The organism is bacterium, from assembly GCA_023382385.1.
Taxonomy (GTDB): Bacteria; Electryoneota; RPQS01; order RPQS01; family RPQS01; genus JABWCQ01.
This window is the reverse complement of record JAHDVH010000001.1, coordinates 429,611-487,281: the sequence shown is the minus strand read 5'-3', so window position 1 is coordinate 487,281 and position 57,671 is coordinate 429,611. Positions and strand designations below refer to the sequence as shown.

At 53.1% G+C, this 57,671-nt stretch carries 50 protein-coding genes and 3 tRNA genes (1 of these 53 cut by a window edge); 34 read left to right on the top strand and 19 right to left on the bottom strand.

Features of this window, described 5'->3' with window-relative positions:
• Nucleotides 1–1,395: the 5' portion of a bifunctional metallophosphatase/5'-nucleotidase gene (locus KJZ99_02245; protein ID MCL4304709.1), read on the bottom strand. It extends 99 nt beyond the left edge of the window; the window shows 1,395 of its 1,494 coding nt (coding positions 1–1,395); the start codon lies at nt 1,393–1,395; its stop codon lies off the left edge, out of view.
• Between the two features lie 93 nt (nt 1,396–1,488).
• On the opposite strand from KJZ99_02245, the gene KJZ99_02240 reads away from it, so the two are divergent.
• The 6 genes from KJZ99_02240 to KJZ99_02215 are packed head-to-tail and all read left to right on the top strand — an operon-like array spanning nt 1,489 to nt 8,099.
• Nucleotides 1,489–2,607: a glycosyltransferase family 4 protein gene (locus KJZ99_02240; protein ID MCL4304708.1), complete on the top strand. Its 1,119-nt coding sequence runs from the start codon at nt 1,489–1,491 to the stop codon at nt 2,605–2,607.
• On the top strand, nt 2,600–3,367 hold the full coding sequence (locus KJZ99_02235; protein ID MCL4304707.1) for a glycosyltransferase family 2 protein: 768 nt from the start codon (nt 2,600–2,602) through the stop codon (nt 3,365–3,367). Before KJZ99_02240 ends, KJZ99_02235 begins: the two co-directional genes overlap by 8 nt.
• An 8-nt stretch (nt 3,368–3,375) precedes the next feature.
• Complete coding sequence (locus KJZ99_02230) at nt 3,376–4,356, top strand: glycosyltransferase family 9 protein (protein MCL4304706.1); 981 nt, start codon at nt 3,376–3,378, stop codon at nt 4,354–4,356.
• Entirely contained in the window at nt 4,353–5,324 is a 972-nt protein-coding gene (locus KJZ99_02225; GenBank protein ID MCL4304705.1) for a hypothetical protein, read from the top strand. Before KJZ99_02230 ends, KJZ99_02225 begins: the two co-directional genes overlap by 4 nt.
• Nucleotides 5,321–6,199, top strand: coding sequence for a glycosyltransferase (locus KJZ99_02220; protein MCL4304704.1), 879 nt, complete (start codon nt 5,321–5,323; stop codon nt 6,197–6,199). Before KJZ99_02225 ends, KJZ99_02220 begins: the two co-directional genes overlap by 4 nt.
• Before the next feature lie 16 nt (nt 6,200–6,215).
• The gene (locus KJZ99_02215; protein MCL4304703.1) at nt 6,216–8,099 is read left to right on the top strand and encodes an oligopeptide transporter, OPT family; all 1,884 of its coding nucleotides are present in this window, start codon (nt 6,216–6,218) and stop codon (nt 8,097–8,099) included.
• 54 nt (nt 8,100–8,153) lie between these two features.
• Here the strand turns inward: KJZ99_02215 and KJZ99_02210 are convergent, their stop codons facing one another.
• From KJZ99_02210 to smpB, 6 genes are read right to left on the bottom strand one after another with little or no spacing between them, the layout of a single operon-like run.
• On the bottom strand, nt 8,154–8,828 hold the full coding sequence (locus KJZ99_02210) for an ATP-binding cassette domain-containing protein (GenBank protein ID MCL4304702.1): 675 nt from the start codon (nt 8,826–8,828) through the stop codon (nt 8,154–8,156).
• The gene (locus tag KJZ99_02205) at nt 8,821–9,465 is read right to left on the bottom strand and encodes an energy-coupling factor ABC transporter ATP-binding protein (GenBank protein MCL4304701.1); all 645 of its coding nucleotides are present in this window, start codon (nt 9,463–9,465) and stop codon (nt 8,821–8,823) included. The genes KJZ99_02210 and KJZ99_02205 overlap by 8 nt, the downstream gene beginning before the upstream one ends.
• Nucleotides 9,462–10,706 carry a hypothetical protein gene (locus KJZ99_02200; GenBank protein MCL4304700.1) on the bottom strand — a complete coding sequence of 415 codons (1,245 nt, stop codon included), beginning with the start codon at nt 10,704–10,706 and terminating at the stop codon, nt 9,462–9,464. The genes KJZ99_02205 and KJZ99_02200 overlap by 4 nt, the downstream gene beginning before the upstream one ends.
• Entirely contained in the window at nt 10,696–11,676 is a 981-nt protein-coding gene (locus KJZ99_02195; GenBank protein MCL4304699.1) for a glycosyltransferase family 9 protein, read from the bottom strand. Before KJZ99_02195 ends, KJZ99_02200 begins: the two co-directional genes overlap by 11 nt.
• Before the next feature lie 26 nt (nt 11,677–11,702).
• Nucleotides 11,703–12,698, bottom strand: a complete 996-nt coding sequence (locus KJZ99_02190; GenBank protein ID MCL4304698.1) for an FAD:protein FMN transferase — start codon at nt 12,696–12,698, stop codon at nt 11,703–11,705.
• 33 nt (nt 12,699–12,731) lie between these two features.
• A complete protein-coding gene (smpB, locus tag KJZ99_02185) occupies nt 12,732–13,202 on the bottom strand; it encodes an SsrA-binding protein SmpB (GenBank protein ID MCL4304697.1) in 471 nt (156 codons plus the stop codon).
• Between the two features lie 97 nt (nt 13,203–13,299).
• On the opposite strand from smpB, the gene KJZ99_02180 reads away from it, so the two are divergent.
• A tRNA-Leu gene (locus tag KJZ99_02180) sits at nt 13,300–13,383 on the top strand.
• 677 nt (nt 13,384–14,060) lie between these two features.
• Here KJZ99_02180 and KJZ99_02175 read toward each other — a convergent pair.
• From KJZ99_02175 to KJZ99_02160, 4 genes are all read right to left on the bottom strand, one after another.
• Nucleotides 14,061–15,143, bottom strand: a complete 1,083-nt coding sequence (locus tag KJZ99_02175; protein MCL4304696.1) for a site-specific integrase — start codon at nt 15,141–15,143, stop codon at nt 14,061–14,063.
• 24 nt (nt 15,144–15,167) lie between these two features.
• The gene (locus KJZ99_02170) at nt 15,168–16,223 is read right to left on the bottom strand and encodes a T9SS type A sorting domain-containing protein (GenBank protein MCL4304695.1); all 1,056 of its coding nucleotides are present in this window, start codon (nt 16,221–16,223) and stop codon (nt 15,168–15,170) included.
• Nucleotides 16,220–19,105 carry a T9SS type A sorting domain-containing protein gene (locus KJZ99_02165; protein MCL4304694.1) on the bottom strand — a complete coding sequence of 962 codons (2,886 nt, stop codon included), beginning with the start codon at nt 19,103–19,105 and terminating at the stop codon, nt 16,220–16,222. Before KJZ99_02165 ends, KJZ99_02170 begins: the two co-directional genes overlap by 4 nt.
• A 113-nt stretch (nt 19,106–19,218) precedes the next feature.
• A complete protein-coding gene (locus KJZ99_02160; GenBank protein MCL4304693.1) occupies nt 19,219–20,034 on the bottom strand; it encodes a hypothetical protein in 816 nt (271 codons plus the stop codon).
• Nucleotides 20,035–20,166: 132 nt separating this feature from the next.
• On the opposite strand from KJZ99_02160, the gene KJZ99_02155 reads away from it, so the two are divergent.
• Complete coding sequence (locus tag KJZ99_02155) at nt 20,167–20,259, top strand: hypothetical protein (GenBank protein ID MCL4304692.1); 93 nt, start codon at nt 20,167–20,169, stop codon at nt 20,257–20,259.
• 2,048 nt (nt 20,260–22,307) lie between these two features.
• On the opposite strand, the gene KJZ99_02150 is transcribed toward KJZ99_02155, so the two are convergent.
• Nucleotides 22,308–22,508, bottom strand: a complete 201-nt coding sequence (locus KJZ99_02150; protein MCL4304691.1) for a hypothetical protein — start codon at nt 22,506–22,508, stop codon at nt 22,308–22,310.
• The gene (locus KJZ99_02145) at nt 22,505–22,930 is read right to left on the bottom strand and encodes a hypothetical protein (protein MCL4304690.1); all 426 of its coding nucleotides are present in this window, start codon (nt 22,928–22,930) and stop codon (nt 22,505–22,507) included. The genes KJZ99_02150 and KJZ99_02145 overlap by 4 nt, the downstream gene beginning before the upstream one ends.
• Nucleotides 22,931–23,175: 245 nt before the next feature.
• Between KJZ99_02145 and KJZ99_02140 the strand changes: the two genes are divergently transcribed.
• The 4 genes from KJZ99_02140 (at nt 23,176) to KJZ99_02125 (ending at nt 24,849) form a co-directional block, all read left to right on the top strand.
• Nucleotides 23,176–23,472, top strand: a complete 297-nt coding sequence (locus tag KJZ99_02140) for a hypothetical protein (GenBank protein MCL4304689.1) — start codon at nt 23,176–23,178, stop codon at nt 23,470–23,472.
• Nucleotides 23,473–23,659: 187 nt separating this feature from the next.
• Entirely contained in the window at nt 23,660–23,971 is a 312-nt protein-coding gene (locus tag KJZ99_02135) for a hypothetical protein (GenBank protein MCL4304688.1), read from the top strand.
• A gap of 43 nt (nt 23,972–24,014) precedes the next feature.
• Complete coding sequence (locus KJZ99_02130) at nt 24,015–24,548, top strand: hypothetical protein (GenBank protein MCL4304687.1); 534 nt, start codon at nt 24,015–24,017, stop codon at nt 24,546–24,548.
• Between the two features lies 1 nt (nt 24,549).
• On the top strand, nt 24,550–24,849 hold the full coding sequence (locus tag KJZ99_02125; GenBank protein MCL4304686.1) for a hypothetical protein: 300 nt from the start codon (nt 24,550–24,552) through the stop codon (nt 24,847–24,849).
• Between the two features lie 211 nt (nt 24,850–25,060).
• Here KJZ99_02125 and KJZ99_02120 read toward each other — a convergent pair.
• Both KJZ99_02120 and KJZ99_02115 read right to left on the bottom strand, forming a co-directional pair.
• A tRNA-Arg gene (locus KJZ99_02120) sits at nt 25,061–25,134 on the bottom strand.
• A 90-nt stretch (nt 25,135–25,224) separates the two neighbouring features.
• Nucleotides 25,225–25,300: transfer RNA gene (locus KJZ99_02115), tRNA-Thr, on the bottom strand.
• Between the two features lie 57 nt (nt 25,301–25,357).
• Here KJZ99_02115 and KJZ99_02110 point away from each other — a divergent pair.
• Nucleotides 25,358–25,960: a DNA-3-methyladenine glycosylase gene (locus tag KJZ99_02110; GenBank protein MCL4304685.1), complete on the top strand. Its 603-nt coding sequence runs from the start codon at nt 25,358–25,360 to the stop codon at nt 25,958–25,960.
• Here the strand turns inward: KJZ99_02110 and KJZ99_02105 are convergent.
• Nucleotides 25,912–27,036 carry an SPASM domain-containing protein gene (locus KJZ99_02105; GenBank protein MCL4304684.1) on the bottom strand — a complete coding sequence of 375 codons (1,125 nt, stop codon included), beginning with the start codon at nt 27,034–27,036 and terminating at the stop codon, nt 25,912–25,914. The two genes, KJZ99_02110 and KJZ99_02105, sit on opposite strands and share 49 nt — an antisense overlap.
• Before the next feature lie 127 nt (nt 27,037–27,163).
• On the opposite strand from KJZ99_02105, the gene KJZ99_02100 reads away from it, so the two are divergent.
• The 21 genes from KJZ99_02100 (at nt 27,164) to glgP (ending at nt 54,610) form a co-directional block, all read left to right on the top strand.
• Entirely contained in the window at nt 27,164–29,980 is a 2,817-nt protein-coding gene (locus KJZ99_02100; protein ID MCL4304683.1) for a T9SS type A sorting domain-containing protein, read from the top strand.
• Complete coding sequence (locus KJZ99_02095) at nt 29,977–31,218, top strand: T9SS type A sorting domain-containing protein (protein MCL4304682.1); 1,242 nt, start codon at nt 29,977–29,979, stop codon at nt 31,216–31,218. Before KJZ99_02100 ends, KJZ99_02095 begins: the two co-directional genes overlap by 4 nt.
• 7 nt (nt 31,219–31,225) lie before the next feature.
• Entirely contained in the window at nt 31,226–32,542 is a 1,317-nt protein-coding gene (gene der / locus KJZ99_02090; GenBank protein ID MCL4304681.1) for a ribosome biogenesis GTPase Der, read from the top strand.
• The gene (priA, locus tag KJZ99_02085) at nt 32,539–35,046 is read left to right on the top strand and encodes a primosomal protein N' (protein ID MCL4304680.1); all 2,508 of its coding nucleotides are present in this window, start codon (nt 32,539–32,541) and stop codon (nt 35,044–35,046) included. Before der ends, priA begins: the two co-directional genes overlap by 4 nt.
• Nucleotides 35,021–36,037, top strand: coding sequence for a hypothetical protein (locus KJZ99_02080; protein ID MCL4304679.1), 1,017 nt, complete (start codon nt 35,021–35,023; stop codon nt 36,035–36,037). The genes priA and KJZ99_02080 overlap by 26 nt, the downstream gene beginning before the upstream one ends.
• 3 nt (nt 36,038–36,040) lie before the next feature.
• On the top strand, nt 36,041–36,970 hold the full coding sequence (locus tag KJZ99_02075; GenBank protein ID MCL4304678.1) for a PorV/PorQ family protein: 930 nt from the start codon (nt 36,041–36,043) through the stop codon (nt 36,968–36,970).
• A gap of 66 nt (nt 36,971–37,036) precedes the next feature.
• Nucleotides 37,037–37,579 carry a sigma-70 family RNA polymerase sigma factor gene (locus KJZ99_02070; protein ID MCL4304677.1) on the top strand — a complete coding sequence of 181 codons (543 nt, stop codon included), beginning with the start codon at nt 37,037–37,039 and terminating at the stop codon, nt 37,577–37,579.
• Between the two features lie 44 nt (nt 37,580–37,623).
• Nucleotides 37,624–38,097, top strand: coding sequence for a hypothetical protein (locus KJZ99_02065; protein ID MCL4304676.1), 474 nt, complete (start codon nt 37,624–37,626; stop codon nt 38,095–38,097).
• Nucleotides 38,098–38,103: 6 nt separating this feature from the next.
• Nucleotides 38,104–38,598 carry a periplasmic heavy metal sensor gene (locus KJZ99_02060; protein ID MCL4304675.1) on the top strand — a complete coding sequence of 165 codons (495 nt, stop codon included), beginning with the start codon at nt 38,104–38,106 and terminating at the stop codon, nt 38,596–38,598.
• Nucleotides 38,599–38,663: 65 nt separating this feature from the next.
• On the top strand, nt 38,664–39,662 hold the full coding sequence (locus tag KJZ99_02055) for a glycosyltransferase family 2 protein (GenBank protein ID MCL4304674.1): 999 nt from the start codon (nt 38,664–38,666) through the stop codon (nt 39,660–39,662).
• 125 nt (nt 39,663–39,787) lie between these two features.
• Complete coding sequence (locus KJZ99_02050) at nt 39,788–41,872, top strand: elongation factor G (GenBank protein MCL4304673.1); 2,085 nt, start codon at nt 39,788–39,790, stop codon at nt 41,870–41,872.
• A gap of 6 nt (nt 41,873–41,878) precedes the next feature.
• Complete coding sequence (locus tag KJZ99_02045; protein MCL4304672.1) at nt 41,879–42,382, top strand: HIT domain-containing protein; 504 nt, start codon at nt 41,879–41,881, stop codon at nt 42,380–42,382.
• Nucleotides 42,379–42,915 carry a macro domain-containing protein gene (locus tag KJZ99_02040; protein MCL4304671.1) on the top strand — a complete coding sequence of 179 codons (537 nt, stop codon included), beginning with the start codon at nt 42,379–42,381 and terminating at the stop codon, nt 42,913–42,915. Before KJZ99_02045 ends, KJZ99_02040 begins: the two co-directional genes overlap by 4 nt.
• 42 nt (nt 42,916–42,957) lie before the next feature.
• Nucleotides 42,958–43,713 (top strand): succinate dehydrogenase, encoded by a 756-nt coding sequence (locus KJZ99_02035; GenBank protein MCL4304670.1) that lies wholly within the window; start codon nt 42,958–42,960, stop codon nt 43,711–43,713.
• Complete coding sequence (locus tag KJZ99_02030) at nt 43,713–45,518, top strand: fumarate reductase/succinate dehydrogenase flavoprotein subunit (protein MCL4304669.1); 1,806 nt, start codon at nt 43,713–43,715, stop codon at nt 45,516–45,518. Before KJZ99_02035 ends, KJZ99_02030 begins: the two co-directional genes overlap by 1 nt.
• 2 nt (nt 45,519–45,520) lie before the next feature.
• On the top strand, nt 45,521–46,264 hold the full coding sequence (locus KJZ99_02025) for a succinate dehydrogenase/fumarate reductase iron-sulfur subunit (GenBank protein MCL4304668.1): 744 nt from the start codon (nt 45,521–45,523) through the stop codon (nt 46,262–46,264).
• Nucleotides 46,261–46,671 (top strand): secondary thiamine-phosphate synthase enzyme YjbQ, encoded by a 411-nt coding sequence (locus KJZ99_02020; GenBank protein ID MCL4304667.1) that lies wholly within the window; start codon nt 46,261–46,263, stop codon nt 46,669–46,671. The genes KJZ99_02025 and KJZ99_02020 overlap by 4 nt, the downstream gene beginning before the upstream one ends.
• Nucleotides 46,671–47,651 (top strand): YpdA family putative bacillithiol disulfide reductase, encoded by a 981-nt coding sequence (locus KJZ99_02015; GenBank protein MCL4304666.1) that lies wholly within the window; start codon nt 46,671–46,673, stop codon nt 47,649–47,651. Before KJZ99_02020 ends, KJZ99_02015 begins: the two co-directional genes overlap by 1 nt.
• Nucleotides 47,648–47,971 (top strand): Rieske 2Fe-2S domain-containing protein, encoded by a 324-nt coding sequence (locus tag KJZ99_02010; GenBank protein MCL4304665.1) that lies wholly within the window; start codon nt 47,648–47,650, stop codon nt 47,969–47,971. The genes KJZ99_02015 and KJZ99_02010 overlap by 4 nt, the downstream gene beginning before the upstream one ends.
• 48 nt (nt 47,972–48,019) lie before the next feature.
• Nucleotides 48,020–51,958 carry a S8 family serine peptidase gene (locus KJZ99_02005; GenBank protein MCL4304664.1) on the top strand — a complete coding sequence of 1,313 codons (3,939 nt, stop codon included), beginning with the start codon at nt 48,020–48,022 and terminating at the stop codon, nt 51,956–51,958.
• Nucleotides 51,959–52,045: 87 nt separating this feature from the next.
• Nucleotides 52,046–54,610 (top strand): alpha-glucan family phosphorylase, encoded by a 2,565-nt coding sequence (gene glgP, locus KJZ99_02000; GenBank protein ID MCL4304663.1) that lies wholly within the window; start codon nt 52,046–52,048, stop codon nt 54,608–54,610.
• A 193-nt stretch (nt 54,611–54,803) separates the two neighbouring features.
• Here glgP and KJZ99_01995 read toward each other — a convergent pair whose 3' ends face one another.
• The 3 genes from KJZ99_01995 to KJZ99_01985 form a co-directional block, all read right to left on the bottom strand.
• Nucleotides 54,804–56,387, bottom strand: a complete 1,584-nt coding sequence (locus KJZ99_01995) for a sodium-dependent transporter (protein MCL4304662.1) — start codon at nt 56,385–56,387, stop codon at nt 54,804–54,806.
• A gap of 66 nt (nt 56,388–56,453) precedes the next feature.
• On the bottom strand, nt 56,454–56,969 hold the full coding sequence (locus KJZ99_01990) for a GNAT family N-acetyltransferase (protein MCL4304661.1): 516 nt from the start codon (nt 56,967–56,969) through the stop codon (nt 56,454–56,456).
• Nucleotides 56,970–57,210: 241 nt separating this feature from the next.
• Nucleotides 57,211–57,671 (bottom strand): hypothetical protein (locus KJZ99_01985; protein MCL4304660.1); only part of this gene is annotated, 461 nt, incomplete at its 5' end.

Genomic DNA, 57,671 nt, shown 5'->3' with positions numbered 1-57,671 from the left:
GGTTCCCTCAACATCCTGCGGTGTGAAACCGAGGTATTTCTCGGGTTGAGCGATCAAAACGTAATCTATCGAAACGCCGCGATAAATTGCGTCTGCTTCCACGGAATTTCCATTGATGCTTACTTCAAGTTGGGAGATCGTCCCGTCCTGGACGTCGTAGCTGATTTCGATGCCGGACATCTGCAGGATTTCGGACTTGCCCGACTGCTGCGCATTGGCCTGCCGTTCTGCAAAGCGCAACAACTCCGCTCCCGTTGCGGAGAAGAGAGCGACGGAGTTCACGAATGGCATTAGTTCTACGCAATCCAACTTCCGGATGTTCCCCTGCGAAATATCTTTTCGCAATCCCCCTGAATTGGTGAACGCGAAATCCGTTCTATAGTGCTCGCGCATCAGGTCACAAATCAAGTTCCCAAGCGGACTTGACTCCGAGTATCGGCGTTCAAGCGCCATGCCTGCTTCAGCGATAACTTGCCCGTACTCGTGCTCAATTTCCAAAGCGTAGCGCGATACCAATGCCGCGACTGCAGAGTCGGGACTGAATCTATCAGCTACCAACTCAATCAGCGTCCCCTGGTGGCTCGTGACGCGGTCTTTCGACACGCTTACCTTGAGCACGCCAAGCTCTTTTAAATAGGATCCTGCCTGGACGATGATCACGCCATTTTCAATCAGCGGTTCCTGAAGCCTTGTGTGACTGTGTCCGCCAATGATAATGTCGCACCCGCTCACATAGCGAGCAAGCTCGATGTCTTCGTCCAGGCCGTTATGTGTGAGCAGAATGATCAGATCTGACTGGTCATCGATCCTGTCAATAGTCGATTGAGCGGTGGCGGCGATGTCTAAAACCGTAAAGGGCGCAAGTGCCTGCTTGGAGGTTACACCGGCAAGGTCATTGAGCAGTAGTCCAATCACACCGATTCGCAGCTTCCCTCGCCTAAGTATCTTGTATTCAAAGCAAAGGGGTGTGTTTGTTGAGTCTTCGAGAAGATTGGCACACAATAACTCGACCTTTGAGTTTTTCGCGAATCTCCGAGCGTGATCGGCCCCTAAGTCAAATTCGTGATTTCCCAAACAACCGACATCGCAGTGGCAAAGTCTAAGAAATTCGAGTAACGCGCCACCCTTAACCCCGTCCACTGTTAAATTGCAGATTGGATTCCCGGTCATCACGTCGCCCGCGTCAACGTAAATTACATGTTCGTCAACGTTTCGCAGACTGTCAAGCGCGCCTGATAACGCTCCGAATCCTCCGACTGCGGCGGAGTCGCTGCGCCAGTGTGCACGCTCCGCGGCGAAGCGGCCATGAATGTCATTCGTATGCAGAATGGTAAGTTCATGGCGACCAACGCACCCAATAAAGAGTACGATTGCGAGAAGCGCCGTCACATTCATTTAGCCTCCATATTCACCTTCCTAATTTACGACTCCCTGAAGTGACTTTCAAGCCCGTTCAGCCTTGTTTGCAAGAAGGACGATAGCCTACCCTTGCGTGTCCTCCTGACTTGCCACGTAAGATTTGCCAGCGCGATGGCGTGGTACGCGCACAGCTTGGCTCGCGGACTCATGGCCTCGGGGCATGAAGTGATTATGTTTGCGCAACGCGGGTCGCCACTCGCCGAGTGGGCGATTGCTGATGAAGTGCCTTGCAACTCGGACTTTGATTTTCACACGAAGAACCCTTTTGAACTGCTGTCGGCGGTAAGCATGCTAAGGCGGACAATTCAATCGCTTAAGCCGGATGTATTGAATCCTCACTGTCCACCGGGACACCTGTTACTCGCAATCGCCAATAGGAAAGGACAATTGCCGCTCGTCCGCACGGTAGCGGAACCGCGCTCTCCCAAGCGAAATTGGTTCAACCGCAGATTGCATGAGCGAAAGACGAATGCCATAGTTTACTCAACTAAGTCATCGCAGGCACGCTATCTCGATGTGTTCGATTTGACACAAGTGCAACAAACGGTTATTTTGCCGGGACTAGATATACAGAGATTCCCGACGGTGCCGACCGACGATTGGAAACAAAAGCTCGGCGTGAAGAGTGACCAGATCCTCGCGGCAATCATCGCTCGTATGAGTCCGGAAAAAGGGCAGGAGTTGCTGATTGAGGCGTTAGCTCTCCTCGAGGAATCTGAACGCGCATGTTTCGTGATCGTTATGTCGGGTGATGATAGCCGTGAGCGAAGCGCGCATCATTTACGTGAATTGGCGGCGGCAAGAGGCGTGGAAGGCGTGCTAAGGTTCGTGCCTCGCGTGTCCGATGTTCGACGATTGATCACTGACATTGATCTGGGAATAATTACTTCAGTTCGAAGCGAGGCCGTTTGCCGGATTGCGCTGGAATTCATGGCCTACGGGAAGCCGGTGATCTCGACTGACGTGAACATCCTCCCGGAAGTGATTCGCGAAGAGAATGGTTGGGTTGTAGATAGTCGCAACGCGGCGGAGCTTGCAGAAGTTCTTAAGAGCGTGATCCGCAATCGTGAGGAGTTGCAGACCCGAGGTTCGCGCGGTTACAATCTGCTAAAGAGCCAATTCACACTGGAGCGTCAGGTCAATCAAACCGTCAGTTTCTTCGAAAAGGTGGTGAAAACCCATGGGTAAGCTGCCTATCACGCTGCTCATCGTTACGTTGAACGAAGAGGCAAACCTTGAGCGGTGCTTGAGTGCTGCTGACTTCTGCTCAGAAATTGTCATTGTCGACTCCGGTTCTTCAGATCGCACGCTCGAGATTGCCAAGGCATTTGGCGCCACAACGCTTTACCGGTCATGGACGGGTTACGCCGATCAGAAGAATTTCGGTGCTGAGCATGCGACGCAGCCGTGGATACTCTGCGTTGACGCAGACGAAGTAGTTACTCAGGAGTTGCGTGCAAGTATTATCCGCGCGTTCGAGCGTGACCCTGTGTTCGATGCCTTCGAAATCAATCGCCACGGCGTTTATGCAGGGAAACTGATCAATCACTCCGGCTGGTATCCGCAGTGGCGCACGTTTCTTTATCGTAAGAGTGCGGCACGTTGGACAGGCTTGGAACCGCACCCTGTGGTGGAGTTTCATGGAGTGAAACGCACGAGATTAAGAGGAGACCTGCTGCACTATACATATCGCAGTGTTGAAGAACACATGCGAAAGAACTTCGGGTCCGCTCGCGCGGCTGCACGTGCAATGCTCCAAGCTGGGCGCAAAGCAACAGTGACCGACCTGCTGTTTAGACCCCTTTGGGGCTGGTTTCGCTGTTACATATTGCAGCTTGGTGTGCTTGATGGTTTCTACGGTTTGGCAATCGCGAACGGACAGGCCATGTATGTCTTTCTGAAGTATGCATATCTGCGTGAGCTGTCGAACAGGGACGTATTCGCCTGAATGGTCGTATGACGGTCATCACTGAGCATACCCGCGGTGCGATTGTTGCCTTACTTTTCAAACGCGTGGGCGACAGCTTGCTGGCAACGCCTGCTTTGCGTGCCTTGAAGCATCGGTACCCAGATCGTGATTTGGCAGTTCTTGTAGAGCCGCAAGTCGCGCGAGTGTTTCAGAATTTACCTTACATTAACAGTGTCGTGGTGTGCGCGAAATCTCCAAACTCTCTTCGGCTTGCTCAGCTGGCAAGGAGTTCTGGAGTCCCCTCGGCCACCGTCGATTTTCTTTCTGATCCTCGATCTGCGTGGGCAAGCTTGCTTAGTGGCGCACAACTGCGTGTCGGGTTCGCCGTTGGCCTGCGCAAGTGGTTCTTCACTCATCATGTCGAGCCGCAGAATGCTGGTAATCCAGTTTATAGTGCCGCGCATAAAATGCTATTGGCGGCTCAACTGGGAGCTTCTTCGACCGATCTTCTCCCTGACTTTGTCTTGAACTACAGCGATGAGGCTTTCGCAAACGAGGTGTGGAAGAAGGCAGGTTTACCACAGCATGGAGCAGCCGCTCTGTACATCTCAAGTCGAAGAAGTTACAAACGGTGGCCGCTTGAGTCGTTTCAGCAGCTTGTCAGAAGGCTGCGGGCGCGGAACATCGAGAATTTATTGGTAGTTGGCAGTAAGGCCGAAGAGCTGGAGATGATTGCCTTCGCGCAAACATCTGATATTTCTCTGGAGCGCGTTATCGCGTGTGATAATCTCGGTGAGCTGGCCGCTGTTCTCAAACAATCGACCGTTTTCATCGGAAACGATGGCGGTCCCAAGCATTTGGCGTGTGCAGTTGGGACTGCAACTGTCACAATGTTTAGGAATGATCCCCCAGAATACTGGACACCTCCTGATAATCCGCGACACGTTGCCTTCGTATCAGTGGACGAAAGCGGTGTGGAAGAGGTTGCGGAGGCAACGACTCGACTGTTTGAGGCTGAACGCGCATGAAAGATCCTGCTTCGATTCTCGTCTTTCGAAATGGATCCATTGGCAACACTCTTATGGCGGTACCCGCGCTGCGCGCGCTCCGCATGTCTTTCCCGAATGCTCCGATTACGATTATAGTGGATCAGATTGGTCGAGACTTGCTGTTTCATTGTCCCTACGTCGACGAGTTGCTGGTCTATGAGAAACGCGGTCAGGATGCAGGACTTAGTGGATTTCTAAGAATAGTTGGAAAGGCGAGGAAAACCGCGCCAAGTCATGCGATATTGTTTAAGCGTTTCTATCGAAACGGATTGATCGCATTCCTCTCCGGTGCGAAAGTGCGCGTTGGTTTCAAGACCAATGGCAAGGCGCCGTTCTTGAATCAAACATGTCCGTATGACATGCAAACTCATGTCGCTCACTTGAATCTTCGACTTGTCGAACTAATCGGTGGAACAACGCAAGGCGATGAACTTGAGGTATTTCTGAGCGACGAGGACCATTTGAAGGCGGAAGAGTGGTGTGCGAAACACAACCTCGAGCAGGGCGGCTTCGTTTGCGCACATTATGGCGGTGTCACCGTCAGCGCAGAGTTTATGCGAACCGAAGTGTTTGCTGAGTTTCTTGCCCGGACCTGCGGCGAGCGGAACGTTGTCTTGATAGGAAGTGGATCGTCTGAAATGGAGTGGGCTCATTTGATTTCGAAGAAGTACGATCGTTCATTCGTGGCAGTTGACCTTCCGCTTCGAACCACAATTGCATTGGTGTCCCGATCAGCAGCTTTCGTGGGATTTAATTCCGGGCCGGCTCATCTTGCCGCCGCCTGTAAACGTCCCGGTCTCGTGATCTCACCTCATGATATTTATGAAAAGGAACGCGTTCGTTGGCGACCTTTGTATGATGCCCTGAGGATCTACCCCGCGTGGCGAGACCAAACCGTAGACGCTTGGCGCGAATGGATATCCGAAGCGCCGGTACTCATTCCATGAACGAGTCCGGATTGTCCGTTGGCATTGCGATTCCCGCCTACCGAAATGTGGACAGATTGCGACGCTGTCTCGCCTCAATAAAGGCGATAGACCCTGGATGGCTCTCGCAAACAGTCGTCGTTGACGACAGCGGTGACGGTGCCGTGTGCACAGCTCTTAAACAGGAGTTCTCGATTGAACGATGGATCGTTCATGAGGAGAACAAGGGTTTTGTTGCGTCGGCAAATCATGCGGTTCTATCATCCGCCTCGCCGCTGGTTCTGCTGCTCAATGATGACGTGGAACTGGTCTCAGATTCTCGTAACAAAATTGTCGAGACTTTTGGAAACGAGAAGCTGTTCGCACTTTCGCTCCGATCAATCAATGAAGATGGAGTGACACGCGAGGGACCGAAGAGACTGGTGTGGAGGTGCGGTATCGCGAAAGTCCTTCACACACAAACGTCGGGTGTAGCAGATAGCTCGCCCATACTTCAGACGGCCTACGCCGTCGGTGGTCACTCGGTCTTCAGAAAGAGCATGTTTGCAGACTTGCGTGGATTTGACGATTTGTTTCATCCCTTCTACTGGGAGGATGTCGACTTATCGGAAAGGGCGAGACAGCAGGGTTGGGATGTTTGTTACCTTTCTGAGTCAGCAGTCTTGCATCGCACGGAAGGTGCAATCAGATCCTCAAGCAGTTCCGAAGCAATCAGGCGCATAACATGGCGAAATCGGTTCATATTCTCAATTCGACACGCTCAAGATATGAGTCGGTCGCTCCTGCCGCTCGGACTCGCATGGTATAGGGTGAAAGCAACACTAAGCTCTGACCGTGTTGTCGGACTGGCCTTGGTTGAAGCAGTGGCGATGAGCAAGAAACACTCACTTGGATAGGCAACGTGGGAGTATAATGGAAGAAACAAGAGTTGTAAAGAAACCGTTCACCCCATACGTCGCGGCCGAGACAAGTATGGTCGAAATGACGTTGCGCTCGCTTATTCTGGGGTCCGTGCTGGGGATTGTGTTTACAGCGGCGAATGCGTATCTCGGCCTTTATGTCGGAATGACTGTCAGCGCATCGATTCCCGCGGCGGTGATGTCAATGTTCATTCTCCGAAAGCTCTTCCGTGGGGGAACGGTTCTTGAGAACAACATCGTCCAGACTGTGGCATCTTCAGGCGAGTCGCTTGCTGCAGGAATCATCTTCACGATTCCTGCATTTTATATCTGGAGTGCCACAGGCAAGGGAATCGAAATCCCGGGAATTGCGCAGGTCGCCTACATCTCATTGATCGGTGGTGCGCTCGGAATTCTCATGATGATTCCATTGCGACGGATGTTGATTCGCGACGAGCATGAAACCCTGCCCTATCCGGAAGGCACCGCGTGCGCCGAAGTGCTGATTGCCGGCGAAAAGGGTGGAGTCCACGCGCAAAAGGTTTTCTGGGGGCTTTTGGCCGGCGCAGGCTACAAATTGCTCACCGGTGCCGCAGTTTTGCGCGAGTCCTTGACACATTATCTGAAGACCCCTGCCAAAGCGTATCTTGGAATTGATGCCATCCCCGCTCTTGTTGGTGTAGGTTACATCATTGGTATTCGTGTTTCCTCAATCATGCTGGCCGGCGGTCTGATGAGTTCTATCGTGCTTGTTCCCGTGATCGCGTTTTTTGGCGGCACAGCATTGAGTCCGATATTCCCCGAAACGGTGAACCCGATCGCGTCAATGCCCAGTGACGCGATTCGTTCACAGTATGTGCGTTACATCGGCGCGGGCGCAGTCACGATGGGCGGTATCTTCAGCCTGTTGAAAGCGATGCCCGCTCTGTTTCGTTCGTTTGGGCGACTCAAGAAGCGCGCGTCAGGAAACGGTGCCGCGGAGGTTCGCACAGACCAGGACTTGCCACCTCGCGTCGTTTTCATCGGAACTGCGGTTGTCGCGATGCTGTCTTGGCTCCTTGCGCCGCATGTCCCGTTGATCATTCCGCTCGTCGCGGTTTTCGGTTTCATTTTTGTCATGGTGGCTTCGCGCATCGTCGGGCTGGTAGGCTCTTCGTCAAATCCGGTGAGCGGCATGACTATCGCGACGCTGCTTGGTACCTCGTTGCTGTTCGTGGCGAACGGAATCAGCGGTCCTGAAGGAATGGCCGCCGCACTGATGGTAGGTGCGGTTGTTTGTGTGGCGATCTGCATGGCAGGCGACATCTCACAGGACCTCAAGACCGGCTTCATTGTCGGCGCGACTCCGCGAAAACAGCAGATTGCCGAGTTCATCGGAATTGTCGCTGGAGCTTTGGTGGTTGGCTGGGTGGTTCATCTTTTGGGCAGCACTTACGGATTTGTACAGGATGCTACTCACCCGCGTCCTCTGCAGGCCCCGCAAGCCAACTTGATGGCAATCCTGATTGAAGGTGTGCTGGATGGAAAGTTGCAATGGAGTCTGATCTTCTTCGGTATGTTTCTGGCGGCTATTGTGGAGTTGTTCGGTGTGACGTCACTTGCCTTTGCAGTCGGCCTGTATCTCCCCGTCGGATTATCGGTCGGAATTATGGCCGGCGCGCTCATAAGTGTGGTTGTGCGTCGCCGTTCTTCAGCCTCAGAATCAGAAGATGGCGGTATCCTCTTTAGCTCCGGCCTGATTGCCGGTGAGGCGCTTATTGGGATCGCGCTCGCATTGCTTGCAACTGTCGGGATTTCGCTGGAAATGTTCTCAGGCTTGCTCGGCGTTGCAGAATTGCCGGTGACGATCTGTGCCTATGCCTTCCTCCTTTACGCTTTGTGGCGTGCAGCGCGGTAAGGACGACGCGTCGTAATGTAGTCGCGGCCCGTCTTTGGACGGGCCGCTCGCGTACTAAACAAAGCCTGCTTGCGTTCGTAACTTCTCGTCGATCAAAAAGTCGCTCGATGGACCCTGCCAAACCACCTTCCGGTCATTCAAAATCGACACGTTTCCGGGATAGCGCTCAATCAAGTCTTCGTCATGTGTGATCACAAGGCACAGTCTTCCTCCAATGACACTCGTCAACAGCCAAGCCGCAAATTGTCGTAAGTGCGTCTCGTCCAGCCCAAGCGTCGGTTCATCAAGAATTAGCGTGGCAGCCTCTGTCGCGGAAAGCATCGCGATTGCCAGAAGACGTCGCTCTGCGAATGACAAATCGTGAGGAGAGCGATCGCTTTCCGTATCCAGTGCAAGCCCAAACCCGTGAAGTGCATTCGATGCAGTAAGGCGTTCCCGATCGTTCAGCATTCGCCACTCATCAGAAATACTATCGCACAGGAAAAGTTGCTCGGGAAACTGCAGGACGACCGCAGAACGCGAGTCGGGCGTGCGGGAAATCTCCCCGTGCTGCGGAGTCAAGACTCCCGCGATCAGCAATGCTAAAGTCGTCTTGCCTGAACCGGAAGGGCCGACGATATACTGAACTTCTCCTGCGATCAGTCGGACGCTGAGATCATGCAGAATCCAATTCGCATCGGCATAGCTGAAGGACACTCGGTCCGCAACAACTGAGGCTCGCTCAGCCATTGCGATTGTTTACCGTTGCAGTTCCAACACTAAGTGCACCGTCTCGCAGAATCCGGACTTCAAAGCCCGGTGGCACTTCCGATTCTCTGCAGCATGACCACAAAACGGCTGATGAACGTACATGCGCCGCAAAGAATTGTCTGAATTCACGGCGGGAGACTCCGTCGAGGAACGCCTCGGGTTCGTCGAGCAAGAGCAGTTCGGACTCGCGAGTCAGCAACGCCGCCAGTGCAACACGCTGTTGCTGTCCACCGGAAAGTGACTGCGGGCTGGACTCTGCGATCTCGTTAAGGAAGAATGACTTGAGGAGCGATTCGGTGGTCAACTTTACTGCTTCAGAAGAATTTCCCTGCATTCGCAGTGTAAACTCAATCTCTTCACGCACCGTCGAGCAGATGAGCTGTTGTCGGGGGTTTTGCAGAAGGAAGGCAGGGTTTCTTGTGCCATGATACGTAGCTGTTCCGGCAGTCGGCTTCAGTAATCCTGCGGCGACGCGAAGCAAGGTGGATTTCCCCGAACCGTTTTCGCCGATGATAGCAATTCGCTGGCCCAAAGCGACATCAAGAGAACATGCCTTTAGCGTGTCTCCTGTTGCATTGTAACCTGCGGAAACATCTCGGAGGCTCAAGACATTCATGTCTGCGGGAGCACAATGCTCAGAATCCTGTCGACTACGCCGCTCCTGCGAGTGATAAAGTCATGCACTTCTGATCTGCGCGGACCACACATACGCGAGACAACCTGACTTACGAGACTTGAGTGACTGTCCACGACTCCCAGCAATCCCGCGGCCTGAGCATCAAGTGCTTCGCGAGACACGCCCATATTTGGCCCGCACACCACCTCGAGTCCGTGCGCCATTGGCTCGATCACGCTATGCACGCCCCGACCAAATCCGCCGCCGACGTATGCAAGATGACCGACCTGATAGAGTTCTGCAAGGACTCCGGAGCGATTTATGACCGACACGTTGATCGAATCGGAGGAGTCAGTCAACTCGCTGGTCGCGACATCGTGAGTCTTGGCAATGGAAATGATCCGCCGCAACGCGGCTTCTGAGGGATCATGCGGGATGATTAAAGTGTGCAGATTCGGAATGGACTTGCTAAGCTCGGCGAAGCTGGCGAGCAGTAAATGCTCGTCCTTTTCATGAGTGCTTCCCGCAACCAGCACCTGCTTGCCTTCAAGGATCTTAAGCAAAGCTGTTTCCGGTGCGGCTGCTGCACGTGCCCGCGCCAGCACCCGATCGAATCGGGAATCTCCTACGGCTATCACATTGGCCGAGTCGCCTGCGATCAGTCGCGCGCGGCGCGCGTCGTCTTCCGAAACCGTGAGTATACCGGTCAGTTCACGATGAATGGCACGATGAAAGCCCTTCAGCACGGGAAAGAGCTTGCTTGACCGCGCGTGAAAGTTTCCGTTGATCAACCAAATTGGAATTCCTAAATGCCTCGATTGCCACACCATGTTTGGCCATACATCGTGTTTGCTGATCAAAACAAGGTTCGGCTTCAGTGCGCCGAGATACCCACCGGCCGAACGGATGGAATCTCGCGGGCTGTAATCGGCAAAGTCGAATTCGCTCCCGCGCAGTGATGACTTTGCTGATGGAGAAAAGTAACTTACGGCGCTAAGCCACTCACGCTTGCGAAAGGCGAGGGCGATAGGCTTGATGCTTTCAAGTTCTCCGGCAGAAGCGCAATGGAAAAGCACGATCCTGGCATCAGGATGTTCAAAACGAAATCGTTGTGCGCGTTCAGTCAATCCCAAGCGGCCTTCAAGTCCTTCCCTGAGTTTTCCGGAAAGCAGGCCGCCGATCGACGCTCCACCGGCTATCAATGGATAGATGAGGGCATTGTAGAGAGCTTTAGCCAGCATCAGGAATGGAACTTTCAGGAGTCGAGATAAGTTGCTCGAGTTCTATTATGACACGCTCCGGCGTCGTCAGGCGCAGGCAGTCGTGGTGGCCTTTCGGACATATCGCGCTGCCAAAGGCGTGGCACGGCCTGCAGGGCAACGTGTTTTCCACTACGCGCGAATTGGCCCGAAATGGATAAAAGCCGAATTCCTGCACGGTTGGCCCGAAAAGCGCCAGAACGGGCGCACCGCTGCCGCAGGCCAAGTGCATGAGTCCCGAGTCGTGGGTGATTACGGCTTTTGCCCGTCGCATCTTGTGTGCAATCCTGTCGAGAGGCACGTCTATTAAGATCTCTCCACTTCCAGCAATCTCCCGACACGCCGTTTCCTCCGCGGCAGTTCCGCATACGATAACGTGAAGACCGCGCTTCCGCAACTCGATGGCGACTTTTTGCCAATTCTCCGTCGGCCATCTCTTGGTCGCGTGCTTGGCTCCGGGGCACAGCACAATGCTATTTTCTGAAGCAACCGCGTCCGGAGTTCCGCTCAGCTGTAGGTCAAGTCCGTTTCCATCATCCTTTGCTCCGAACTGCTCAATGGCAGCGATGTAACGCAAGGGAACAGGAACGACTTTGCGGTACAAGTTGCGCTTAAATTTAATCAAGACCCAGCGGCGAAGGCGATAGCGGGTGGCTTTGGCCCACATCAAGGGGAAACAAAAGACCCGCAGGAATGCGCTGCGCCAACTGTTTTGCAAGTCGACAATCATCTCGTAACGCCTGGAAAGTAAACGGCGCAGCCTGAGCAGGCCGCGCCATCCTTCTTTGCGATCAAAAACGATTATCTTGTCTATGGCCGGCAGCAGTTCCGCGGCTTCCTTGAATTCAGAGGCGACCAGAAAGTGGATGGCGGATTCGGGAAATCTGGCTTTCAGCGCACGCAAGGCCACTGCGCAGAGGAGAACGTCCCCTAACGATGACAGGCGAATCACTAATATGCTGCCTGAGGCAGACAAACTTAGTTCAGTGTCTTGAGACGGTCTTTCAGCGAGCCTTCTGCCGTCACGGAATAGTTCGGCTTGCTGCCCGATATTCTGATACTGCCGATTAGTTCGCTCTGTGCCTTCTCGGAGAGTTTCGCCGCACTGCCTTCAACGGCCATGGCGACTGCCAGACCGTAGGCGGTGGCGCAATCTTTTGCCTGTACGATCGCGCCGCCAGTAGCTTGCTCGCCTGTGCGGGGATCGAGAACTAACCGCACTTGCCCAAGAGCGTCTTTTGCGGAAGCGGCAGGCAGGTAGGCCATTCCGCCCTGCGTCATCGCGAGACTCGCCCAGGGACCTTCATTGCCCTGCGGGTCTGAAAGCTCGACTGAACGACTTTGGGTATTGACAGGCATGCCGACGATTCGGGCGAGGTACGGTGTGCGGATTTCGAAGGCGGCAAAACCACGCTTCACGAGCTTGTCGGCCGCGCGATCAATCGCCCACGCATCCACAAAACCGCGTGCGTCAAATCGCATTCCGGTCCTCGACAATAAGATGGATCGTCCCGCCACGAACATGCCGCCCGTCTTAATCAGACTGAGTGCGCTGTCAAGCAAAGCCTGCTCGGGCTTGGCGGGAGTGCTCCCGCTCAACCAGGCGTCCAGTAAAGGCCCTTGACGCAAGTCGAATGCGCCGCCGGTGAGATCATTAAGTTGAAGCCCGCGCATTAGCAAGTCGTAGACCGACGAATCTACAGGGACTGATTCGTGCCCCGCACCGCCGGCAATCTTGGCAAGCTGATTCTGAGTGCCGGCCTGCAAGACCGCGGCTTCGTACCACTTCAAGGTGTTGAAGACATCGTCGTAGGCGGACTTGACATCTTCAGGCTTTGCATCCGTGAGAAAGATCGTTACGGTCACCGGCACGCCAAAGACCGTGCGCGTTTCACTGGGAAATTTATCCTGAGCCGACTTGCAACCGGCGACCAAGCCAACGGTTAAAACCAGCAGTATTGCCCAACGATTCATAGCATGCCTCGCGATATATGTCTGAGTTTCTGTCTAACGCTGGCGGTGTTTCTTGATTTCGCGGTCAATCTCGCGCTTCGCCTGTTGTTCTTCCTTGGTCTGGCGCTTATCGTATTCCCGCTTACCCTGCACGACCGCAAGCTCGACCTTCAGGTATTGTCCTTTGAAGTAGAGCTGGAGGGGCACGAGAGTGTAACCCTTTTCCAAAACCTGCCGCTGAATCTTGCGAATCTCACTCCGGTTCAGGAGTAGCTTACGCACGCGGCGTTCATCGACTTCCGTGTAGCCGCGATTGCGATACGGGGTGATGCCCAGCGAAAACAGCAGCACTTCACCGTCTTGCACGCGCGCGAAAGCATCACGCAAGTTGACGTGACCCTCGCGGACCGACTTCACTTCGGTTCCCAGCAGGCTGATCCCTGCTTCGTAGGTTTGAATGATGTGATAGTCATGGCGCGCTTTGCGATTTTGGGCCACGATTTTCACGGAATCGCTTGCCTCCATGACCTGCTAAAGTAACAAATTTCCAGAGGAAAGGCAAGGGAAGAGGAGGGAGGCAGCTTGACAAAGGCACCGGAAATGTTTATCATTTCGGTTCCTTGCAGGAGTGGTGGAATTGGTAGACTCGCTAGTTTCAGGTACTAGTGTCCTTCGGGACGTGCGGGTTCGAGTCCCGCCTCCTGCACAACATATTGTTTGCTAAGGGATAGCGGCGGCTCGGCAACGGGCCGCCGTTCTTTTGTGGAGGGAGATAGGGGGATTCGTCTGTATTGCGCTGGCTTGTGTTCGCCCCGCGGTCGGAGTTACTTAAGTTGGTTCAAGACGAGAGGTGGTTGCTGAGTCATCAGAGCACAGAAGCGTGGGCGGGCCACAGTTGGCCAGTCTGCCCGGTTCCTCCGGTTCGGTGCTTTGGTTGGTTAGCTGGTGCTAATATAATACAATATTTACGAAAAGTCAAGTAGTTTTCGTAAAAATGTTGTAAACATTTGGGCAAATTGGGGTTGGAGGATGTTGAAGGGTCAATTGAGTTTTGGAAGTGATGCCGTCCGTTAGCCTTTGCTTGGATGGGGACACCACTGTGACAGTATCCTCACAGGATGACCGCTGGGGAACGGGGATAGTTGAGCATGAGCGAGACGCCGGACCGGAAGCCTGAAAAGCCTGGGCTTGTTATTCTGACTGTGAGACCGTATCTTCTAAATCTTGCAAGCACTTTTCTCTTTTGGAGGGCTTGTTCGCCACGAGCGTTGCCAAATAGACAAAAAACAGGCATCTAAATACCTGTTTTTACAATGTGCGCCCACCGCGACTCGAACGCGGAACCCTCAGCTTAGAAGGCGTGCATAGAAATATGTAAAACAATCAGTTGTGAAGGCCCCGTAGTATTGCGGTGAAATATGCCCCCCTTTCTTGGCGGGGTTTTTCATTTTCTAAAGCGTGACCTAAGTCTTCGGTGCTAAAACCGGCGTAGTTCTGCATCGTGACCGTGATGCTGGAATGCCTGAGTAAGCGGCTCACAACGGCAAGAGGAATCCCTTCCAATAGCAAGTTCACGGCGTAGGTGTCTCGGCAATTATCAAGCTTCAGGGGCCTGATCCCTGCGTTCTGAACGGATCGTCTCCAACAAGTAGTAATGTGTCCAGACCAAGCTGAAAAGCCGAACAGCGGCCTTGCTTCGGGCCGTTCTTGCCATGAATTGAAGAGGGCAGACAGCTCCCGCGTTATCGGTAAGGATTCAGGTCTCGCAGACTTTGTCCCGGAGAGCGTGAGTACGCCAGCGACTTGGCTTATGTTCGCCCATCGCAGGCCCAGAGCCTCGCGCATGCGCATTCCCGTCAGCAGTAACATGGCAATGTATCGGCCGAACGATTCACCATTGATCTCAATGGCGGTGGCGGCGCGAACAAGTGCTTCGGCCTCGGATATGGTGTAGAAATCCCTGTGTTGGCGCTCTGGCGGCCTAAGCTGCCGGATCCGTGGCGGATCCCAATTCGTCAGTTTGTATTGACTCTTACACCACCGCAGAAAGGCTTTGAGGTTCCGCAAGTCAATGTTGACCGTAGCAGGTGAACGTCCAGTCCGAATTGCAGCGGTATACGCTGCTACCTGCTGTTCACCGATTTCTACTACGGACAAGTTTCCGATTTCCCTCTGGAGGAGCATGAGCGAATGCTCGTGCAAAACACTAGTGCGTGGTCCCCAAGCTTCGCGTCTGTCCCGCAGGTACTCTGCTGAAACATCATTTAGCAAAAGCCCACGTGCCGAGTTCTTCGGAAGCGGATCGAGGCCGAGCAGTATCTTGCGTTCAAATTCGGCGGCTACATCTTTGGCCGCCGTCTTCGTTTCACAGCCGGTATTAATGCTCTTGCGCTTGCCGTTGGCAAGCTTGAGATTTACGTACCAGACTGTGCGATTCTTTAGTTTGCGCTTGTAGAGGGACGACATGCTTAAAATGCAACGGTATTCATATTACCTAATCAGCACCATCTTCTTCGCATCTGTGAAGTTCGGGGTCTTGATTTGGTACACGTAGACTCCGGAGGCAACACTCAATCCGTCTGCTGCACGTCCGTCCCACGTAATGCGGTGACTGCCAATCTGCTGTGGCCCCTCTGACAGAGATATGATTTCGCGCCCAAGCAGATCGTACACAACCACGGAAACGTGCGCCGAGTTTGGCAAGTTGTAGACAATTTGTGTGCTACTGTTAAACGGATTTGGATAATTCTGCAAAAGAACATGATCGATTACTACGGGACTCACGTACTCAACAGCAACGATATTAACAACCTCAGCGATCTCTGCATATCCCATCTCGAATTCGGGATCTGGATCGATTGAGCCAACCAATGCAAGTCTGTTGCCATAAACATCCAGCCATTCATATGAAACACCCTCGAATGTATCTGCAGGCATTCCCGTCAGAGTCATAATGCCCCAGGAATGGACGAACATCCTCAATGTTTGAAAAGTGCCATATTCCGTGATTAACAAACCCCATCCATCGACAGTTTTCACCACACTATCTCGAAACGTGACACCGAATCCTGGGTCGAACTCCAGGTAGTACTCAACCAAGGTTGTCCACGTCGGCGTTTCGTATGAAAGTGGAAGTGGTAGCACAATGCCAAAAGGGTCATACGGATAAGCTGTTGTGTCCTCTAAGCCGCTAACGCTTCCCACCGCTATTAGTTGGCCCGGATCGCGGCGGAAATAGTAAGTTATGAATCCCGTTGCTTGTTCATCGCGACGACAGAAGTCAGCGTCCGGAATAAGCTCCCCCAAAGGTGTCCCCTCGGGGCTTATGATGTCACTACCCCACGCATACTGAAATCCAAGATCCGAAAGGTCCCATGTTTGATTTTCACCCGGTAGTCCAACGTCTATGGGAACCACTCCGCCCGTACCGTGCTGAATTAACGAAGTTCCAATCCCAGCTAAACTTGATTCGGTGATGGTTATCTGCGCCAATACATTACTTATTGACAACGAGCAGAGAGTGAAAAGCATCCAACGCGAGGTCATCTTAGTAGAACCATCTTCTTTGTATTGGTGAACGGTCCAGCTCTCATCTGATAAATGTAAAGGCCTGTCGCAACATCAGCGCCAGTATTCGATTTGCCATTCCACGATACAACGTGGTGACCGGCGGGGTAGGTCGCATCTCTGAGCGTGACTACTTCCTGCCCCAAAGTATTGTAGATCCGAATATTGAGCCGTGATCGCGCAGGGAGGTCAAATTCAATCTGTGTTGTCGGATTGAACGGATTTGGGTAATTCTGATATAGGCGATATGCTGTTGGAATAGTTGGCAGCTCCGTGTCATCTCCTCTCTCTGCGTCGATTCCATTCAAGATATCAAACAATGCAGCTTGTTTCGCAATTGCGTCGTCCACCGAGTTACACCTGACCTGCGAAGGCACAAATGACAAATCAGATTCATCAAGGCTTCCTCCTCCGTCACCAAAACCTACTGCCATTTGAATGCCGAGCAAGTCAATGCTCACGAGAATCGAGTCCACCTCGGGAAGTCCGCTGTTCAGTAAAGCAGAGCATATACTCATAGCTTCAGAACATTCTTCCCTCGCAAGGCGATAACTTGCAAGTAGGCGATTCCCATACAGCCAGCTTGAGTAGACCGAGCTGTCGGCCATTATCAGACTATCAATTAGCGATGGAATCCAAGCCTCGCCTGACCCTGGATCAAGCGCCCTTTGTGTGGACACGATATGTGTCGTCGCCTGCCAAACCAACTGAAAGTCTTCTCCTGTCGTCGCTACGGTGTAGAAAAGATCTTGTGCTGACCGATAATCCCCGTTGATTTCCGCTGCCATCGCTACCGCAAACAGAGAATCAAATTCATCGGGGTCGTCATCGAGTGAGCTTGTGGCTCGTTCTCCCGTGGGAATAATGCTTGATTCGCTACCCCCGCAAAGATCCCATGGATCATTAGGTGGCGAACCTAAGGCAAAATATGCAGGATTGCTCGGGCTGAAGTCTAACGTGTCGACTGGAATTCTGTTCCAGTATTGATCTTTCGCGAGGTATGCAGTCAGTGGATTTGGATAAGGCGGTCCCCAAGATATGTACTTCCCAGCAGCCTTGCGCTGATACCAGTCGTTCCTGCCGCCCGGTCCCGTTCCTCCTGACTGTATAATCGGGAGGACTGTCCAGCCTGACATCCTGAGAACATAATCGCTGCTGTCGTTGAGCACGTTGCTGACGCCACTACTTGAACCGGTATTGCCAAATGTGGGCGCAGTTCCAAGTGCCGCATAAATGGTCGCTTTCCATGTTCCGGTAGCAGGTGCAATATTCTCAAACGTACAGCATTGAAAATTCGGAGTCGTCCCGGTATTTGCAAACAATATCCCATACTTGTCTGGTTGGTCAGCGAACGTACAACCTTCTATATTTCCAGTGACTGCCAGAAATTGAGCGGTAGAATTCGAGCAGTTGCGGACCTTTACATCTTGGATTTTTACCGTGCAGTTGTGTGCGTAAAGTCCTATCCCGTTTGTAGCTTCTCCCGATATCACACAACTCTTTACGTACTGGGTCTTCGAGGGCGCTCCAGTGAGCCTGACTGTCCCCCTGGTGCCTAACATTTTGTTGCCTACAAGCGTGCAACTATTGATATATACAGAGTCCGGAGCATCTGTCCAGATGCAAGCGGAATCACTGTCCATGACTCTGGCGTAGCTCATGGTCAACCGGCCGCCTTCGATCCAAATCCCAGCCCATGCTTCCCCGCTATCCATGCTGTGAAATCTGACGGAATCATTCGAAGTCCCGTTAACCGAAAGTACTCCACCGGAATCAACTCGAATGGACGTTCCCGCATCGAACAAAACTTCAACCCCTGCATCTATCGTCAAATACTCACCGGCTCCGATGACGATCTTGTCCGTCACATAAACCGGCGACATCGCCGCCGTCCAGTGCGTGTCGGGGTAAGAGATGGGGTTCGAATAAGACGCGCCTTCGACGTTGAATGAGGTTACTTTCCAACCAACATGATTGGTGTCTGTGAATTCTACAACCAAGAATCTGCCGAGCAATTCCCGAATATGTATGGCGTCAAACGTCAGAAAGAGATCGTCACGATCTAACGCATCAAGATCTTCCGCTCCGTCCCAATAGTACAATCGCTGGCTGTATCGGTTTAATCCGACCACTCCTACGTATGGGATAAACACCGCTTCATGCAGGTTTATGCCAAGCGTGTCGATAGGCTTTGAGGTTGCTTGAGACTCAAGATGCAGGGTACTGTCGCTTGAAGTCGCCGTAAGATGGTCTATTCTTTCGTTTGCGCCGTCACTGACATAAAGCTGTGCGACATTTGACGAGTCGATGTATCCGCAGATATCGCTGATCCAGCGGTAGCCGTCATCGAAAATCCCGTACTGTCCGTACTGCCCAAGAATATTCCCCGACTCGTCCGTCCGGTAGATCGTCTGGCTGTCCTCGTCTACAATGAAGAAATTGTCGAAAGCCCAATAGATACCAATTGGTCGCGTGATTTCCATGTTCGAAAAGCTGCTTTCGAGCGACAGCTCATTAGTCCACTTATCAAAACTGTAAATCCCGATCTTCGCACCTACCTTGAACGTTACGGCAATTCGGTCCGAACTTGAGTTGAAGAGTTCATCTGTGGTCATCACACACATTGCTGTCGCGTAGCGGCAACCACTCGGAGCACTACCGGACATGGCAATATCGTCATTTGTTATTCCGTTCTCTTGGTCAATTGGAAATGCAGTAAAAAGCGTGCAATCTGCTTGCAGCGCCACGAGCCGCCAGTCTGCAGGTGACAACTTCAGTACTTCGAAATCCACAGGATGAATCAGACCGATCTTCGTAGTGTCGGAAACCTCCATCAACCACTCGGTTGACAATTCGCTCATGCCCGGTATGCCGAAAAACGTTGTATCTTCTGAAAGACTTATGGTGGCGGTGGCAATCGAACACCATATCATGAGGATCGTTAGTGTTTTTAAATACATAGGTCTATTCCCCACTATCGATGTCGCTCAATCTTTTGAAGCAAATTCACTCTTCGCTTGTTATAGCGATCGAGACTCAGCGGAACTGGGGGGCCCTCACTGATATCGATGTATCCGTATGTTTGGTACATGATGTCCATGAAACGTAAACAAGTTTCATAGTTGCCAAGTGCGCTTGCAGCAGTTATGGCGACCGACAAGCCAATATCTGATCTCCAGCCCGATTCGACAAGTGAGTCGGCAAGCTCCACAGCTCTTTCATAGTCTCCAGCGTTCTTTGCAGCCCAGACATAAGAATAGAGCATATTGTTCCGGTCTTCATCGGAACAGATTCCTGAGACACTCACGCAACGCGTCGGTTCGCTTGGCATTGACCTTCGTTCGATTAGCTTACTAAAGGGTGGTTGATTGATTACAGCTCTGACGCAAAACTCTCTCTCGGCGAATGATTCTGGAATTCGAATATCATAGAAGTAAATCCACTTCTCAAACGCATAGCTCGCCGAAGACTTCTTGACAAAATACTGTGGATTAAGAGTATTGTACAACTCTGATGACGGTGTAAACTCTGTTCCTTGCTCAGAGCTGTATGAAAATTCAAGATTTATCCAGTCAGGGCTATTGTTCTTCTCATCTCCTTGGACTTCTTCGTTTGAAGCATTCGCGGGTATTACCGTAACGGCAATTGTAGCAATAGACCCTGCCAGAATACCCGATGCGCGAGATTCGGGACATGATGAAGAGGAAACGCCACCAACCTGTATATCGACCCTTGTATCAGCAAAAGAAACAGATATTGAGAACATAAGGCACAGCATGAGAATACGCATAAACGTGCTCCGAAGTTTAGGGAATTTAGGCGTGGTCAACACGTCAAAGCATGAAGAACGCATGATGGAAGTCACCAGTTTGCTGGCCAATCATTTTGATCGATTGGACGTAGTGCGCGCGTTGCTCGGCACATGTATGGGTCAAGATACGAATCATTCATATATGTCGTTAGTAAGTGTAAATCAATGAATGTTGTCCAATTGGGTGAAGGTGTATGCGGATAGTCGTTATATGGATCAATATATTTCATAACGCAGTCCAAGCTGCCCGATGTGTTTGAACAGTGATGATTGATGCCTAGTGCATGTCCAAACTCATGGGCAATAGTCCTGGCAGTTCGTTTAAGCAAGAACTCATATCGCACATCCAAACTCGCTGGGAACAAATAATAGTTCGTAGGGTCTAGGAATATCTCATCAACATGCTGAGTTAAGCTATTGCCATAAATTATAATCTTTCCGTTTCCACCGCCTCCGGGATAAAATCTAACCGGGTTGTTGCATCTTTCATATGGATTGCTACTATTGCCATTAAGGTCCAGATACTGATAAGTAATACCAGTCGTTGTCGAGGCAGGCGTTGAGATGTCCAATTCTAATATTATGACGGAAATGTCTCCAACTAAGATCGTGTCCTGGTTTTCATCCCAAGGCAAGGCTTCGAGACCAGGAGGAGTACAAAGTGTGTTGTTTTTCCAGCCGGCTGTGTCAAGGTAGTGGCAGTTAAAATCGATGAAGTATCGTCTCAAAGAGTCGAGACCGGAGAGGTAAGCTTGAGTAATTGTTGCAACATTGTTTGTCGCTTCGTTGTCAAAATCTATTTGGCCATAGTCGTATAGCGTTGCACCCAATAATTCCTCGCCTTCAAGGATCGAAACGAGATCATCTTGATCTATTAGGACCAATGAATCAGGATGGTAAAAAAGTTCGGGCTTCGTACTATCAAGTCGCACATGGCTGTAAACATCACCATATTTTTGTATAAATCCCCGATACTCTTCCCATCGAGTGAATCCATCGCTGTCCGGATCAGCGTTGCTCGTCCAATCGCTGTATCCCTTGATAATTGTCTGAGGATGTCTGGCAGAATTATTGGGATTTGTTGCCTGATAGGCTCGAATATACCCATGTGCCGCATAATCCATGACAAGTACTTTAACATTCACTGCCGAGTCGACATGGATTGTTCGCGTCTGTTGAAATTGCCCGCTTACAAAGCCGTCGAACTCACCACCCAGCAACACAAGGTCACAGTATTTGACCGATGAGCTATCTTCATAGAGACCAACCGTGTCCGGAACCGGTGCGTTCATCGCAATCCCTTCGTACGTCGATCCCCAAAGCTTGACAACGACGTCAATTGGTCGCGTAACTTTAAGGACATAGCAAAGAGTATCACCGTACTTTGGCAAATATCGATTTGTGTCGTTATCTGTCGAATCCGGATTGGTGAGACAGCGAGTAAGGGTAATTCCTGGCCCGGCATCCCACGGAGCTACACCTACTCCATTAATCTCCTTATCATCCCATCCACACGGCGGCAATTCCTCCCACTTGCAGTAGGAGCCTTTGATGACACAATTGTCCACATAGACACCCGGACTATATCTGGTGCACCAATTACGAGCAGAGAAAGGAATCTCTCCATCACAGTACCCAACGGCGCACCCGGGATCAGGATCCAGATAGATTCCTGGACCCCCGCATGCGCAGGAAGGAATGTCAGGGCAGGTGCAGCCTCCAAACCACGGCTCGCACGGATACACATGCCCACAATCGTAGGTTTGATAGTAAAACCTTACGCGACGGCCATCTGGCAATTGACCTACTTCTGATCGATTCGTGATTATGTAATTCCACCTCTGTGGCCGAGGCTGCGCGAAACAATCCAAGACGCTTATCGTAGTCAATAGACAAACAACCAACCTGAGATGCAAAGAACATGGAATTTCTTTAGGCATTTGGGCATCTCTTTCTCGTTACGTAAGTCATTATCATTAAAACAGTCTAATTATACTGTTTTGCAACGTTGGTTTCGGATTCTATGGAAAACAAAAGCGCGAACCCCACCCGCTTCAGGGTGGCCTGAAGTCTGAGGAGGATTCGCGTGGTCTTCGCGTTCATAGTTTCAACCTCTCGGTTGTGACCGGCTACATACGACGGTCAGAAAGTGTCATAGTTAAGCGAATGTGCGCGTATCGGATTCGGATAGGGGCATGAGGGAGTTGCTTCAATGAGACGTGTCAATGTAGGCAAGGTGGAAGTTGGCCGAATCACTCCCTTCCGTGTTCGGTCACTTTCCCGTCCGGTGCTACGGTTGTAAACTTCGGCGATGGCTCCTCGTACTCACGCAATATCTCTTCCACCGGCACGCCTGTTTTTTCGCTCGCTTCCTGTGGTGACAATCCTTTCAGCTTCACCATGTCTTTGGCGATTCGACGCAAGAAGTCGTTCTTGTTGAACACGAGTTTCATAGGTTAATCCTCGCGCTGATTCCCGCTGTTTTTTCTTTTGGCATCCACCACGGCTGACCTTGAACCCGTTTTCTCTTCGCTTGATTGTCGCCTTCCGCAATGTTCCATACCACTGCAGCAACGCACAATCCAATAGAACCATATGCCACAAATCTAAATGTGTTCCGGCGATCAATAGCGTTGTCAAGTGGCTCGCCCGACACTCTTAACCTATCATATTCTTCGATCAAGTCTGATTGCTCGTCTGCCAGAACAAGGCCCAGAATCCCAATAAGCGCGGTTGGCACTGCTGCAATTAACGCTGCTTTGTGATACTCAAACACATGTTGATTCTGTCGTCCTAATGTGCTGTCCGTTGATTGACCGAATGCTGATGCGGATATCAGGCACCCAAATGCGATTGTCACGAGGATTTTCCCCATCCCCTTCTCCTTGTTAACTGCTGCACCACAATTTCCGAAAAATCAACCTGCATTAGCAAAAACAAGCAATTGCACTTAAGAACCTCCTCACAATTCTTCTTCCCATCCTATAGCTGTTAGAAGGGCAGTGGGCCACAGCATGTAGCCTGTGAATTCTGATTCACATCTTGCGAGAGGCAAACTGTGCTATTATCTTGAACACGTGTTCAATTATCTTTATCTAATTCCTTAATTACTTCTATGATATGATTTCCAGCATCGACCATAGCCCGTTGAATTCTGTACAAGCGACCGTCATCCAGTCTGAAGCCATCAGGGACTTCCAGCTCAACCACGATTCGGCGGCGGGCGGTACGTTCCGGCTGATCATCCGGCTCGAGGAAATAGTCGTCCGGAAAGCCCAGAGCACGGGCAATCAAGCGGCGGGTGGCAGTTGTGGGAACAGCAACCCCACGCTGAATCTTGCCGAGTGCTTGGGGGGAAATCCCAACCTCCCGGACAATCCGCGCCTTGGCTCCTCTTTGGGTCAGCGCCTTCCGTAGTTCGCTAACCTTATCCATTTCAGACGTTTATAAGAAAGTTGATGTTAGTTCTCTTTTTACTTGACAAATAGAAACAAATAGCGTATTTTTAGGCCATTGAATTAAACAACCCCGCGCCGCTGACAATCCTGCCAGACCACAGCGGCGGGGGCACCTGAATAACCACCCTTGAAAGGGAGGCTTTCATTTGAAAGATACAGTAAAAGTCACGGCGAGTCAAGCTGAGACGCTTCAGGATTTCACGCCACAGCAAGTGGCTAACATCCTTGGTCGATCACGCTCGTGGGTGATGAAGCACCGGCATCTCTTTGTAGAGTATCCGGTTCCGGGGCGGGGGAAAACCGCCACGGAAGTTCGGTTCACCCGTAAATCAGTCGCGGTTTACGTAGAGCATCTGCGCAGTGCCGCGAATGGCAATGGTGCGGAAGAGCATGAGTCGGTAGAGCAGATTATCAATCGAGTAAAGGCGAAGCGCGCAGCTGCAGGGCAGTCCCTATAGTTCGCGCTTTTTCTGTTTTCAAAACCCACGGAAGGGCAAAGACATGAAGACTGTAATGGATTACGAAGTCGCAACCAGCGAACTGAACGGCCTGATTGGCTGGACGCCGAACTTCGACAAGCTCTATCCGGCAGGATGGCCACAGGCGTGGGCAGGCTATATCGAGCGTGCCGCCTTCACCTCGTTTCAGTTGACCGGAGACACGTCGTGGTTCTTTGCCACGGATCCGCGTGGCAACACCGAGGAATTGCGCTACAACCGCACTTCGAAGCCAGTGCCGACCGGCTTCACGTGTGACTATCTGCAGTATCTCGACCCGCAGACACCAATGAAGCTGCTCGTGTGGGCGGAGACGAACAGAGTCTCCGAATGGGCCTCCGTCATTGAGCAGGCACGGCAATTGGATTCAAGGCCCGTCATTGGAATCTATGCCAATGGCTCGGTTAGCGTGGACAGCGTCTTTGCGGCGGTCGCTGACCCCTGCGAAGTGGACTGGGCCGTCTTTTGGTGGAACAGGGAAGCACCGAACGCTTTTCCCATATTGAGACAGGTAAGAACAAAACTGAAAGGAACGTGAAATGGGAGTAAAGATTCCCCTCTCGCTGATTGAACCGTTCATTCTGCCGCACATCCCGAACCTTGTGCAGATGGCGGAAGGAACGCTTCCTGCCGAGCAGGAAGAGAAGAAGAAGCTCGCGCAGCTTGCGCTGGCCACCGCCGGAACGGAAGCGGCATGCGCCGTCCTTAAGACCAGCACCAAGCTGGACGACGCGGCCATCGCCGCGCTGATCGCGGACGCCAAGAAGGACATGGCCGCTGCCGGGTGCCCGAACCTTTTCGACGAAGCCGACAAGTGGATCAACTGGTCAGAAGTCTGATCAAAGTCCCCGATGTTGCAGTAAATGTGAAAGCCCCGTCAGTGATGGCGGGGCTTGTAATTCAAAAGGAGAGGCCGTATCTTGTAGCACTCTGAGCCCGGCGCCACACGTTCTACCGTAGAACAAATTATCCGAATTAATACCTAAATAATGAACTTACGTCGAACCCAAAAACACAAAAACAGGCACCTAAATACCTGTTTTTACGATGTGCGCCCACCGCGACTCGAACGCGGAACCCTCAGCTTAGAAGGCTGATGCTCTATCCAGTTGAGCTATGGGCGCGGTCTGACTTCGGACAAGAATACAACAATTGTGTGGAAAGTCAACAGACCCAGATGACGCAAAAAGCAGGAGGTAAATCCTGCTTTTACATGGAGCCGCTGAACGGACTCGAACCGTTGACCTGCTGATTACGAATCAGCTGCTCTACCAGCTGAGCTACAGCGGCGGAATTTTCAAGGGAAACCGAACTATACAAATTCCAGAGGTGTTTGTCAAGTCAGGTATGGTCTGTCTCCCGCCCGAGTTTTTTGCCCGACCTACGCTGGAAGTTGCTCCGGCGCTTGTCGGTTGTCTGCTCCGATACCGTTCATGTTTTGTGCGAATAGTTGAAACGGAAGCTTATACAGATGACGAAGCTTCGCACGGTTTCCGGCGCACACCGCGGTCGGCCATTATGCACGACAGCTTCGGTCATGTCTACGTGTATCGCAGCTACGGCGTTCACTTCTGCTTGAATTTCACGACGGACAGACGGCAGTCGGGGGCCGTGCTGATTCGCGCGGCTGAACCGCTCGAAGGTCTCGCAACGATGCGGCGAAGAAGGGGAGATGTTGCCGACTACGAACTTTGCAAAGGCCCGGGGAATCTCACGCGTGCACTGGGGATTACGCTCGTGCTGAATGAGACAACAGTTGGAGATGCGATATCTGTCTTTGATGGAAGTTGCGCTCAAGTCGCGAAGTCACGCCGCATCGGAATCAGCAAAGCCACCGGCCACCTGTGGCGGTTTTTTGATCGCGAGAGCCGATGTGTAAGCGGGCCGCCCGCGCTGAATCGTCAGGCGTCGCTCTTTTCCCTGACCGGCAACTCGAAGATATCTGAATAGTCCGCCTTCTTCGGCAGATTTTCCGGCGGGACAGGCGGGATTTCGGGCGGCGCCATAGCTTCGAGTTCAGAGAGCGGAATGTAGTAACTCTTGAGACCTTCTGTGCAATTGCGGCACATCTCTTCGACGCGGCCGCGGCGAATCAACTGAGTTCGAAAGCGGTTGTACGGTTCTCCGTGCCAGATTTCACGAAAGTCCTGTTTGAGCGCATTGCCCATCAGGAACTGTTCATCCTTGTCAAAGCAGCAGGGCACGACGTTGCCGTTCCAATCAATCATTGTGGAGTACCACAGTCGTTTGCAGGATTGATACGTGCGTTTTGTCGCCCACTCCTGACCCTGGCGTTCGTAACGTCGCAACGCTTCAAGATCGGGAAGATACTGCGCGGCCTGATCGTCGCTGTAGATTTGCGTCGTCTTGATTTCGACCGTATCCGCTCCCCATTCCTTGGCTTTGGCACGCAGATAGGGAATCTCGTGCTGATTGTGCTTCATCGGGAGCCACTGCATAACCATTCTGGGCCGCTTGCTGCCGCGCCGGTCACGCTGTTTCCTGAACTCTTTCATGTTTTCAACGACGACGTCCAGTTCACCGCCGATGCGATAGATGCGATAGCTGTCAGGAGTCAGCCCGTCGATTGAAAAGACCAGTTCGCAGATTCCGGCATCGAGAAGTCGCGGAATCAGATTGCGACGGTGGAGCAGAGTTCCGTTCGTGGAGACCATCGTATAGATACCTCGGCGAGTCGCTTCGGAGATCATTTCGGGAAGCTGATCATTGATGGTCGGTTCACCCTGATTCCAAAGGGCGATGACTTTCACGTATCGTCCGACGTTATCGAGAATCCTCATGTAGTTTTCCAAGGACATCACGCCGAGATCGCGGGTGAGTTCGCGCGCTCCGATGGGACAGAGCGGGCAGCGCAAGTTGCAACGGCTGATCGGCTCGATCATGATGCTGATCGGATAGCCCCAGATCAGCGGACGTTTGACGACATGGGACAGAGCATAGCCACACGACAGTGCGGTCAGATTAGCAATGAATCCGGGATGTAATGACAATCCACGCGGCAGCACGGTCCACTCCTTTGACAAAGTTGCCGATAATCTAATGGGTTTTCACTTTAGATGCAACGCTTTCGCCCTGCACTATGTTTCCTCCCCGATCGCGAGAGGGTTCCATCTCCGAGTTGCCGGTGAGGATATGAAGAGATTTGTTGTCATAGCGATTGCGGCTACCTTTTGCGCTATTGTGTCCTGTAATGACGCGGGCAGGCACGCAACGTTGCGGGAGGGCGAGTCCGGTCCGTTTCCGTCCGACTGGTTCATGCTGCAGAGAAGCTGGCCCGATGCGCAGGTTGACGCCGAAAGAGTCTTGGCCGGCGCGAGACGCGCAATGGAAATGCGGCGCAACACGCTGGATGAAGATCCGATGTGGATTGATGCCGGCCCGACGAACATCGGCGGACGACTGACGGACATCGCGGGTCATCCGACCGATGACAACATCCTCTATATTGGCACGGCGAGCGGGGGGATATTCAAGTCCACAGACGCGGGTGTCAGCTGGTTCCCGATCTTCGACGATTCTCCGACTCCCAGTGTTGGAGCGCTAGCGATTGACCCGAGCAATCCCAGTGTAATCTACTGCGGAACAGGTGAAGCAAACTCCGCTGGTTACAGTTACTTCGGGTCGGGAGTTTACAAGAGCACCAATGCCGGCGTGAGTTGGTCGCAAAGCGGATTGGCGGGAAGCCGCTATATCTCGCGCGTCGTCGTGCATCCGGAGAATTCCAGTCACGTTTGGGTCGCTGCGATGGGAGAACTATTCGCGCCGGGGGGAGAGCGGGGAGTCTACTTTAGCGACAACAGCGGCGCCACGTGGGAACGATTACTTTTTGTGAATGATACGACGGGTGCTTCCGACGTTGTTGTGCATCCAGAGAATCCTGATATAGTTTACGCCGCGATGTGGCAACGCTACCGGAGCGCTGAGCACAGAGTCGCCGGCGGTCGAGGCACAGGGATATACAAGTCGACCAATCGCGGGCAGAACTGGACGAGGCTCACATCCGGACTTCCGCCCGTCGGTGACTATGTCGGCCGTATTGGGCTGGCGATCTCGCATTCAAATCCAAACATACTCTACGCGATCTATGCGGATCACCCTGGTTACTTCCTGGGTCTGTATCGGACGAACGACGGGGGAGAATCGTGGACAAGGACGAATGACGAATCGCTGTCGAACATGTACTCGAATTTTGGCTGGTACTTCGGCAACGTCCGAGTGCGGCCGGATAATCCGGACGTGGTCTTTGCGCTCGGTGTGACACTCCATAGGTCAACTAATGGCGGGACCACGTGGACGGAAATCGGCGGCGACGTGCACGTGGATCATCATGCGCTCTGGTTTGATCCCCAGCAACCGTTCCGGTTCTATTTGGGTAATGACGGAGGATTGTACCGGACGCTGAACAACGGAAACAGTTTTCAGGACTTGAACAACTTTCCGGCGATCCAGTATTATGCCGGAACATATGACGCTCAACAACCTCACAGGCTTTATGGCGGCACGCAAGACAACGGAACGCTGCGTTCATTGAGTGGAGACATAGACGATTATGAACGAATCTACGGAGGGGATGGATTCTACACTATTGTAGATCCGGCCAATAACAGCTATATTTACGCTGAATATCAATACGGGGGATTAGGCAGGAGCACGAACGGCGGAAACAGTTTCACCTGGGCGCTCAACGGGATTGACGACTCGGAACGGCGCAACTGGTCCACACCTGTCGTTCTCGATCCAAACAATTCACACGTTCTCTACTACGGCGCGCAGAGAGTGTATCGCTCTGAGAATCGCGCACAATCTTGGGCTGCGATTAGTCCGGATCTGACGAATGGGCCGGGCAGCGGGAATCTTGTGTTTGGTACGATTACGACGATTGCCGTCTCGCCTGCAAGTTCGCAGGTCATCTGGGCGGGAACAGATGACGCGAATGTTTGGATCAGTGTGAACGCGGGTGCATCCTGGGAGTTACGCAACGGAGGTTTGCCTCAGCGCTGGATAACGCGCGTCGTTCCGCACCCCGTCAATCAAAATGAGGCTCTGGTGACGATTTCAGGGTATCGGAATACGGAACAGCAGGCCCATCTCTACCGGACTACCGACTACGGGGTAACCTGGATTGAAATAGGCTCCGAGCTGCCCGATGTTCCGCTGAACGATGTGGTCATCGATGACGAATACTTGAATCGTCTCTATGCGGCCTCGGACTTTGGAATCTTCTGGAGTCAAGACTACGGTATGAGCTGGAGCCCGTTAGGCAGAGGCTTGCCGCCAGTGCCGACGCTCGATTTAATCTTAGACCAACCGCAGCGCAGGCTCATTGCTGCGACCTACGGCAGATCGTTCGTGACGCTTACGCTTGATTCTCTTGGCGTCAATCACGCTCCGCGTATTGTTTCACTGTTGCCGGTGCCGGCTGAAGACGGCTACTACTACACGCAGCTCGGCCAGACTGTTGAGTTCAGTGTCGAGGCTGTGGACGAGGACGGCGATGAATTGAGCTACGCATGGACTCTCGATGGGCTGCTTGAGTCTGATCAATCGGTTTTCTCTTATCAGTTCAACGTGTTGGGATATCACCACTTTCAAATTGACGTCAGCGACGGAGAACTCTTCGCCAGAGACTCGGTCAGGGTCATCGTTTATGACTCGACGGAAGCTTCCGAGACTCCGCCATCGCTGCCGCGGACATTTGAACTGTCAGCTTACCCGAATCCTTTCAATAGTGAAGTGCGAGTTACGTTAGCTTTGCCGCGAGACGGGGGCACCAACGCCGACGTCTATGACATTACGGGACGGCATGCGAGTCTTTTGCATGCAGGACATCTGAACGCAGGCTTGCACGAGTTTTCCTGGCGGCCGGAGCGTGCGTCAAGCGGGGTTTATTTTCTCGTTGTTAAGTACGGACACATTGTGGAAAATCGCAAACTAATCTACCTAAAATGAAAACTTGGACTGCAGCAATGTTGGCGTTTGTTTGTGGTTTTGCCTGCTCGACTCTGAATGCGCAGGATACGCTTCGTGTCATGACGTACAACGTTTTGAACTTCTCGTCGTCGAGCGGTGACCGGCTTGATGAATTGCGGATAGTATTCAATCACTCCGGCCCGCAGATCATCGTATTGCAGGAAATCATTGACGGCGGCGCCGTGAACAATATATTGAATCAAGTGCTGCTTCCGCAAGATCCTGATTGGAGGGCGGCGACTTTTGTGAACGGGCCTGACACGGACAACGCTTGCTTTTACTTGTCCTCGCGCGTCATGCTGGAAAGTCAGCGGCAGATTCCCACGCAGCTCAGAGATTTCACTGAGTACGTATTCTCGAGCGACGCAATGATAAATGAGACCTTTCGAATCTACTCCGCTCACTTGAAGGCAAGCTCGGGCAGTGAGAACGAGATGCGACGCCTTCTGGAGTGTCAGATCCTGCGAAGTGAATTGAACCTGCTTCCGCCCGGCACACACTTCATGATGGCCGGAGACTTCAACTTGTATTCTTCATTCGAACCTGCATACCAGCATTTGCTCAGCCTTGGTGAAAATCCGGAGGGCAGGCTCCTCGATCCGATCAACCGGCCTGGTGCTTGGAACAACAGCATATCGTTTGCGGAGATTCACACACAGTCTCCGCGCACTCAGTCCATTGGCGGCGGTGCGACCGGAGGTCTGGACGACAGGTTCGACTTTATTCTCGTTTCGGCGGCATGGATGGACACAAGCGGAAGTTACGTGATTCCCTCGTCCTATACAGCGGTTGGCAATGACGGCCTTCACTTCAACATGGCCGTTAATGACGGGACGAACTTTGCCGTTCCCGACAGCGTCGCGGATGCACTTCATGATTGCGCCGATCACCTGCCGGTAGTGGTTGATGTAGTGCTGCGTGCGTCACTGGCATCTGATGAAGCTCCTCGTGAGATTGTTCAATCACTCGATCTATTGCATTGTTATCCGAATCCTTTTAACTCTGTTCTGAACATTGAGGTTAACGCATTGCATCAGGGCGGGGAGTTAGCCGTTTACAACGTTTTGGGCAGAGAACTCTCAAGAGTCGACGTTTCTCCGTCAACTTCGGTTTCTTCCTTGAAAGTTGATTTTACCGGATTTTCGTCAGGTCAATACTTTATCACCGTTAAGCATGGCGGCGTGATTTCGACGTCGCGTGTGGTATATCAAAAGTAGTTCTTAATTGAGTTATCCAGTAGTAGCAATAGTCGGCCGGCCCAATGTCGGCAAGTCGACGATATTCAATCGCATGACACGCAGCAATCGGGCGATCACGTCGCCTGAACCCGGCGTCACGCGTGACAGGCATGTCGGAGTTGCGGAGTTTGAAGGGCGCGAGTTTCTGGTGATGGATACCGGAGGCTGGGTTCCAAGGTCTGAAGAGTTGTTTGACGCCGCCATTCGCGAACAAGTTCAATTCGCGTTGGAAGAGTGTGATGTAGTACTGTTCGTGGGCGATGCACAGACGGGGCCGACAGATTCCGATCTGGATATCGCGCAAATGCTGAAGCGCTCTGATCGCCCGGTGTTGGTTACCGTGAATAAAGCGGACAATAGCAGCATTGAGATGGAGGCTCCAAGTTTCTATACGCTGGGTCTGGGAGATCCGCTACCCATCAGCGCCGTGCAGGGGTACGGGTTTGCAGAATTGCTGGAGAAGATTGTCGAGAGTCTGCCGGTCAGCGGCGAAAAAACTGTTGAAAGACCCCGGCCACTGGTCGCCGTGATTGGCAGACCGAACGTCGGGAAGTCCTCACTGGTCAATGCTCTGCTCGGCGAGGATCGACACATGGTCACTGACATTGCCGGCACGACGCGCGATGCGATTGACAGCGTCGTCCGGTTCTACAAGCAGCCGTTGACGTTGATCGACACAGCGGGATTGCGCCGTAAAACCAAAGTGGAAGAGGCTCTGGAGTTCTACACGACCGTCAGGACGCAAAAAGCGCTTAAAGAGTGCGATGTCGCGGTTGTCATGGTCGAAGCACAGGCGGGTCTGCTTGCGCAAGACGTGCGGATTCTGCAGGAGGCGGTGACATACGGAAAGGGAGTACTCCTGTGTCTGAACAAGTGGGATTTGGTTGAAAAGGACGACAAGACCGCCGGACTGATAGCTGAAGAGATTGACGAGAGACTGGCAAATTTGAGCTACATCGAGAAACTCTTCATTTCTGCGAAGGACAGCCTGCGCGTGCATAAGGTGCTCGAACTTGTTCTACGGATTCACGAAGAGCGCCAGAAACGCATTTCCACCGGTGAGTTGAATCGTTTTCTCGAAAAGCTCATGGAACGGCAGCCGCCGCCTGCGGTGAAGGCTCGCGATCTAAGATTGTCTTATGTGACACAAGCTGACGCGGAACCGCCTACTTTCATTCTTTTCTCGCGTTGGGCGGATCTTATTCCTGACAATTACAAGCTCTTTCTCGAACGTCAGATCCGGCAGCAATACGGTTTCAACGGAGTGCCAATTCGCTTGTTCTTTCGTTCCAAACGCACGTGAAAGCCGCTTCGGCACAAGTCGTGATCCCCGGGATCGAGGGGCAGTACTCTTATCTGGTTCCGCGTGAGTTGTCCGCTGTCATCGTGCGGGGCACGAGAGTTCTCTTGCCGTTTCGTTCGCGCCGAGTCACAGGATTTGTCGTGGACGTTAACGCGCAAGCCGTGGCCGAAGCGACACGCTCAATCGAGCAGGTACTCGATAAGGCTCCGGCATTCTCTGAAGACCTGCTCGAGTTTACCAAGTGGATTGCAGAGTATTATCTTTGCACGTGGGGCGACGCGCTGCGCGCTGCCCTGCCCGCAGGCCTCGACGCGGAAGATCAGTTCAGATTCACGCTTTCTCTGCAGCAGCATGCCCAGCTCGGTCTCGGTGACACTGGCTACTCACCGGAGATATCTGAACTGCTGACTGCTCTTGAAGAGTCTCCGCTGACTGCAAGACAGATCCAGAGTCGGTTTGGAATTGATCCGGACGGTCAGGAGATTCGGAAGCTGAAGCAGAACGGCCGTATTGAGTATAAACCGTTTCTGAGAGGTCCGCGTACGTCTGACCAAATTGAGCGGCTGATCGAGTTGTCTGACTTGGCTCGCGCGGGTCTTGCGGACGATTCCCTTTGGACGTTTGTTTCGACACGCAGCGCGCAGCGGATTCTCCGGGAGCTTCGCGATGCACCGGGAATGAGTATGCCGCGTCGCCAGCTTCTGCGTGGGGCAAGCAGACAGAGACGCGAAGCATTGGATGAATTGTTGAAGAGCGGGTTTGTGTGTGAGCGCGTCGAGGTGCTGTCACGTTGGAAACCAAACCAGATACCGGTGTTATCAGAGGAACCGGATGCACCTCTAACGCTGCATCAAGAGAATGCGCTCGGTCATTTGCGCAAAGCAATCGAAGCCGCGGAGTTTCGCGGTTTTTTGCTCTACGGAGTGACCGGCTCGGGCAAGACGCGAGTTTACATAGAAGCAATCAAGCAAGTGCTCGCCATGGGGAAGACGGCGTTGGTGCTCGTGCCGGAAATTTCGCTCACTCCCGTGCTCTGGGGCAGGTTCCGGGCGGCACTCGGTGAAGCTGTGGCCATTCAACATAGTGCGCAACCCTCTGCGGTGCGGTATGATCTCTGGCGAGGCATCGCGAACGGTGAATACCCGGTCGTCATTGGCGCGCGCTCTGCTGTTTTCAGCCCCTTGCCCCGACTCGGCTTGATAGTCATTGACGAAGAACACGAGGCGTCCTACAAACAGACTGAGGGCGCTCCTCGTTACTCCGCCAGAGACGCCGCGTTGTTTCGTGCCCGCAGCACAAACGCTGTCGCGATACTTGGCAGTGCGACACCGTCGTTGGAGAGTGTCGCTGCTGTCGAACAGGGCAAGCTCACCCTGCTATCTCTGCCGGAGCGTGTCACAGGCTCGCAGATGCCGCTCGTGCGAACGGTAACTCCCGAGGTAGACGTTGAGGGCGTTGCCGATCCGGAGGCAAGCGAAGCGGAGTCTGAAACTCCTGACCGTGTGCTCTCTCGAGAAGCGATTGATTCACTGGAACGTGTCATCTCATCAGGGAAGCAGGCCGTTGTTTTGCAGAATCGGAGAGGGTTTGCACCTTTTCTGATCTGCAGGCATTGCGGCAAGCTGTTTGAGTGTCCGAACTGCTCTGTCTCGCTGACCTATCATCGTCCGGGCAAGATCCTGCTCTGTCACTATTGTCATCACAAGGACGACGCTCCCACTCTGTGTCCGGCGTGCGGCGCGGATGACCTGTCGCTGTGTGGCAGCGGGACACAACGAGTGGCGGACGAGTTATCAGAGTTGCTGCCGGACGTTCGAGTCGCGCGCATGGATTCCGACGCGATGGCAAGAATTGGTGCGCATGACCGACTCTTATCCGAATTCGCAGAAGGGAAGTTCGACGTGCTCGTCGGGACACAAATGGTTGCCAAGGGGCTGGACTTCCCCGGTGTTGAGCTTGCAATTGTTGCCGATGCGGACACGGAACTGTTTTATCCGGACTTCCGTGCCAGCGAGAGGGGAGCGAGCCTGTTGATGCAATTGTCCGGTCGTGCCGGGCGGGCTTCGACCAATGGCCGCGTGCTTCTGCAAACGCGTGCGCCAGACCATCCGGCAATCAGGACTGCCTTGGAGGGAGATTGGCTGAGCTTTGCACAGCAAGAACTCGTTCATAGGGAAGCGAGCGGTTTTCCGCCATACTTCAGACTTGTGCTACTGCGGGCAATCGGGCCGGATGAATCTGAAGTTGCGCGGGCGATGTTGTTCTGCAAGCGGCGGCTCGAAGGAAACCGAGAACTTGGGCTATTAGGCCCCTCGCCGTGCGCGGTAGTCAAAGTGAAGAATCGGTATCGCTACCAGATTCTGGTGCGAATCTCGCGCACTGCTGACCCCACAGGCAAAGTTCTCCGCCAGGCTGTCAGAGAGTTCTTGTCCGAAGTTCGAAACTCAAACGAGCACAAGCGCGTGCAATGGGAAGTTGATGTTGATCCGGCTGCTACTGCTTAGCTGCCTTCTGGTATGGGGAGACGGGCTGGCCTCACGTGCCGGAGACTACCTCACGCGGGACTATGGCCGTTTCGCGGTTACCTATTGTCCCGAGGATTCTGCACTGGCAGACAGACTTGTCTCCCAGTTGGAGCGCAGGCTCCCGATTCTGCTGGAAAGGTTGAAGCTGCCGGCACCTGACTCCGTGCGATTTGTGATTACTCCAAGTGCGGAAGAGTGGGGGCGCGTGACCGCGGGAAGCCCGCTGTGGGCTAACGGTATAGCCTATCCCGCCCAGGGGGTTGCCGTGCTGAAGTCACCAAGATTCAACGTCAATGGTGGACCTTTTGAGGAAACTGCCGTTCATGAGTTTGTGCATCTGTTGCTCGAGACTGGGGTACGGGGTGCAGGCTTCCCCCGCTGGTTTGATGAGGGGCTTGCGCAATTCATGGCAGGACAGCAGGAGTTCTATGACCTGCAGGTGTTGAGCCGCGCGGCGGCATCCGGAAGGCTTATGAGATTCTGGGACATTCAGGGACTCATGAGTATGAATGCGGCTGACGCGCGACAGGGTTATGCCCAGTCATTGGCAGCGATTGAAGACCTTTGGAACCGCTTCGGCGATGGCGGACTTTCGAATTTGATTAGTCAGGTCAGAGCAGGCAGGAATTTTGATGACGCCTTTGCATCGTTGTTCGGGATGCCCAGCGGACAGTTCGAAAGTCAGCATCTTGGTTTACTGCGTGAACGTTACGGGTCAAAGCTCTGGACTGACGGCGAGTTGTGGATTTCGGTATTGTTTGCTATTCTTGTCTTGGTTGCGGGCGCTGTTGCCTTTTTGCGCCGCAAGAAGACTGTTGAACGTTGGCGGAGAGAACATCTCGCAGAGGAGATTGAAGTGCCGCGTGACGTGCCTTACGTTGTCAATTACACGTTAGTCCGGGAAAGGCGGCAGGAGGATGAGGACCCAGAGGAGGGGAATCGGCCTGATCGTCCGTTGCCGGGAAACTAATTCATGGAGAAGCGAGTGCGCATATTCATCTTAACCGTCATGGTCTTGTTAAGCGCAATCAGAGCCTACGCTGGGACAGGGACAACGGGTTATGAGCTGTTCAGGACTGATGGGTTTGCCAGGTCTTCGGCTCTTGCTGGTAGTGGAGTTGCCATGGCTGGTGACTTGTCGGCACTGCAGACGAATCCGGCGGGCTTAGCTGTCTTGGAGGGCAGAAGCGCGGCCGCAAGCTTCACCAAGCACGTGCTGGACATAAATCAGGGCACACTTGCCTTCGCGAACAGAGTTTCAGAGAAGCTTATCTGGGCTGCCGGCTTAGACTATTTGAGTTACGGGTCTTTTGACCGCGCAGATGAAAACGGATTCCAGAGCGGTGAGTTTGGTGCTTCTGACTTCCAGCTTCGCGGGGCGGTAGCGCATACTTTTCGGGGAGACGTGAGGTTGGGCGGGGTCCTGAAGTATCAGTATCGGGATATTGATGGGATCGCCGCCACCGCTATCGCGACAGACCTCGGAATCCAATATGAGACGGGGTTCAATGACTGGACGGTGGGGGCAGCAATCAAGTCACTTGGCATGGCAACAAGTGCATTTTTGAGTGAAAAAGACGACCTGCCTACCAGTTACGAGCTTGGATTTTCTGTTCCGCTTGAACATCTTCCCGTAAAGTTCAATATGACGGGAGCATACGTCAGTCAAGACGGACTTGAAGCAAGGGGTGGATTGGAGGTAAGCTTCACTCCTCAGTTCTTTGCCCGCCTCGGCTATTCGACTATTGGCATCGACCAGCGAACCGGTCTTTCCTCTGATACCTTTGCTGGATTCTCTGCGGGTCTAGGATTGAAAATAAAGCACTTGTCATTTGATTACGCTCTTACTTCTCACGGGGAAATCGGGTTTCTAAACCGATTCACAGTGGGGACTTCGCTGTAGAATAAACTTCTGGTTTGCCCAGGTGTCTAAAGGGTAGATGTGCAAGGTCCGGACGAGAAAGATGATGTGCAGCTCGTCCAAGCTGCGCAAACTGGTAATGAGTCGGCTTTTAACATCCTCGTATTGCGACACCGATTGTCTGTTTATCATACAATTATCGGTTTGGTCGGAGATCGGGACGAAGCCGAAGACTTGACGCAAGATGCCTTCGTCAAGGCGTACGAAAACCTTGCGACGTTCCGGGCAGGTTCTTCGTTCTACACGTGGCTTTACCGCATTGCTGTCAACTTGAGTTTGAATCGCTTGCGGGCAAGAAAGGTTCGATCGTTCTTCAGGCTGGATAGTGACGAAATGGTGCTTCCGGCTCCCGACGAGACTGATGCTTCAGTCGAGCAGGCCGAATTCATGCAGCGGGCAAGGGGAGCAATTATGAAGCTTCCGGACAAGCAGCGCGCAGTATTTATCCTGAGGTATTTCCGAGAATTGTCGCATGCTGAGATTGCCGAGATCATGGATCGCGACATTGGAACTATCAAGGCAAACTACCATCAGGCGATCAAGAAACTGAGAGACCAATTGGGTCCATACGTGCGAGGAGATGATGAGTAAACCCCCGCATTTCGGGAATATATATCATTTGAACCTGATTCAAAATGACATCCAGAGCACAAGATAGCACAGCCAATAGTTCGCTGAGTCTGCCTGTCGAACGCGCACTTTGGGGACCACCGAAGAGCGGCGATGGTGAGTTTCTTGTTGCCTTGCGCTCGCGATTGGCCACGCACGGAAACCCATCCAAAGCTTGGCTATCTCGTCCCAAGTTAGCCCTTATCACCGCATGCTCGTTGTGCTTGATTGTCGCAGTTTGGCTGCCCGGACGATTCAACGAAGGGATCGGGCTTCCGCTTGAAAGTGCCGATCTAACGTCTATGATTGAGGCAGCTGCTGATGCTGGTATAAGTTCCCAAGATTTGGCAGTTTATCTTGACTTGTCCACCATTGTATATGAAGATGGTCAGGAGTCGGAGTTTATATTAGATCCGTTGTCAACTGATGATTTGCTTGCGCTGGAAGATGATGACTTTAACCTGATCCTGGCAGAACTTCAGCAAACCCATTTCTTTTAAAGAATTATGAAACTGGTTCTCCACATTTTCCTAGCCTTGGCAATCGTAGCCGGTTCCGCGTCTGCGCAGAAACACCGTGGTCCACCTGACGAGAAGCGTGAGCGCTTGGAAACTGTCATCATTGGCAAGTTTGCCGAAGAACTTGAGCTGACACCGGCTCAGGCCGAGAAGTTCTATCCCCGACTCCGTCAGTATCGGAGCGAAACGGATGACCTGCAGCGTCAGCTGACAGAGTCCCGCCGTCGGCTGGACGTGCTGTCCTCCGACAAGAGTGCGGACAGCAAGGAAGTAAAGGAGCTCATTTCAAGTAACAAACGGTTACAGACCGAAATCCTGACCAAACGTGAAGCTATGCTGAGCGACATGTCGGAGTTCCTGACCCCGCAGCAAGTTTCCCGATGCTCAGTTTTGCTGGATGAGTTGCCTCGCCGGTTGAGACAGTTGATGAATGAGCGAGGGCGTGAACGTGAGGATGAACCGCCTCGTAGAGGTAGGTATTAGAGCTAAGGCCCCTCTGGGGCCTTTTTTTCTTGTCCTATTTCCGAATTTCCAGTATATTGAGGCATATGTCGCCGCGAATAACTGTCTGCATTGTTAGTTACAACACCCGTGAAGCTCTGGCAGAGTGCCTGATGAGCCTCCGGCGCGTGTCTTCCGAGGCCAACCTTTCGATTGTGGTTGTGGACAACGAATCGAGAGATGGGTCAGAAGAAATGATTCGGGAGCGATTCCCGGAGGTTCAACTCATTGCAAACCCTTATAACGCAGGCTTTGCGAAGGCGGTCAATCAGGGATTCGCGGTTGCAGACTCCGACTACATGTTTATTCTGAACCCGGACACGTGGGTTGCACGGAATGCGCTGGCAAGACTGTTGAAAGAAATCGAGTCTGACAGCTCCATCTCGGCGGTAGGTGCCCAACTGACGAACTTCGCTGGAGAGAAGTTACCCTCGGTGCTGGCGGCCCCCACGTTGTTCAAGGAGTTTTGGAATCTGATTCCAGAATTGAAGTCACGCTTGTTTCCTCGGGCGTGCAGGCTTTGGCTGCAACAGATCCGTTCTCGTGAAACGAACCGAGCCGCCGATGTTCTTGCGGTCAGCGGGGCGGCCATGCTCGTCCGATCGAACGACTTTCGTGCTTTGGGTGGATTTGATGAGCGATTCTACCTTTACCATGAAGAAGTGGATTATTGTATCCGTTTACGGAAGAGGGGGCTACGGGTCCGCTTTGTACCTCAGGCGCAGGTTCTTCACCATGATGCTCTTGCGAGCGGCTACCGGACGGACACGTTGCCTGATGAACCCGTGCTTGGGTGGCGAATCATGGGCAAGTGGCTGTTATTTGCCAAGCATGGAACTTCTGCGCAAAGGCGCGCTTATGTCCTATTGGTTTCAGTTCTCCTCACCGTACGGATACAATTCTGTAAACTTCTAGCCAAGATCTCGCCGAAGTCCCTCGCGCGTTTGCACAAGCGGGCAGATGATTGTCGGAAGGTCATCGAACGCTTGCGGACGCGAGAGTGCCTCCAAAGAATCGCAAGCCGTCCGGAGGTTCTTCCAGACTAAACGCAAGTGCTGAAAAAACTTCGGTTCCCTTGACTATTTTGGCTGGATACCGTATTTTCTTGACAGGCTCCGTAATTGGAGCCTGTTATTTATACAATTTACTTTGCTGAGAATAGGAGGCCACGGTGGCGCAGGTAAGTACGGAGAAAATTCGCAACATTGGTCTGTTTGGCCACGGTCATTGTGGAAAGACCATGCTGGCCGAGGCCATGTTGCTCAATATGGGGGTCATTCATCGATTGGGAAGCGTGGAAGCGGGAACCACAGTCTCTGACTACACAAAGGAAGAGATTGAGCGGCAGATGTCCATGCAGGTCAGTCTGATGCAGGGTGAATATCACGACCATTTTTTCAACATCGTTGATGCACCGGGCTTTGCAGATTTTATCGGGGATATTGTGTCCGCCCTTCGTGCTGTGGATATCGCTGTGTTGCCGGTAGACGGCACTGCGGGACACGACATTGGTCATACGGTTGCTTACGAATCGGGAGAAAAGTACGGACTGCCGCGGGCTTTCTTTATAACAAAGTTGGACAAAGAGCATACGAAGTATCAGGAGGTCGTCGACCAGCTGACCGAAGAATTCGGCAAGAAGGTGCAACCAGTGCACTTCCCGCTCAATCCGGGCTTGGACTTTGATACGATTGTCAGCGGATTGACCATGAAGATGTATCGCTACTCGCGAGACGGGTCCGGCAAGGTAGAAGAATTGCCGTTGGACGGAGAGGTAAAGGAACGCGCGCTCGAAATGCGGGCAAAACTGATGGAAGTCGCTGCCGAGGCAGACGACGAGTTGATCGAGATCTACTTCGAGAAGGGTGAGCTGAGCGAAGAGCAGTTTGTCAACGGCTTGCGCAAAGGCTTTGCGACCGGCAAACTTGTTCCCGTGCTGTGTGGATCAGGAACAGGCAATATCGGAGTCGGTCGGCTGCTTGAGTTCTTGATCAAAGAAGGGCCGTCTCCACATGACCGTACGTCAATCGTTGCGGAGAACGCGAGCGGTTCGCTTGAGGAGATTCACGAAGTTGAAACTGCGCCGACTTGTGCGCTGGTATACAAGACGATTACTGAACCGCACGTTGGCGATCTCTGCTACGTGCGTGTTTTTGCAGGTAAACTCGAGCCGGGTGGCGAAGTTTTGAATACGCACTCCGGTCAAATCGAGAAGATTGGACAGTTGTTTCACGTTGACGGGAAGATGCGCGAACCCGCCACCAAGCTGGTCGCCGGAGATCTTGGTGCGATGGTGAAGTTGAAGGCCACACACACCGGAGACACCTTGTCCGACAAGGCAAAGGGGTATAAGCTGCCAAGGATAGTCTTTCCGCCACCGGTGCTCGAAATGGCAGTCGTTCCCAAGACGAAAGGCGAAGAAGACAAAGTCGCCACTGGACTTAATCAACTGCATATTGAAGATCCCAGCTTTCAAGTCGAGCAGATGCCTGAGCTTGGCCAAATGGTCATTCGCGGCTACGGCGACTTGCAGCTTTCCAACATACTCTCGCATCTTAAGGATCGCTTTCATGTCGATGCGGAGTTGGTTGAACCCAAAGTCCCCTATCGTGAAACAATTCGGGGAAGCGCTGACGCCGAAGGAAAGCACAAGAAGCAGTCCGGCGGACGCGGCCAGTTTGGCGTCTGTAACTTGAAACTTGAAGCGAAGCCTCGCGGCGGTGGCTACGAATTTGTCGATGCCATCGTAGGCGGAGCGATTCCCGGAAAATATATCCCGGCGATCGATAAGGGTATCCAAGAGACGATGATTCGCGGAGTCATTGCGGGTTATCCTGTCGTGGATGTGAAGGTCACCGTGTTCGACGGCAAGTATCATGACGTGGACTCTTCAGAACTGGCATTTAAGATCGCGGGGCGACAAGGTTTCAAAGCTGCATTTAAGAAGTGCAAGCCATTGCTGCTTGAGCCTGTTTTTGATGTCGTCGTGCGTGTCCCCGAAGAGTTCATGGGCGATGTGATGGGCGATCTGTCGAGCCGAAGAGGCAAGATTCAAGGCATGGAAGGCGAAGGACGATATCAGGTCATCAAAGCTAGGGTCCCGCAAAAAGAGCTCTATCGTTACTCCACCGCGCTGCGTTCAATGACTCAGGGTCGCGGCATGCACTCGCAGGCCTTCGCGGACTATGAAATTGTGCCGCCGGAAATTCAGGATAAGATTATTGCAGAGTTTGTCGAAGAGCAGGAAGAGGATTAGTCCTTCGTGGAGCGCCTCTGGGCACCTTGGCGCATGACCTATATCGCTGAAACGGTCAAGCAGGAGCAGCCTGACGGCTGTATCTTCTGTACGATGCTTGCCGACGACGACGACGAGCGCAACTTGATTTTGTGTCGCGGCGAGTTGTGTTTCGCCGTAATGAACTTGTATCCTTACAACACCGGACACTTGATGGTCATTCCGGTGAGGCACACTGCCGATTTTGGGTTGCTCACCGCAGAAGAGCATGCAGAGCTTGGGCGTATGCTCGAATTGTCTCGCCGGGCGCTCGAGGAATGCTTCACTCCGCATGGTTTCAATATCGGAATGAACATCGGGCGTGCAGCCGGAGCCGGTATCCTCGATCACCTTCATTACCACATCGTTCCACGTTGGAATGGCGACTCGAATTTCATGGGAGTCGTCAGTGACACAAAAGTGCTCTCGGAGAGTCTTCCTGAGAGCTATCGTCGTTTGAAGCAATCCTTTGAGCGAATGAGGTCTGCATGAAGTGGGGTCTCGGCGAGCTCGACACGTTCGTCGGGGACATCTGGGAGTTGGCAACGGAAGCTATCGTCTGCCCGATTCACTGCGAAATGCGGCCATCAGGACAACTTGGCTCTGATATCCTGCGACGTGCCGGTCATGAAATTGAGAAGGAACTATCACAGTACGAGCACCTGCGGCTGGGACAAGTTTGCCTGACGGGCGGAGGCGGCTTGGAGTGTGAGAAGCTGATTCATATTGCTGTCACTTCTCTGGCAAGACGCCCGAGTATCGAGGCACTCGAAGAAGCATTGCAGAATGCGCTGATGCTCGCGTATCATAACTCGATGAGATCTGTCGCGATTCCGGCGACATATAACGAGCCCGGGGAGCTTACCACAGCAGTCGTGGCCCGCATCATCGTCAAACATTCAATGGATCACCTCCTCAAAGCGAGGTTTCCTAATCGAATTGTTCTTGTCGTACCAACGGACTATGTCCATAAAGCCTTCCTCAACGAAATCGAACGATTACGTTACGGCGATTTGCCGGCGTAATCTGTCTCATCTTTATTCCCTATCCTAACTAATCTCTGAATCATGGCCTATCCCGTACCCGGAACGCGCGAACCCTTTCTGGCGACTCGGCGTCTTGATGCCTGGTGGCTGGCTCCCTTGTCTATGGGGCTTTCGTTCGTCGTGTTCATTATCTACGCCACTTGGGCGGCACTCCAGCCTACGCAGTACAGTCATTTCGGACCCTACATTTCACCTTTCTTTTCGCCAGACTTGACCAAGTGGATTCCCGGCTTCACGTGGTCACCCGCGCTATTGATTCTGTGGGTGCCGGCCGGTTTCCGACTTACTTGCTATTACGGCCGCAAGGCCTACTACCGCTCTGTGATGTTTGCTCCGTCGGCCTGCGCGGTGAGCAAAGGTCAGCGCGAATACAAAGGGGAAAGCGCGCTGCCGTGGATTCTGAATAACCTGCACCGGTACTTCCTCTACATCATCTCAGTACTCGTCATTTTTCACTGGATACATTTGATCGATGCGTTCCGTTTTGCCGATGGATTCGGTATGGGAATCGGGACAATCGTTGTCGCGGCTGACACCGCATTCCTTACCCTGTACGTGACGAGCTGTCATTCACTGCGCCATCTCGTAGGCGGGAAGATCGATTGCTACTCGTGTGCGGCTGCGGGCGTCGTGCGCCATAAGGCTTGGAAGGGTGTTTCCATCCTGAATGACCGGCACAATCTCTATTTCTGGCTCAGTCTCTTTACAGTCGGCTTTGCCGATCTTTACATCAGAATGTGCGCCATGGGAATCTGGCAGGATGTGAGGTTCTTCTAATGGCAAACTACAATACGCATGATTTTGATGTATTGGTCATCGGCGCGGGCGGTGCGGGTTTGCGCGCTGCCATCGAGTCAGCGGCTTTGGGTGCCAAGACTGCCGTGGTGATGAAATCTCTGCTTGGCAAGGCGCATACTGTGATGGCCGAGGGCGGTGCGGCTGCCGCGTTGCGCAACGCGGACGATCGTGACTCATGGGAAACGCACTTCCGTGACACCATGAAAGGCGGCAAACAGCTTAACTTCTTTCGCATGGCTGAACTCCACGCAAAGGAAGCGCCTGACCGGATTCGAGAACTGGAAGAGTGGGGTGCCGTCTTTGACCGGACGCCTGACGGACTAATCAACCAACGTAATTTTGGAGGGCATACATATCCCCGGCTGGCCCACGTTGGCGACCGCACAGGACTCGAGATGATCCGCACATTACAGGACAAGCTTGTGCATATGCCTGCGGAAATCTTCATGGAAGTGACCGTAACGCATCTCTTCAAGTCAGGCAATCGTGTCTGCGGTGCTTTAGCCTATTCGCGAGTAACCGGCGAATTCCACTTGTTTCGTGTTAAGTCCGTTGTTATGGCTACAGGCGGGGGAGGAAAGTCATTCGCGATCACGTCCAATTCATGGGAGTACAGCGGCGACGGCCATGCCTTGGCATGGCGGGCAGGTGCCGAACTCATGGATATGGAGTTTGTGCAATTCCATCCTACAGGAATGGTCTGGCCGCTTTCTGTTCGCGGCACGCTGGTTACGGAAGGAGTCAGAGGAGAAGGTGGTGTGCTGCTGAACAAAGACGGCCGCCGCTTCATGTTTGACTACATCCCGGAAGCTTTCAAGAACGACGTTGCAGCGACGGAGCAGGAGGCTATTCAGTGGGTGAATGAGGTCGCGGCCGGAAAACTTGCGAGCGTGAGAAGACCGCCGGAACTCCTAACGCGTGACGTTGTGGCACGCGCGATACGTTCTGAAGTGCAGGCAGGAAGAGGCAGCCCGCATGGCGGTGCTTTTCTCGACATTGCCACGCGACGCTCAGCGGAAGATATTCAGCGGAAGCTGCCCTCCATGTATCATCAGTTCAAGCAGCTGGCGAACGTGGATATCACGAAAGAACCGATGGAAGTCGGTCCCACCTGCCACTACATGATGGGTGGAATTCGTGTGCAGGCGGAGTCCGGCATGAGTACAGTTCCCGGGTTGTTTGCCGCGGGCGAAGTTGCCGCAGGATTACACGGTGCCAATCGCTTGGGCGGTAACTCGCTGTCCGACCTGCTGGTGTTCGGCAGGCGAGCAGGGTGGGGCGCTGCAGAGTTTGCAAAAACAGCACAAGCACCTGAACTTGACGGCTCGCAAGTGGAGAAGGCTATTGCTGAGAACCTCTCGTGTTTGGAGCGCAAAGGCGGAGAGAATCCGTACAAAGTCCACCAGGAATTGCAGGACATGATGCAGGACAACGTGGGCATTGTGCGCACGGAAGAAGAACTTAAAGGTGCCCTTGTTGCGCTTGATCAGTTTGAAGCGCGCGTTGCGAACGTTTCTGTGGAAGGAGCGCGCGCCTACAACCCCGGCTGGAATCTGGCGATGGACTTGCGCAGCATGATCGTGGTGTCGCGAGCCATCGCGATGGCAGCGCTCGAACGGCGCGAGAGTCGCGGAGGGCATTCGCGAATAGACTATCCCAACTATGACAAGAAATACGCGAAAGTGAATCACATAATCTATAATCAGAATGGTGCGATGGCGTTACGAGCCGATGCTTTGCCTGAAGTCACTCCTGAGCTTAAACCCTTTGTTGAGGAGGCTTAAGCATGGCACGCACAATTAAAGTAAAAGTCTTTCGCGGCGACAATGGCGAAGGCGCAATGAAAGACTATAATGTGCACATTGATGACGGCATGGTTGTGCTTGATGTCGTTCATCGAATTCAGGCCACTCAGGCCCCTGACCTTGCTTGCCGCTGGAATTGCAAGGCTGGCAAGTGCGGATCTTGTTCTGCCGAAGTCAATGGCAAGCCGAGTTTGATGTGCATGACTCGCATGGATACGCTGCCGCTTGACAAACCGCTGACGATAGAACCACTTAAGACATTCCCGCACATCCGGGACCTCGTGACTGACGTCTCCTGGAACTACTCGGTGAACAAGCGCATCAAACCGTTCAAGCCGCGTGCCAAGGGCGCGGATGGCAAGCATCGTATGTATCAGTACGAAGTCGACCGCGTTCAGGAATTCCGGAAGTGTATTGAATGCTACCTTTGTCAGACTGTATGCCACGTATTGCGCAATCACGGAAAGCATGAAGAGTTCGCCGGACCGCGCTTCATGATCCGAATGGCCTCATTGGAAATGCATCCGCTCGACACTGAAGACCGAATTCCATTTATCAAGGATGAGGCAGGCGTCGGCTACTGCAATATCACGAAGTGCTGCACGGAGGTTTGTCCTGAGCACATCCATATTACGGACAACGGAATCATTCCATTGAAGGAGCGCGTCGCAGATCGCTATTACGATCCGATTCGCATGCTGTTCAGAGTCCTCGGAGGAAAATGAAATCACACACTGAGTATTTGACCTTTTCAACGTCGAAACGTGAAGAGTTCGTTCTCATTACGGGTCAAGTTGCGAAAGCCGTCAATACCTCAGGAGTGCGCGAAGGTATGGTCCTTGTGTCGGCCATGCATATCACTGCGGCTGTATACGTGAACGATGCCGAAGACGGGTTAATCGAGGACATCAAGGAGTGGCTGCGCGGGCTGGCGCCAGATAAAGACTACCGGCATCATCGCACTGGCGAGGATAACGGAAGCGCTCACCTGAAGAACTTGATCCTGCATCATCAGGTGATTCTGCCAATCACAAACGGGCAACTCGATCTTGGCCCGTGGCAGCAGGTCTATTACGCCGAGTTTGACGGGCAGCGCCGCAAGCGCATAGTCATCAAAGTTATCGGCGAGTAGTGCGGTCTCACGTGGAAGTGGAACGAGAGTGGCCGCTGGTCGTTGTTGGCAGCGGCCCTGCGGGAATTGGAGTGGCACTTGAGGCCAAACGCCGCGGCGTGCGCTCCGTCATGCTTGAACGCGGTGCTCTGTGTAATACGATTTTTCGGTTCCCTGAGCGCATGACGTTCTTTTCCACGGCAGAACTGCTGGAGTTCCCCGGAATTCCGCTTGTAGCTGCCGGTCCAAAGCCGGTAAAGCGCGAAGTGCTTGACTACTTCGTCCGCATTGTACTCGAGTATAAGCTGCCCTTCGTGACAAATTGCAGTGTTGATGGTCTTCAGCGGACTGATTCCGGTTTTCAGCTGACCACCAGTCGTGGAGAGTACACCTGTAACGCCGTTGTGCTGGCCACAGGTTCCTACGACAGTCCCAACCTGCTGGGTGTGCCGGGCGAGGGTTTATCACACGTCTCTCACTATTACGTGACCCCTCATCCTTTCATCGGTAAGTCGGTTGTAGTTGTAGGCGGCAAGAATTCTGCGGCCGAAGCTGTTCTTGAACTGCATCGAGCAGGTGCCGAAGTTAGGTTGGTTCACCGAGGGTCCGGACTCACTCCATCTATCAAATACTGGATCCGCCCCGATTTGGAAAACCGGATTCGTGAAGGTGCGATCAAGGCGCACTTTGGGTCGCGAGTTGTGAGCATTTCGGAGCGCGCAGTAAGCATCGATGGTCCGGAAGGAATACGTGATCTCGACGCAGACAATGTCTTTTTATTAACAGGCTATCAACCAGATTATGACTGGTTGAGTCGCCTCGGCATCGAATTCCATGATCCTGCCATGATCCCTTCGCATAATCCCGAAACCCTCGAGTCGAATGTGCCCGGAGTGTATGTTGCAGGCGTGCTGCTGGCAGGACGCGAAGCGTCACGCGTGTTTATTGAAAACAGCCGCGAGCATGGCGCGAGAATCCTCAGTCACTTTGTGACGAGATGAGCGACCGCTGGTTCAGAGTCTGCAAGCGTTCCGATCTCAAGCCCGGGCAAGCGCGCAGTATCACAATTCTGGGCAGGCCATTTGCGGTGTTTGACGTGAATGGGGAATTGTACGGACTCGATGCGGCCTGCAAGCATATGCGTGCAAATCTGGGCGCAGGGAAGTTGCAGGGATCCGTCATCGAGTGCTACATGCATCGATGGCGGTATGACGTGACGACTGGCAAGTGTCTGACCAATTCAGGTCTGGACACGTCGACGCGTTCAGTGAAGGTCGAGAACGGCGATGTCTGGATATCGGTCGAATGGCCAGATGATTAACAGAACTGGTTCCGGGTGTTTTCCCGAATTACATTGAGTGGAGGAAACGTGAGACAGCAGAGAATCACATCTTGGGTAATGGCATGCTTGCTGTTAAGTCTCGGGTCGGCGAAGGCCGCGTATGAGATCTATTTTCAAAGCGGTGTCGTAAGTCCTGCCGAATTTGAGTACAGAATTGCGCAAGTTGACGATGCCAGTCACGTGGTGCTGCAATTCTTTGAGCCGCTGACTTCCGAGGATCATTCCCGACTGAATAGTGCAGGTATCCAACTTCTGGGTTATCTGCCGGAGCGAGCTTATGCCGCCTCTTTGACGAGACCTGTCACGGCCACCCTCTTGAACTCGCTCGGTGTGCGGGCAATGCTGCCATTTGCACCGGAATTCAAGCTGCATCCCCGGGTCATCGAACAAGAGTTCGGTTCATGGAGTCTTTATGATAACAACCGAAGAATGTTCAACGTGGACGTATTCCAAGACGTAGCGCTTGCGGATGCTGCAGCCGAAGTCGCGATGCGTGGCTTCGAAGTAGGTGGTCACATCAAGGCGTCGCACACTTTGATTGTTGCTGCAGATCCAGCGAAGCTCATGGAGCTTGCGGCTATGGACGCCGTGATGTTCATCAACGAAATGTCACCCCCGTTGGAGAATGTGAACTCGACCGTTCGAACGCGGCTGCACGTGAACGAAGTACAGACCGCTCCTTACAACCTGACGGGAAACGGAGTCACGATTCTGGTGTTTGACGGCGGCATGGTTGATCCGACGCATCCGGACTTCGGTACGCGCGTGACTCAGATGGAGGCGGGCACGGTTCAAGCTCATGCCACTCATGTCGCAGGAACGGTAGGCGGAAATGGAGCGAATTCCGGCGGCACGAATCGCGGAATGGCTCCAGCTGCGACAATCATTAGCGGTGAGTACGATGCCTGCGTCCCGTTCTGTTTTTACAACAGCCCGAACGACGTGAGCGATGACTACATCTTTGCCCGCGAGAATTACGGAGTCGAGCTAACCACGAATTCCGTCGGCGCGAACGTCAGCCCCAACGGTTATCCGTGCTCGTGGTTTGGCGACTACGAGTTGACCTCCCGCATTATTGACGGATTGGTCAGGCAAACGGTCGATCGACCTTTGATTCAATTCTGGGCGGCAGGAAATGAACGCGGCGATCCGGGATGTGCCAATAGTTCTTACCGCTGTATGTCGATTCCGGCTGGTGCAAAGAACATTATGACCGTTGGCGCGACGTCGGCGTCAGACGCATTGGCATCGTTTTCGTCATGGGGACCAACGGATGACGGACGCATAAAGCCGGAAGTTGTCGCGACTGGAGTGAATGTGACGTCGTGCGCTCCGGGTGGCGGTTATACCTCCATGTCGGGTACTTCAATGGCTACTCCTGCGGCTGCGGGCGTGGCTTGCTTAATCCTCGAACGCTGGCACTCCCTCTATCCTGATGCACCCGATCCGCTGCCCGAAACCGTCAAAGCGTTATACATTAATTCTGCAACCGACTTAGGAACCGCCGGGCCGGATTACCAGTCGGGTTTTGGCCTGGTCAACGCTCTGAGTGCAATCCAGCAGCTTGATGCGGGAGGCGTGCTGGAAGGTGAGCTGAGTCTGGATGAAACCTATACGCACAACTTTACTGTTCCGGTGAATACGCCGACTCTTGATGTTAGCTTGGCGTGGTCGGACGTGCCTGCTCTCGGCAACGTCATTCCGACTCTCGTGAATGATCTCGATTTGGTTTTGATTTCGCCCAATGGCACGAACTACTTGCCGTGGACTTTGAATCCTGCTTCTCCCGGATCTCCCGCGGTGGCAGGTGTGGACAGTGTCAATGTCTGTGAGCGCGTTCGAGTGGCAAATCCTGCAGCAGGCTCCTGGACGTTGCGCGTCACTGGCGAAATCAACGTCGGTACAGCTCAGACCTTTGGGCTGGCGTCAAGCGTACCGTTGGTCTCAGCCTGGACGATGATCAGCGGTGTGATTCATCCTGCAGGTGATCCCAATAACGGAGTTCCCGGTTCTGTTCTGATTCAGGGTGAAGGAACACACGCGCTCACCGATGATGCCGGAAACTACGCCGTTCGTGTCCCGCAAGGCGGCACTTACAACCTGCATGCGCGAGCATTCGGGTTCGTTCCGGAAACGCAGAGTGTTGTGGCCAGCGGGCCGACAGTCGTCCGAAACTTTGGTCTCTCTGCTGTCCCGGGGAACGGGACAATCAACGGTCTTGTCATCGACCAGGAGGGAGATCCCGTCGCCGGGGCAACCATCACATACGAGTTTCCCAATGCGACGATTCCGACCGATGTCTCCGATGCGTCCGGTCAGTTTACCCGCTCGTTGCCCGGCAGCAACTCGTATGTTGTTCGCGCAACTATTGACGGAAGATCCGGCGCACGCACGGTGTTTGTGACCGCAGGGCAAGCTGTGGACGCGATGATCCCGATTGACGACTCACGATATGCGCCGGTAGGCCCTGATGCATATGGGTATTTCTGCTATGAAAATAGCGATACAGGGTATGCCCCAACATTCTCTTATACCTCAATCGCGCCTGCAGGTGGTGGTGCGGGAACGCTTATTGGACCGGGCACGGGTAATGACTGGCTGATTCAGGTCCCGTTGCCGTTCAATGCTCGGTTTTACGGAGCCGTGACGACAAACTTAACGGTTTCCGCGGACGGCTGGATCGGATTCGGCAACGTCGCGGGCGGAACCCAGCCGTATACGAATACGTATATTCCCAATAGTGCTCTTCCCAATAACGCTGTGTTTGTTTTCTGGGATGACTTATATCCGTATGATGCGAACGAAGGCGGGCAGGTTGCCTATTATCACGATGCGGCGAACGGACGGTTCATTGTTGAGTACTACCAAGTTCCCCATTTCGACCCACGAACTTTCAAAGTGACCGCACAGTTTGTTCTCTATTCGCTGGATGAACGCGCCACGAGAACCGGAGACAGCGAATTTGAGATCCACTACAACCGCTTTGACTACGATGGTCCCGACACGGACATGGATGCCACGCTGGGAATCGAAAATTCCTCAGGAACTGTGGGCCTGATGGTGTTGCTGGACGGCAGCCACGATCAGAACCAGTTTACGATTGGTGCCGGGACCGCTCTTCGCTATACTACCGGTCCCATTGTCGGAACAGGCACCCTCAGCGGTCAGATAACTGCAATACCGGCCACCGACCTATCCGGTGCCACGCTACGTGTCGGAAGTCTTTCCTTCGCTCCAAATGCTGACGGTACATTCAGCGTCGCCGATATGCCCGCCGGGAACTTCAGGCTCGAATGCGAGATGGAGGGATATGAGAACCTCACTTCTGAACAGTTCACGGTCCCTGCCGGTGGAGAAGTGGTTGTGAATATGACTGTCTATCGGCTCGACCCACCGCGAAACCTCGTGGGTGATTTCAACTCTGAAACGATGCAGATTACGTTGAACTGGCTTCCTCCGGATTGGGCCGCATTGCAGGATGACGGGCGGAGTGCGCTCGACGAACTTGTCAATTATAAGGTCTACAGACAAGGAACCGGGCTGATTGGCGAGGCATCTGGCACGACTTTTGTCTACAATGTAACTGGAGTCGGAGTCTTTCGCATGTGGGTGACAGCTGTCTATGATGGGGGGGAGTCGGACAGCTCTAACATCGTGCAATTTATTATCACCCCAGCTGATGACTCGCCGGCGGGAATACCGACCGAACTGTATCTTTCCCAAAACTACCCGAACCCCTTTAACCCGACCACGAGCATATCGTTCGGTCTGCCCACCGAGTCGGCTGTCACCCTCAGCGTTTTTGATGTTCAGGGCCGGTTGGTGAAGACACTTGTCGAGTCGTCTTTATCGGCAGGACATCACAGAGTGGACTTTGATGGTGCCGGGATCGGGAGCGGTGTCTATTTTTACCGTTTGGACGCGGGAGGAAAACAGCTCATCGGCAAGATGATGCTCTTGCGTTGACGCAGATGTAGTGTGTAGCGAGGGGCTGCGGCCCCTTTGCTATTTGCTGAAGTACTTGAAACCAAATGTGGAGATCCGAACCTTTAGATGAAACTCACTTCGATTGCCAATTATCGCTTCACTCCGAATCTTCCGGAGAGTCTCTCACGTCTGACGGAATTGGCTTACAATTTCTACTGGTCATGGCGTCCGGAAATCGGAGAGTTGTTCCGACATATTGATCCCGCAATGTGGGAAGCTACCAACCACAATCCGGTTCGCTTGCTGCTCGATGTTCCCCAATGGAAATTGTCGCGGGCCGCGGCTTCCAATGAATTCGTTGAGCACTATAATCACTGTCTGCGACTGCTGGACAATTACCTTCATGGTGAGTCCTGGTATCAGCAGGTGCATAGCGCCGAGCAGCGCGGACGTATCGTATTCTTCTCCATGGAATACGGCTTGGCCTCCTGTTTGCCGCTCTATAGCGGAGGACTTGGTGTTCTGAGCGGTGACTATCTTAAAGCGGCATCAGACCTTGGATTGCCTGTAATTGGCATTGGCTTAGCCTATCGTCAGGGGTATTTTCAACAGCAACTCGATGCCGATGGGCGGCAAACGGAGTTGTATCCACTGAATGAGTTTGATAACCTGCCCATGCAGCCGGTCCTCGATGCGAACGGCAAACGGCTTACGATCCAAGTTCCCTTTCACAATCGTCACTTGACGATTGGTGCCTGGCTCGTGACGGTCGGTAGAATTCCGCTCTACGTTCTGGATACCGATTTGCCGGAGAATACCCCGCCTGACCGCTCCATCACGCATACCCTATATGGTGGGGATAGGGAAACACGCATCCAGCAGGAAATTGTGCTCGGCTTTGGCGGAGTGGAGTTGCTTCGCAAACTCGGCATCACCATGTCCGTTTGCCACATGAACGAGGGCCACTCTGCTTTCGTCCAGATCGCACGTGTGCTGCACGCGGCTGACGATTTGAAGCTGTCGTGGTTGGAAGCGTTGCAGCTTGTCGCAGCAGGGACGCTGTTTACGACGCACACCCCGGTTCCGGCCGGTATTGACGAATTCTCAACGGAGTTAATGGACAAGTACTTCGGTCAAGTCTACGACCGCTATGGAATAACACGGGACGAGGTGCTTGGTCTTGGCAGCCTGCGGCCCGGAGCACCCGGACAACCGTTCAACATGGCGATTTGTGCGCTCCGTACCGCCGACTACACGAACGGTGTCAGCCGCTTGCATGCAGATGTGTCGCGCCGAATGTGGACGGAGAGTTGGCCAAACTTGCCGCATGAGGAAGTTCCAATCGACTTTGTGACCAATGGCGTGCATCACGCAACGTGGGTATCTCCTGAAATGTCTAAGCTGATCAGTCGACACTTTAGCGAAGACTGGAGGGATGGGCCTGATAACAAGCGGCTTTGGCAGGAAATCGATAAGGTTCCCGATCACGAGATTTGGGAAATTCACAACCTTGGAAAGATCCGGCTTGTCGAGTTTGTGCGTGAGCGAGTGGCCGCTTATCGACAGCGTGTCAGTGGTTTCGTGCCATTGACTGACGAGCTTGAGCAGATCCTCGATCCACACGCGCTGACTATCGGATTTGCCCGTCGCTTCGCGACATACAAGCGCGCTGCTCTGCTGCTCCATTTCCCCGATCGTTTGCTCGCACTGCTTCGAGACAAAAGCCGTCCCGTCCAATTTGTCTTCGCCGGCAAAGCCCATCCGCAAGACGTCATGGGCAAGGACTTGATTCAGGCTCTTATTCAGTTTGCGCGCAATCACGGTGTCGAACATCGCATGGTCTTTATCGAGAACTACGACATGACCGTTGCCGCTCAACTGGTCCAAGGTGTTGACATTTGGCTCAACAATCCACGACGCCCGCTGGAGGCAAGCGGAACGAGTGGTATGAAGGTGTTGATCAACGGAGGGCTGAATTTCTCAATTCTGGACGGCTGGTGGGATGAAGGATACCTGCCTGAGAATGGCTGGGCGATTGGCGCAGGGCTTCAATTCGGCAATGACTTGCAACAAGATGAGAGCGATGCGCGCATGCTCTTCGATGTGCTGGAAAAGCAGATTGTCCCGCTTTACTATCGCCGTGGCGAAAATGGCGTCCCGGAAGCCTGGATGCACAAGGTCAAGGCGTCCATGAAGGGACTGGTGCCTCGTTTCGCCGCTCGGCGTATGGTCAAAGAGTATTGGGAGGACTTCTACGTCAAGGCGCTCGAACGCTGTGCCATGATGGAGATGGACAATGCTGCCGGAGCGCGGGAATTGGCTCGCTGGAAGAAATTTGTCGAGAGCCACTGGCACGAAGTTCAGGTCCTGAGAGTGGAGACGGAACCTGCCTACAACCTGCATCCGGGCAGCCCGGTGAAAGTCAAGGCCGAAGTTGCATTGGGAGGCCTGTCGCCTGATGACGTGGAAGTGCAAATCTGTTACGGTCCCAATATTGGACAGAACTTTGATCTTGCCGGATACACCCGGCTGGATCATAGCGACAATGGAGGCACGCACGTGTATACCGGAGACTGGACCGCTCCGGAGAACGGAATGTACGGTTTCACGGTTCGAGTCGTTCCCTCGCATCCATTCCTTGGCAATCCTCTGAGAATGGGAATAGTGCGCTGGGCGCCGGCTGCAAGCTGATAACCACACACTCTGAAATCGAAAGCGGACACTAATTGTGTCCGCTTTTTGCTGAAAGTGTGCGTGGCTCAGAGACTCTGCTTGTGGACATCATCGGGATCAATTTTCAATCGCAGAGCTCTCGAATAACAGAAATACATGAGCCAGGTCAGCACGGCCCAGCTACACAACATGAAAATCCAACCACCGAGTGTCATTTTGAGTTCTCCTGCCGTTTCGGGAATTTGCCCGACTTGTTTGCATGCACGACGATCCACGTAATGGCCGCAAAAATCCCCAGCAAAATTAGCCTTGCACCCCATATCCAAGCCCGCTTCGTTGGGTCTTCGACGTTCACCAGCATAATCGCCGACCACCATTCCTTGACAAGCCAGATGCTCAACAAGACGATCAAGTACGTTGGCGTGACATACTTGAGGACAAATCGGAAAATGCGCGGCACTTTAATTGCTGCACCGCGTTCCATTTCCTCAAAACCCTTGTCTATGCCAAGGATGAAGGAAAAGAAGATCACCATTATGGTCGCTGCAATCACAGGACACACTGTCGCTGCCCAGAAGTCCATTTCGTCAAGTGTGCCCCACTGAATCGTGAACACGAGAAAACCGGTGACTGCAAGATTGATGACGCCCATCGTGGTGACGGCCTGATTCTGCGTCAAATCCAGTTCATCCTTGAGGAACGTGATCGCCGGCTGAATCAAGGAGACTGAAGAAGTCACGCCCGCGATAAAGAGCAGTATGAACCAGATGAACGCGAAAAAACCGCCGAGCGGCAGATTCTCAAATATCAAAGGCATTGTCACGAAACCCACACTGAACGATCCGCTCGCGGCGATCGTTTGAGCTTGCGCGATTCCGTAAAATGCCGCCGCCGCAACGATGCCGATGCTGCCGCCAAGTACGACCTCGACAAACTGATTGGTAGTCGTTGCGGTCAGACTTGATAAGACAACGTCGTCATTCTTTCGCAAGTAAGAGGCATAGGCCATGATGCAGCCCATACCCACTGAAAGCGAGAAAAATATCTGACCGGTTGCCGCCAGCCAAACTTTCACATCCCCGAGAGCCGACCAATTGGGGTTCCACATGAAGCCCAGCGCATTCGTCACATTCCAATCGGGATGAGCGGAGTCCGGAGTCCCAAGTGTCAAAACGCGAATCGCTAATAAGAAACCGCAGATGATTAAGATCGGCATCCCGATTCGGGTCAGCTTCTCGATTCCGCCTTGAATACCCTTGTACATCACAAAGTAATTGATGACGAACACGATTGCGAAGAATACTATGGCTGGAGTGTGATCATGAAAGTAGCTGTTGCTCTCTGCTCCGATAAATCCGGCAAAGAACTTGCCCATTTCCCCTGCGGCAATCGCCTCGTGAAATCCGCCGGTAATTGAGTAGTAAGCAAATGCGAGGGTCCATCCCTCGATATATACATAGTAGAACGTAATCACGGTTGGTGCGAAGATCGCTGCTATGCCAAGATATTTCGCCCATGGCCTTCCGTTCGCGATCCTGTGATAGACCCCGGGGCCGGTGCCGTGCCCGTATCTTCCCCCGTATCGTCCTAAAGTCCACTCAACCCAGGCCACCGGAATCCCCAAAAGGATCATTGCCAGCAGATAGGGTATCATAAATGCCCCGCCGCCATTCACGGCCGCTTGAGTGGGGAAGCGGAGGAAGTTCCCCAATCCCACCGCGCTGCCTGCGACTGCGAGGATTACGCCGATTCGCGAGCCCCAGTTTTCTCGTACTTTCACGATGACTTGGCTCATGGTTCTCCTTGATTTGAAGGTGAACTTATCGTTTTCTCAGGAAGTTAGCTGTTCTCACTCGAAATTTCAAGAAAAATCTTGGCTTGCCTGAGATTCCTCCATGTCGAGGCACAGCATCCTTGCACGGGGCATCATCCCTTGGGAGGCATAAAGCCGCTGTGCCTCTTCATTTTCCTCAGCTACGAGGAGCCACAGTTCCTCACAATTCTGCTTCTTTGCGCACTCCTTGGCATGGGTCATTAATGCTCGGCCCAATCCTTGCTTCCGGAATTCTGGTGTCACCGTCAGATCCCAAATCCATAACTCTTTGATTCCATTAAACCTATTTGTTGTCTCCGTGAGCCATATATGACCTGCGTACGTTCCGTTTTCGGACTGAACAACGTAGATCTCGCTCTCTGGGCGGAAAGCAAAGTCCCGCACAAAGTTCTTGAATCGTTCCCTTAAGTCAGATTCGCTTTGATTTATTCGCTTATGCAGGGAACCGCAAGTCTGGCTGCCGAGTTGTAAAAAGTGGGGTTGGTCCTGAGGCTCGAAAGGACGGAGGACAAATTCGTGCCTTTCAGTTGTTATCTTTTTCATATTGAAATTTATTTACTTAGCGGTTATTCGAGCGAATATTCATGGTCTGAAACCCTGAAAACAGTGAAATGTACCTTCGGCCTGAAAAAACTTTCGGCTGATTGCTGAAAATTACGAGTGAATTTTTTAGATTGCGAGCTATTCGCACGAAAACCCGCAACAAGGAGATGCATGTGAAGAAGATTGGATTACTTCTCGGTTCGATGGCGGTTGTGGCACTGGTTATGGCCGGTGGCTACAGCTACGCGTGTGACAGCGCTTGTTCCTCGAGCAAAAAGGCAAGCAAGACTGCCAAAAATTCCGCAACTGAGCAGGCCGCAACCAATGCGGTTTTGACCTCCTCCGGTTCGAATGCCGCGTCCACCTCGGGCTGCGATGCCTCCAAGGCTTCTGCCACCAAGGCTTCAGGTAGCTGTGATGTCTCCAAGTGCTCTTCCACGAGCAACGCTGCGATGACCTCCAATTCGGCATGCTCTTCTACGAAGAACGCGTCGATGGCCTCCGGTGCCTGTGATCCGGCAATGTGCTCGACGATGAGCAAGAGCGCCTCGGCCAAGAATGCTTCGGCCGGTGCCTGTGATCCGGCGATGTGCTCGACGATGAGCAAGAGCGCTTCGGCCAAGAATGCTTCGGCCGGTGCCTGTGACCCGGCGATGTGCTCGACGATGAGCAAGAGCGCTTCGGCCAAGAATGCTTCGGCCG

Coding starts and splice junctions, on each gene's coding strand:
- KJZ99_02235 (MCL4304707.1), top strand. CDS start 2,600: ATGGGTAAGCTGCCTATCACGCTGCTCATCGTTACGTTGAACGAAGAG.
- KJZ99_02230 (MCL4304706.1), top strand. CDS start 3,376: ATGACGGTCATCACTGAGCATACCCGCGGTGCGATTGTTGCCTTACTT.
- KJZ99_02225 (MCL4304705.1), top strand. CDS start 4,353: ATGAAAGATCCTGCTTCGATTCTCGTCTTTCGAAATGGATCCATTGGC.
- KJZ99_02220 (MCL4304704.1), top strand. CDS start 5,321: ATGAACGAGTCCGGATTGTCCGTTGGCATTGCGATTCCCGCCTACCGA.
- KJZ99_02215 (MCL4304703.1), top strand. CDS start 6,216: ATGGAAGAAACAAGAGTTGTAAAGAAACCGTTCACCCCATACGTCGCG.
- KJZ99_02210 (MCL4304702.1), bottom strand. CDS start 8,828: ATGGCTGAGCGAGCCTCAGTTGTTGCGGACCGAGTGTCCTTCAGCTAT.
- KJZ99_02205 (MCL4304701.1), bottom strand. CDS start 9,465: ATGAATGTCTTGAGCCTCCGAGATGTTTCCGCAGGTTACAATGCAACA.
- KJZ99_02200 (MCL4304700.1), bottom strand. CDS start 10,706: ATGCTGGCTAAAGCTCTCTACAATGCCCTCATCTATCCATTGATAGCC.
- KJZ99_02190 (MCL4304698.1), bottom strand. CDS start 12,698: ATGAATCGTTGGGCAATACTGCTGGTTTTAACCGTTGGCTTGGTCGCC.
- smpB (MCL4304697.1), bottom strand. CDS start 13,202: ATGGAGGCAAGCGATTCCGTGAAAATCGTGGCCCAAAATCGCAAAGCG.
- KJZ99_02175 (MCL4304696.1), bottom strand. CDS start 15,143: ATGTCGTCCCTCTACAAGCGCAAACTAAAGAATCGCACAGTCTGGTAC.
- KJZ99_02170 (MCL4304695.1), bottom strand. CDS start 16,223: ATGACCTCGCGTTGGATGCTTTTCACTCTCTGCTCGTTGTCAATAAGT.
- KJZ99_02165 (MCL4304694.1), bottom strand. CDS start 19,105: ATGAGCGAATTGTCAACCGAGTGGTTGATGGAGGTTTCCGACACTACG.
- KJZ99_02160 (MCL4304693.1), bottom strand. CDS start 20,034: ATGCGTATTCTCATGCTGTGCCTTATGTTCTCAATATCTGTTTCTTTT.
- KJZ99_02155 (MCL4304692.1), top strand. CDS start 20,167: ATGTATGGGTCAAGATACGAATCATTCATATATGTCGTTAGTAAGTGT.
- KJZ99_02150 (MCL4304691.1), bottom strand. CDS start 22,508: ATGAAACTCGTGTTCAACAAGAACGACTTCTTGCGTCGAATCGCCAAA.
- KJZ99_02145 (MCL4304690.1), bottom strand. CDS start 22,930: ATGGGGAAAATCCTCGTGACAATCGCATTTGGGTGCCTGATATCCGCA.
- KJZ99_02140 (MCL4304689.1), top strand. CDS start 23,176: ATGATTTCCAGCATCGACCATAGCCCGTTGAATTCTGTACAAGCGACC.
- KJZ99_02130 (MCL4304687.1), top strand. CDS start 24,015: ATGAAGACTGTAATGGATTACGAAGTCGCAACCAGCGAACTGAACGGC.
- KJZ99_02125 (MCL4304686.1), top strand. CDS start 24,550: ATGGGAGTAAAGATTCCCCTCTCGCTGATTGAACCGTTCATTCTGCCG.
- KJZ99_02110 (MCL4304685.1), top strand. CDS start 25,358: ATGGTCTGTCTCCCGCCCGAGTTTTTTGCCCGACCTACGCTGGAAGTT.
- KJZ99_02100 (MCL4304683.1), top strand. CDS start 27,164: ATGAAGAGATTTGTTGTCATAGCGATTGCGGCTACCTTTTGCGCTATT.
- KJZ99_02095 (MCL4304682.1), top strand. CDS start 29,977: ATGAAAACTTGGACTGCAGCAATGTTGGCGTTTGTTTGTGGTTTTGCC.
- KJZ99_02080 (MCL4304679.1), top strand. CDS start 35,021: ATGTTGATCCGGCTGCTACTGCTTAGCTGCCTTCTGGTATGGGGAGAC.
- KJZ99_02075 (MCL4304678.1), top strand. CDS start 36,041: ATGGAGAAGCGAGTGCGCATATTCATCTTAACCGTCATGGTCTTGTTA.
- KJZ99_02065 (MCL4304676.1), top strand. CDS start 37,624: ATGACATCCAGAGCACAAGATAGCACAGCCAATAGTTCGCTGAGTCTG.
- KJZ99_02060 (MCL4304675.1), top strand. CDS start 38,104: ATGAAACTGGTTCTCCACATTTTCCTAGCCTTGGCAATCGTAGCCGGT.
- KJZ99_02055 (MCL4304674.1), top strand. CDS start 38,664: ATGTCGCCGCGAATAACTGTCTGCATTGTTAGTTACAACACCCGTGAA.
- KJZ99_02040 (MCL4304671.1), top strand. CDS start 42,379: ATGAAGTGGGGTCTCGGCGAGCTCGACACGTTCGTCGGGGACATCTGG.
- KJZ99_02035 (MCL4304670.1), top strand. CDS start 42,958: ATGGCCTATCCCGTACCCGGAACGCGCGAACCCTTTCTGGCGACTCGG.
- KJZ99_02030 (MCL4304669.1), top strand. CDS start 43,713: ATGGCAAACTACAATACGCATGATTTTGATGTATTGGTCATCGGCGCG.
- KJZ99_02025 (MCL4304668.1), top strand. CDS start 45,521: ATGGCACGCACAATTAAAGTAAAAGTCTTTCGCGGCGACAATGGCGAA.
- KJZ99_02020 (MCL4304667.1), top strand. CDS start 46,261: ATGAAATCACACACTGAGTATTTGACCTTTTCAACGTCGAAACGTGAA.
- KJZ99_02010 (MCL4304665.1), top strand. CDS start 47,648: ATGAGCGACCGCTGGTTCAGAGTCTGCAAGCGTTCCGATCTCAAGCCC.
- glgP (MCL4304663.1), top strand. CDS start 52,046: ATGAAACTCACTTCGATTGCCAATTATCGCTTCACTCCGAATCTTCCG.
- KJZ99_01995 (MCL4304662.1), bottom strand. CDS start 56,387: ATGAGCCAAGTCATCGTGAAAGTACGAGAAAACTGGGGCTCGCGAATC.
- KJZ99_01990 (MCL4304661.1), bottom strand. CDS start 56,969: ATGAAAAAGATAACAACTGAAAGGCACGAATTTGTCCTCCGTCCTTTC.